59 protein-coding genes (1 of these 59 running past the window's edge) are annotated in these 57671 nt (G+C 32.8%); 26 read left to right on the plus strand and 33 right to left on the minus strand.

The genetic code is table 11. From position 1 onward, the window contains the following. Together RMO53_RS12840 and RMO53_RS14470 are read left to right on the plus strand one after the other, a co-directional pair. A partial coding sequence (locus tag RMO53_RS12840) for a type ISP restriction/modification enzyme (RefSeq protein WP_310381468.1) occupies window positions 1-3292 on the plus strand: 3292 nt, incomplete at its 5' end. Window positions 3293-3450: 158 nt separating this feature from the next. Then, on the plus strand, window positions 3451-3585 hold the full coding sequence (locus tag RMO53_RS14470) for a DUF1016 N-terminal domain-containing protein (protein ID WP_409024834.1): 135 nt from the start codon (window positions 3451-3453) through the stop codon (window positions 3583-3585). A gap of 40 nt (window positions 3586-3625) precedes the next feature. Here the strand turns inward: RMO53_RS14470 and RMO53_RS12845 are convergent, their stop codons facing one another. Further along, complete coding sequence (locus RMO53_RS12845; RefSeq protein ID WP_310381470.1) at window positions 3626-4489, minus strand: DUF3037 domain-containing protein; 864 nt, start codon at window positions 4487-4489, stop codon at window positions 3626-3628. Beyond that, complete coding sequence (locus RMO53_RS12850; protein ID WP_310381472.1) at window positions 4486-5274, minus strand: HipA family kinase; 789 nt, start codon at window positions 5272-5274, stop codon at window positions 4486-4488. The genes RMO53_RS12845 and RMO53_RS12850 overlap by 4 nt, the downstream gene beginning before the upstream one ends. 216 nt (window positions 5275-5490) lie before the next feature. Here RMO53_RS12850 and bshC point away from each other — a divergent pair, with 216 nt between their 5' ends. Further along, a complete protein-coding gene (bshC, locus tag RMO53_RS12855) occupies window positions 5491-7104 on the plus strand; it encodes a bacillithiol biosynthesis cysteine-adding enzyme BshC (RefSeq protein WP_310381474.1) in 1614 nt (537 codons plus the stop codon). A 92-nt stretch (window positions 7105-7196) separates the two neighbouring features. Further along, on the plus strand, window positions 7197-7616 hold the full coding sequence (locus tag RMO53_RS12860; protein ID WP_310381476.1) for a nucleoside-diphosphate kinase: 420 nt from the start codon (window positions 7197-7199) through the stop codon (window positions 7614-7616). A 157-nt stretch (window positions 7617-7773) separates the two neighbouring features. On the opposite strand, the gene RMO53_RS12865 is transcribed toward RMO53_RS12860, so the two are convergent. Then, window positions 7774-8070, minus strand: coding sequence for a DUF721 domain-containing protein (locus tag RMO53_RS12865; RefSeq protein ID WP_310381478.1), 297 nt, complete (start codon window positions 8068-8070; stop codon window positions 7774-7776). After that, complete coding sequence (locus RMO53_RS12870; protein WP_310381480.1) at window positions 8051-8491, minus strand: lipocalin family protein; 441 nt, start codon at window positions 8489-8491, stop codon at window positions 8051-8053. The genes RMO53_RS12865 and RMO53_RS12870 overlap by 20 nt, the downstream gene beginning before the upstream one ends. Before the next feature lie 228 nt (window positions 8492-8719). Here RMO53_RS12870 and RMO53_RS12875 point away from each other — a divergent pair, with 228 nt between their 5' ends. Continuing rightward, window positions 8720-9790, plus strand: coding sequence for a serine hydrolase (locus RMO53_RS12875; protein ID WP_310381482.1), 1071 nt, complete (start codon window positions 8720-8722; stop codon window positions 9788-9790). 188 nt (window positions 9791-9978) lie between these two features. Here the strand turns inward: RMO53_RS12875 and ftsY are convergent, their stop codons facing one another. The 14 genes from ftsY to RMO53_RS12945 all read right to left on the minus strand — a co-directional run bounded on the left by ftsY (window position 9979) and on the right by RMO53_RS12945 (window position 18987). Further along, window positions 9979-10932, minus strand: a complete 954-nt coding sequence (gene ftsY / locus RMO53_RS12880) for a signal recognition particle-docking protein FtsY (RefSeq protein ID WP_310381483.1) — start codon at window positions 10930-10932, stop codon at window positions 9979-9981. Between the two features lie 258 nt (window positions 10933-11190). Next, the gene (locus tag RMO53_RS12885) at window positions 11191-11343 is read right to left on the minus strand and encodes a DUF4295 domain-containing protein (protein WP_073370281.1); all 153 of its coding nucleotides are present in this window, start codon (window positions 11341-11343) and stop codon (window positions 11191-11193) included. A 45-nt stretch (window positions 11344-11388) separates the two neighbouring features. Next, entirely contained in the window at window positions 11389-11571 is a 183-nt protein-coding gene (gene rpmG / locus RMO53_RS12890) for a 50S ribosomal protein L33 (protein WP_007805817.1), read from the minus strand. Between the two features lie 27 nt (window positions 11572-11598). Then, window positions 11599-11835 (minus strand): 50S ribosomal protein L28, encoded by a 237-nt coding sequence (gene rpmB / locus RMO53_RS12895; protein WP_024980263.1) that lies wholly within the window; start codon window positions 11833-11835, stop codon window positions 11599-11601. A 74-nt stretch (window positions 11836-11909) separates the two neighbouring features. Then, entirely contained in the window at window positions 11910-13160 is a 1251-nt protein-coding gene (locus RMO53_RS12900) for a CinA family nicotinamide mononucleotide deamidase-related protein (protein WP_310381485.1), read from the minus strand. 123 nt (window positions 13161-13283) lie between these two features. Continuing rightward, complete coding sequence (locus RMO53_RS12905; RefSeq protein WP_310381487.1) at window positions 13284-13628, minus strand: Hpt domain-containing protein; 345 nt, start codon at window positions 13626-13628, stop codon at window positions 13284-13286. Further along, window positions 13628-14239 carry a fumarylacetoacetate hydrolase family protein gene (locus RMO53_RS12910; RefSeq protein ID WP_310381489.1) on the minus strand — a complete coding sequence of 204 codons (612 nt, stop codon included), beginning with the start codon at window positions 14237-14239 and terminating at the stop codon, window positions 13628-13630. The genes RMO53_RS12905 and RMO53_RS12910 overlap by 1 nt, the downstream gene beginning before the upstream one ends. 79 nt (window positions 14240-14318) lie before the next feature. Continuing rightward, the gene (locus tag RMO53_RS12915) at window positions 14319-15089 is read right to left on the minus strand and encodes a 3'-5' exonuclease (protein WP_310381491.1); all 771 of its coding nucleotides are present in this window, start codon (window positions 15087-15089) and stop codon (window positions 14319-14321) included. A gap of 130 nt (window positions 15090-15219) precedes the next feature. After that, window positions 15220-16560 carry a dihydrolipoamide acetyltransferase family protein gene (locus RMO53_RS12920; RefSeq protein WP_310381494.1) on the minus strand — a complete coding sequence of 447 codons (1341 nt, stop codon included), beginning with the start codon at window positions 16558-16560 and terminating at the stop codon, window positions 15220-15222. Between the two features lie 83 nt (window positions 16561-16643). Continuing rightward, window positions 16644-17810, minus strand: a complete 1167-nt coding sequence (locus RMO53_RS12925; protein ID WP_310381496.1) for a glycosyltransferase family 2 protein — start codon at window positions 17808-17810, stop codon at window positions 16644-16646. Between the two features lie 12 nt (window positions 17811-17822). Further along, complete coding sequence (locus RMO53_RS12930; RefSeq protein ID WP_310381498.1) at window positions 17823-18128, minus strand: hypothetical protein; 306 nt, start codon at window positions 18126-18128, stop codon at window positions 17823-17825. Next, the gene (locus RMO53_RS12935; RefSeq protein ID WP_310381500.1) at window positions 18125-18349 is read right to left on the minus strand and encodes a hypothetical protein; all 225 of its coding nucleotides are present in this window, start codon (window positions 18347-18349) and stop codon (window positions 18125-18127) included. The genes RMO53_RS12930 and RMO53_RS12935 overlap by 4 nt, the downstream gene beginning before the upstream one ends. A 97-nt stretch (window positions 18350-18446) precedes the next feature. Further along, window positions 18447-18746, minus strand: coding sequence for a hypothetical protein (locus tag RMO53_RS12940; RefSeq protein ID WP_310381502.1), 300 nt, complete (start codon window positions 18744-18746; stop codon window positions 18447-18449). After that, a complete protein-coding gene (locus tag RMO53_RS12945) occupies window positions 18736-18987 on the minus strand; it encodes a hypothetical protein (protein ID WP_310381504.1) in 252 nt (83 codons plus the stop codon). Before RMO53_RS12945 ends, RMO53_RS12940 begins: the two co-directional genes overlap by 11 nt. A 107-nt stretch (window positions 18988-19094) precedes the next feature. Here RMO53_RS12945 and RMO53_RS12950 point away from each other — a divergent pair, with 107 nt between their 5' ends. Further along, window positions 19095-20957: an ABC-F family ATP-binding cassette domain-containing protein gene (locus RMO53_RS12950; RefSeq protein ID WP_310381505.1), complete on the plus strand. Its 1863-nt coding sequence runs from the start codon at window positions 19095-19097 to the stop codon at window positions 20955-20957. A 67-nt stretch (window positions 20958-21024) separates the two neighbouring features. After that, on the plus strand, window positions 21025-21804 hold the full coding sequence (locus RMO53_RS12955; RefSeq protein WP_310381507.1) for a class I SAM-dependent methyltransferase: 780 nt from the start codon (window positions 21025-21027) through the stop codon (window positions 21802-21804). Between the two features lie 2 nt (window positions 21805-21806). On the opposite strand, the gene RMO53_RS12960 is transcribed toward RMO53_RS12955, so the two are convergent. Both RMO53_RS12960 and RMO53_RS12965 read right to left on the minus strand, forming a co-directional pair. Beyond that, on the minus strand, window positions 21807-22163 hold the full coding sequence (locus tag RMO53_RS12960) for a HepT-like ribonuclease domain-containing protein (protein WP_310381509.1): 357 nt from the start codon (window positions 22161-22163) through the stop codon (window positions 21807-21809). Further along, window positions 22135-22443, minus strand: coding sequence for a nucleotidyltransferase domain-containing protein (locus RMO53_RS12965; protein WP_310381511.1), 309 nt, complete (start codon window positions 22441-22443; stop codon window positions 22135-22137). Before RMO53_RS12965 ends, RMO53_RS12960 begins: the two co-directional genes overlap by 29 nt. Window positions 22444-22584: 141 nt before the next feature. Between RMO53_RS12965 and RMO53_RS12970 the strand changes: the two genes are divergently transcribed. The 6 genes from RMO53_RS12970 (at window position 22585) to RMO53_RS12995 (ending at window position 28920) form a co-directional block, all read left to right on the plus strand. Next, window positions 22585-23268: an ABC transporter ATP-binding protein gene (locus RMO53_RS12970; protein WP_310381513.1), complete on the plus strand. Its 684-nt coding sequence runs from the start codon at window positions 22585-22587 to the stop codon at window positions 23266-23268. A 10-nt stretch (window positions 23269-23278) separates the two neighbouring features. Next, window positions 23279-23797, plus strand: coding sequence for a hypothetical protein (locus RMO53_RS12975; protein ID WP_310381515.1), 519 nt, complete (start codon window positions 23279-23281; stop codon window positions 23795-23797). Between the two features lie 23 nt (window positions 23798-23820). Further along, window positions 23821-24390, plus strand: a complete 570-nt coding sequence (locus tag RMO53_RS12980; protein ID WP_310381517.1) for a cob(I)yrinic acid a,c-diamide adenosyltransferase — start codon at window positions 23821-23823, stop codon at window positions 24388-24390. Window positions 24391-24582: 192 nt separating this feature from the next. Then, a complete protein-coding gene (locus RMO53_RS12985; protein ID WP_007138072.1) occupies window positions 24583-24804 on the plus strand; it encodes a DUF2795 domain-containing protein in 222 nt (73 codons plus the stop codon). 87 nt (window positions 24805-24891) lie between these two features. Further along, complete coding sequence (gene secA, locus RMO53_RS12990; protein WP_310381518.1) at window positions 24892-28233, plus strand: preprotein translocase subunit SecA; 3342 nt, start codon at window positions 24892-24894, stop codon at window positions 28231-28233. 351 nt (window positions 28234-28584) lie between these two features. After that, entirely contained in the window at window positions 28585-28920 is a 336-nt protein-coding gene (locus RMO53_RS12995) for a DHCW motif cupin fold protein (RefSeq protein ID WP_310381520.1), read from the plus strand. A gap of 276 nt (window positions 28921-29196) precedes the next feature. Here RMO53_RS12995 and RMO53_RS13000 read toward each other — a convergent pair whose 3' ends face one another. The 3 genes from RMO53_RS13000 to RMO53_RS13010 all read right to left on the minus strand — a co-directional run bounded on the left by RMO53_RS13000 (window position 29197) and on the right by RMO53_RS13010 (window position 31172). Beyond that, window positions 29197-30657, minus strand: a complete 1461-nt coding sequence (locus RMO53_RS13000; RefSeq protein ID WP_310381522.1) for an aminoacyl-histidine dipeptidase — start codon at window positions 30655-30657, stop codon at window positions 29197-29199. A gap of 102 nt (window positions 30658-30759) precedes the next feature. After that, complete coding sequence (locus RMO53_RS13005) at window positions 30760-30963, minus strand: hypothetical protein (protein WP_310381524.1); 204 nt, start codon at window positions 30961-30963, stop codon at window positions 30760-30762. Continuing rightward, window positions 30963-31172, minus strand: a complete 210-nt coding sequence (locus RMO53_RS13010; protein ID WP_310381526.1) for a hypothetical protein — start codon at window positions 31170-31172, stop codon at window positions 30963-30965. Before RMO53_RS13010 ends, RMO53_RS13005 begins: the two co-directional genes overlap by 1 nt. 82 nt (window positions 31173-31254) lie before the next feature. Here RMO53_RS13010 and RMO53_RS13015 point away from each other — a divergent pair, with 82 nt between their 5' ends. Then, window positions 31255-32316, plus strand: coding sequence for a DUF3810 domain-containing protein (locus tag RMO53_RS13015; RefSeq protein ID WP_310381528.1), 1062 nt, complete (start codon window positions 31255-31257; stop codon window positions 32314-32316). A 272-nt stretch (window positions 32317-32588) separates the two neighbouring features. On the opposite strand, the gene RMO53_RS13020 is transcribed toward RMO53_RS13015, so the two are convergent. After that, window positions 32589-33893: an NAD(P)/FAD-dependent oxidoreductase gene (locus tag RMO53_RS13020; protein WP_310381529.1), complete on the minus strand. Its 1305-nt coding sequence runs from the start codon at window positions 33891-33893 to the stop codon at window positions 32589-32591. Between the two features lie 356 nt (window positions 33894-34249). Here RMO53_RS13020 and RMO53_RS13025 point away from each other — a divergent pair, with 356 nt between their 5' ends. Together RMO53_RS13025 and RMO53_RS13030 are read left to right on the plus strand one after the other, a co-directional pair. Beyond that, window positions 34250-34744 (plus strand): sigma-70 family RNA polymerase sigma factor, encoded by a 495-nt coding sequence (locus RMO53_RS13025; RefSeq protein ID WP_310381531.1) that lies wholly within the window; start codon window positions 34250-34252, stop codon window positions 34742-34744. Window positions 34745-34749: 5 nt separating this feature from the next. Then, entirely contained in the window at window positions 34750-35364 is a 615-nt protein-coding gene (locus tag RMO53_RS13030) for a hypothetical protein (RefSeq protein ID WP_310381533.1), read from the plus strand. A gap of 14 nt (window positions 35365-35378) precedes the next feature. Here RMO53_RS13030 and RMO53_RS13035 read toward each other — a convergent pair whose 3' ends face one another. Beyond that, window positions 35379-36188 carry a lysophospholipid acyltransferase family protein gene (locus RMO53_RS13035; protein ID WP_310381535.1) on the minus strand — a complete coding sequence of 270 codons (810 nt, stop codon included), beginning with the start codon at window positions 36186-36188 and terminating at the stop codon, window positions 35379-35381. Between the two features lie 51 nt (window positions 36189-36239). Then, the gene (locus tag RMO53_RS13040; protein ID WP_310381537.1) at window positions 36240-36878 is read right to left on the minus strand and encodes a CoA pyrophosphatase; all 639 of its coding nucleotides are present in this window, start codon (window positions 36876-36878) and stop codon (window positions 36240-36242) included. Between the two features lie 343 nt (window positions 36879-37221). Here RMO53_RS13040 and RMO53_RS13045 point away from each other — a divergent pair, with 343 nt between their 5' ends. The 4 genes from RMO53_RS13045 to RMO53_RS13060 all read left to right on the plus strand — a co-directional run bounded on the left by RMO53_RS13045 (window position 37222) and on the right by RMO53_RS13060 (window position 44864). Further along, entirely contained in the window at window positions 37222-37665 is a 444-nt protein-coding gene (locus RMO53_RS13045; protein ID WP_310381539.1) for a DUF4268 domain-containing protein, read from the plus strand. Between the two features lie 65 nt (window positions 37666-37730). After that, window positions 37731-40985 carry a hypothetical protein gene (locus RMO53_RS13050; RefSeq protein WP_310381541.1) on the plus strand — a complete coding sequence of 1085 codons (3255 nt, stop codon included), beginning with the start codon at window positions 37731-37733 and terminating at the stop codon, window positions 40983-40985. Next, window positions 40951-42894, plus strand: a complete 1944-nt coding sequence (locus tag RMO53_RS13055) for a DUF3857 domain-containing protein (protein ID WP_310381543.1) — start codon at window positions 40951-40953, stop codon at window positions 42892-42894. Before RMO53_RS13050 ends, RMO53_RS13055 begins: the two co-directional genes overlap by 35 nt. After that, window positions 42894-44864, plus strand: a complete 1971-nt coding sequence (locus tag RMO53_RS13060) for a DUF3857 domain-containing protein (protein ID WP_310381545.1) — start codon at window positions 42894-42896, stop codon at window positions 44862-44864. The genes RMO53_RS13055 and RMO53_RS13060 overlap by 1 nt, the downstream gene beginning before the upstream one ends. Before the next feature lie 46 nt (window positions 44865-44910). Here the strand turns inward: RMO53_RS13060 and RMO53_RS13065 are convergent, their stop codons facing one another. The 5 genes from RMO53_RS13065 to RMO53_RS13085 all read right to left on the minus strand — a co-directional run bounded on the left by RMO53_RS13065 (window position 44911) and on the right by RMO53_RS13085 (window position 50048). Beyond that, on the minus strand, window positions 44911-45144 hold the full coding sequence (locus tag RMO53_RS13065; protein ID WP_310381547.1) for a DUF3820 family protein: 234 nt from the start codon (window positions 45142-45144) through the stop codon (window positions 44911-44913). A gap of 60 nt (window positions 45145-45204) precedes the next feature. Beyond that, window positions 45205-45606 carry an OsmC family protein gene (locus RMO53_RS13070; protein ID WP_310381550.1) on the minus strand — a complete coding sequence of 134 codons (402 nt, stop codon included), beginning with the start codon at window positions 45604-45606 and terminating at the stop codon, window positions 45205-45207. A 97-nt stretch (window positions 45607-45703) separates the two neighbouring features. Next, on the minus strand, window positions 45704-47623 hold the full coding sequence (locus RMO53_RS13075; RefSeq protein ID WP_310381552.1) for a LysM peptidoglycan-binding domain-containing protein: 1920 nt from the start codon (window positions 47621-47623) through the stop codon (window positions 45704-45706). Window positions 47624-47788: 165 nt separating this feature from the next. Next, window positions 47789-49318 carry a glutamine-hydrolyzing GMP synthase gene (guaA, locus tag RMO53_RS13080; RefSeq protein ID WP_310381554.1) on the minus strand — a complete coding sequence of 510 codons (1530 nt, stop codon included), beginning with the start codon at window positions 49316-49318 and terminating at the stop codon, window positions 47789-47791. A 58-nt stretch (window positions 49319-49376) separates the two neighbouring features. Next, window positions 49377-50048 (minus strand): hypothetical protein, encoded by a 672-nt coding sequence (locus RMO53_RS13085; protein WP_310381556.1) that lies wholly within the window; start codon window positions 50046-50048, stop codon window positions 49377-49379. Between the two features lie 228 nt (window positions 50049-50276). Here RMO53_RS13085 and RMO53_RS13090 point away from each other — a divergent pair, with 228 nt between their 5' ends. The 6 genes from RMO53_RS13090 to RMO53_RS13115 all read left to right on the plus strand — a co-directional run bounded on the left by RMO53_RS13090 (window position 50277) and on the right by RMO53_RS13115 (window position 56306). Then, complete coding sequence (locus RMO53_RS13090) at window positions 50277-50663, plus strand: RidA family protein (protein WP_310381558.1); 387 nt, start codon at window positions 50277-50279, stop codon at window positions 50661-50663. A 207-nt stretch (window positions 50664-50870) separates the two neighbouring features. Beyond that, entirely contained in the window at window positions 50871-52118 is a 1248-nt protein-coding gene (locus RMO53_RS13095) for a voltage-gated chloride channel family protein (RefSeq protein WP_310381560.1), read from the plus strand. Window positions 52119-52283: 165 nt separating this feature from the next. After that, window positions 52284-53288, plus strand: a complete 1005-nt coding sequence (locus tag RMO53_RS13100; protein WP_310381562.1) for a bifunctional oligoribonuclease/PAP phosphatase NrnA — start codon at window positions 52284-52286, stop codon at window positions 53286-53288. 6 nt (window positions 53289-53294) lie between these two features. Then, window positions 53295-53924, plus strand: a complete 630-nt coding sequence (gldI, locus tag RMO53_RS13105) for a gliding motility-associated peptidyl-prolyl isomerase GldI (RefSeq protein WP_310381564.1) — start codon at window positions 53295-53297, stop codon at window positions 53922-53924. A 17-nt stretch (window positions 53925-53941) separates the two neighbouring features. Beyond that, complete coding sequence (locus RMO53_RS13110; RefSeq protein ID WP_310381566.1) at window positions 53942-55027, plus strand: peptidylprolyl isomerase; 1086 nt, start codon at window positions 53942-53944, stop codon at window positions 55025-55027. Between the two features lie 34 nt (window positions 55028-55061). Next, a complete protein-coding gene (locus tag RMO53_RS13115; RefSeq protein WP_310381568.1) occupies window positions 55062-56306 on the plus strand; it encodes a peptidylprolyl isomerase in 1245 nt (414 codons plus the stop codon). Between the two features lie 86 nt (window positions 56307-56392). Here the strand turns inward: RMO53_RS13115 and RMO53_RS13120 are convergent, their stop codons facing one another. After that, on the minus strand, window positions 56393-56833 hold the full coding sequence (locus RMO53_RS13120) for a hypothetical protein (RefSeq protein WP_310381570.1): 441 nt from the start codon (window positions 56831-56833) through the stop codon (window positions 56393-56395). 57 nt (window positions 56834-56890) lie between these two features. Next, window positions 56891-57671: the 3' portion of a zinc-dependent metalloprotease gene (locus RMO53_RS13125; protein ID WP_310381572.1), read on the minus strand. The gene runs 1694 nt beyond the window's last position; 781 of the gene's 2475 nt are visible here — the last part of the coding sequence; its start codon lies beyond the right edge, outside the window — the gene reads right to left on this strand; it ends in the stop codon at window positions 56891-56893.

Genomic DNA, 57671 nt, shown 5'->3' on the forward strand with positions numbered 1-57671 from the left:
GACGATTCAACAGTATCTTTCTAAAATAGATACCTTACACAAAACAGGGAACGCACGAGAACACTCCTATCGTGGCGATTTACAAAATCTGATAATGGCAATTTTGCCCGATGTTTTGGTAACCAATGAACCTGCCAGAGTGGATTGTGGCGCACCCGATTATGTTTTGACACGCAAAGATGTTCCTATTGGCTACATCGAAGCCAAAGATATTGGTGTCGATTTAAAAGATAAAAAACTCAAAGAACAATTTGACCGCTACAAATCTGGATTGTCGAATTTGATTTTTACCGATTATATGGATTTCCATTTTTATAAAGAGGGTGAATTTGTAACTAAAATTGCCATCGCTTCAGTCGAAAACGGATTGATTATTCCGCAACCCGAGAACTTTGAGACGTTTACAAATCTTATAGTAAACTTTGCCCAAACCGTTTCGCAAACCATTAAATCGCCTACAAAACTGGCGCAAATGATGGCAGGAAAAGCAAAATTGATGGCAGATGTTATCGAAAAATCTTTGAATAATGACGACCAAGAAGGCAAACGTTCCCAAATAAAATCGCAAATGCTGTCGTTTCAGCAAATGCTCATTCACGATATAGACAACAAGGCTTTCGCCGATATTTATGCACAAACTATTGCTTACGGAATGTTTGCTGCGCGGTATCACGACCCAACTTTGCCCACATTTTCGCGGGAAGAAGCAGCCACGCTTATCCCAAAAAGCAATCCTTTTTTACGAAAATTGTTTCAAGATATTGCAGGCTATGATTTAGACCATCGTTTGGTTTGGATTGTAGACGAATTGGTTTCTATTTTCTTGGCAAGTGATGTTGCAGTAATTCTAAAAAATTTTGGCAAAAGCACCAAACAAGAAGATCCAGTAGTGCATTTTTACGAAACATTCTTGGGCGAATACAACCCAGCCTTGCGAAAAGCGCGTGGCGTTTGGTACACACCACAACCTGTGGTCAACTTTATAGTTCGTGCGGTAGATGATATCTTGAAAACCGAATTCGATTTGCCACAAGGTTTGGCCGATACCAGTAAAATTAAAATCAAGAAAAAAGCCGTAACCCAAACGGGAACAGGAACCAACTCGAAAATTAAAGAAGTAGAAACCGAAATTGAAGTACACAAAGTACAAATACTCGATCCAGCCACAGGAACAGGAACGTTCTTGGCCGAAGTGGTCAAACACATTCATAAAAAATTTGAAGGACAACAAGGCATTTGGAGCAAATATGTAACCAACGATTTAATTCCAAGATTAAACGGTTTTGAATTATTGATGGCGAGTTATGCCATGGCACATCTCAAAATGGACATGCTACTGACCGAAACTGGCTACAAACCCACAGACGACCAACGCTTTAGAATATTCTTGACCAACTCACTCGAAGAAGCACATCCTGATACACAAACGCTTTTTAGTTCGTGGCTCTCGGACGAAGCAGACCAAGCCAACGCCATCAAGCGCGATGCACCAGTTATGGTCGTAATGGGAAATCCTCCGTATAGTGTTAGCAGTGCCAATAAAAGTAAATGGATAGAAAGTTTGACAGCGGATTATAAAAAAGAATTAAACGAAAGAAATATACAGCCACTTTCTGACGATTACATAAAATTCATTCGTTTTGGACAACATTTTATTGATAAAAATGGCAGCGGAATTCTTGCCTACATTTCTAACAATAGTTTTATTGATGGAATCATTCACCGTCAAATGCGAAAACATTTATTAGAAAGTTTTGATAAGATTTATATTCTTGATTTGCACGGCAACGCCAAGAAAAAAGAAGTTTGTCCTGATGGTTCACCCGACCAAAATGTATTTGATATAATGCAGGGCGTTTCTATAAATATTTTTGTAAAAACTGGAAAAAATAAAAACGAAGATTTAGCCGAAGTATATAATTTTAATTCATTTGGTAAAAGAGATGAAAAATATAATTTTTTAAATGAAAACAATCTAAAAAACATCTTATGGAATAAAATAAATCCAACAAAAAATGAATATCTATTTATTGAACAAAATAATATAGAATCATTAAAATACAAAGAGTCATTATTTGGTGTTCAAGAATTATTTCAATTGGGTAGTAATGGTGTTCAAACAAAAAGAGATAATTTATTTATAGATTTCTATTATGATAATTTGTCAAAAAAAATTAATCATCTTTTATCAAAAAATATTACAAATGAATTTAAAAGTGAATTTAAAATTGAAGATTCCTCCTCATATCCTTTATTGAGAAAAATTGAAAATAGCAAATTTGAAAAAAATTATATTTGCGACCTATTATATCGACCTTTTGATTTTCGCAAGATATATTATGATAAAGATTTACTTGGAAGGCCTTTTTATAAAACACTTAGAAATATTCATCAAAAGACAAACAACCATTGTTTAATTCTCGGAAGACAAGGACAGGCAGTTGGAAGTGAATTATGGAACTTAGTTTCCATTTCAAATCTCATATTAGACACAAATCTCTTTTACAGAGGAGGTAATATGGCTTTCCCTCTTTATCTCTACCCCGAAACCACCGCCCAACAATCCCTGACAGGATTAGAAAACGAAAATCCAATTAGAACGCCCAATCTCAACCTAGAAATTGTCAAACAATTTTCGGAAAAACTAGGAATTCCGTTTGTTTCGGAAAAAACAACCCAGTCAGGGTTTAAAACCCTGACTGGGTTAGATGATACCAACAAAGAAAGCCACAACACCTTTGCTCCAATCGATTTGCTGGATTACATCTACGCGGTGTTGCATTCGCCAAGTTACAGAGAGAAATATAAGGAATTTTTAAAAATAGATTTCCCCAGAGTTCCGTATCCAGGTAGAGACGCGATTCATCGCGTCTGTACAAAAGAAGAAATTAATGAATTTTGGAAATTAGTAGATTTAGGAAGTCAATTGCGCCAAATTCATTTGCTGGAAAGCCCAATTGTAGAAAATTACATTACGCAATATCCCGAAGATGGCGATAATGTGGTGGGCAAAGTCATTGCGAGGAAGAATGACGAAGCAATCGCTACTAATGATGAGATTGCTTCGTGCCTCGCAATGACAGTGTGGATCAACGAAACTCAATATTTTGCGAACGTACCCGAAGTGGCTTGGAACTTTTACATAGGTGGTTATCAACCCGCACAAAAATGGCTCAAAGACCGCAAAGGCAGAGAATTGAGTTATGAAGATATTTTGCACTATCAAAAAATCATCGTCGCTTTGAGCGAAACCAGTAGGATTATGGAGGAGATTGATGGGATTGAGATTTAAGTTTAGTCAATATTTTTATAAAAAAGAAAAACAATGATTGATTTAAGCAAAAAAATAATTGATTTAATTACTAATGCCAGAATTAGAGTTGCTGGTTATGCCAATTTTGCGATGGTTGTTACCTATTTTGAAATTGGAAAAAATAGTGTGTAGAAGAAATTCAGGAAGGTGAAAAACGAGCCAGTTATGGGCAACAAATTTTACAACAAGTTGCTGAAGATTTACATACAAAATTGGGAAAAGGATTTTCTGTACAAAATTTAGAACGTATGCAAAAATTTTATTTAGTATAACCCTTTGGGGGTAAGTTTAGGAGAAACGCAGAAAAACTAGCTATTCTGAAATTGCAGTAATCACTTTTTTAGAATATTCCTTAAGGTCATCTGCATCTATTAATCTTGAATTTTTTATGTTTTGCAAAAGCTTTACGGCATGATCATAATCTTTGAAAAGATTTCGATTAGTAGGCTTTCCTAAAATTAAATCATAACATAAATTATTTTTTTCAGCTTCACTTTGAAGATCATAAAATTGACCAAAATTTTTATGCGCTTTATTTGCAATACCTATTCCTTCTTTTAAATCAAAACCAATAGGTTTAACTAAATTAAGTGTACCATTTTGCCATGCAATATCAAATTTAAACTCATTTCCAGTTTCATTTGTTAAAACATAATCTTCTTGAAATCTACTAGTTTTATGACGAAATTGATTTAGTCCAGAATCTTTTAAAGTAGATAAAAGTTTTGATATAATTTTAGGCTCTTGCTGATGGCTAATTTGTGCCTTTAAATCATCAATAAACACTTTATCCAAAACAATTTTTTCAATAAATTCTTCACTAAAATCTCTTAGAGATTCAGTTTTAAAATGTGAAAATTGTAAAACAGAACTATCATTAGGTAAAATATAACGAGATAAAAATGTTTTTAAATTTAAATCATTTAAAGGAAAAATAGTATCAAACGTGTTTTGATAAATTTTTAAATGTCTATCAATTTGTCTAATATATTCTTTAATTGTTTTTTCAGGCACATTATTATAAATACTTTTTACCCTATTCAAAGTCTTTGAATATTTAAACAAAAATCTTTGAGTGTCATCAAAATAAATAAGCACGCCAATATTTATACTCTCATCTAAATAAGGTGAGTGCTTATACTTTAAAATACAGTATGTATAAAAATTAGTTTTCATCCTATCATTCCTTTTAAATATCGTTCAAAAATAATAACATTATTTTTAGCCCATGCAAAGTAATGCATAAATTTTTGTCTTTCAACATATGGAATATTAAATTTATCCATTTCATCAAAAATAACACTTAAATTATTAATATTCAAATGTTTTAACATTTCTAAAAATCCATCAAAAATTCCTTCTTTGTTTCTTAAAGACCTCAAATGTTTTATCAATATATGTTTTTGAAATTGATAATTTCCTAAAAAAATCTCATAATCAACAATCTGATTTGTTTCGTTTATAAAAGGAAAAGTTAACTCATGGTCAATTAAAATAAGACTCGCATCATTAATTAATAAATTTGGCTTATTATGTTCTCCTCCTCTATCAACATTATAAACAAACAAATCAAAAGCAAAAATATTTGCAGCCTCATAATCTTTTAAAAAAGAATTAGTTACTAATGGATTAAAGATTGCATTTTGTTCAACAAATTTACTACAAAATTTATAACCTTTATCTAAAGTTATATATTTATGCTCATCATATAAATCTATAATTTCTGAATGGTCGAAGTTTATTATACTATAATTTGGACAAATTAAATCAAACTCTCTCGCCAACTCTAAACAAATAATCTCTTTAGCTACCGAAACATTTTGCAATATATTTTTTTCGGTAAAAACCTTCATTATATATTTATTCGGATTACCATTTTCATCTAATGCAATTATATTGACAGGTCTCGTAGTTCCTCCTGTCATTATTCCACCAATGGAAATGAGTTGTAACGGTTGCATAAATATTTTTTATGGACGAAATGTAGTAATTTTATTTTATTACTAAAAAACTATTTGAATTAATCACAAAAAACCAATCATAATATATTAATTTTGATAAGTCGAGACTAAATAAAAAAACTACGCCCAACAGGTTAAGATTTAACTATTATTTAGGAAATTCAAAATGTAAAACACCTTTGAATTTTAAGTATTTTTACAAAAATAAATTTCACTATGCCAACTGACCGTATCACGTATCAAAACTCTGGGTATTTCTCCCCTTTGATGAATGATTATTTAGACCAAAAACCAGAATTAAAATCGTTATACAACCGGTTTCCTACCCTTGAAAATTTTGAAGCGCAAATCATTGAAAAAAAAATTAATTTCAATGGCAATGACAATACAAAAAGAGGCATTTTAGTTTCGGTTTTAGAAAAACAATATACAAAAGTTGCAACTTCGGTTGTAACTTTAAACAACATTCAACTTTTAAACAATTCCAACACTTTTACAATAACCACAGGACATCAGCTCAATTTATTCAGTGGACCATTGTATTTTTTGTATAAAATTATTTCGACCATTAATTTAACCCGAGAGTTAAAAGCGAAATATCCAACTTATAATTTTGTACCCATTTATTGGATGGCTACCGAAGATCATGATTTTGAGGAAATTAATTATTTCAATTTTAAAGGAAAAAAATTCCGCTGGAATATCGAAAGTGCTGGACCAGTTGGGCGATTATCAACAGAAGGATTAGGGGATTTGTTTGAAATTTTCACTCAAGAAATTGGGTCTAGTTCCAATGCAGAGCGTATTAAAAAAATGTTTGAGGAATCGTACCTTAACCACAATAATTTAGCCGATGCCACCCGATATTTAGCCAATGTGCTTTTTGGCGAACAGGGTTTGGTCATTCTTGACGCGGATAATGCAGCCTTAAAACGTAGTTTTATTCCTTATGTAAAAGAAGAATTATTGCACCAAACTTCGTATAAAAACGTACTTGAAACCGCCCAAAAATTAAAAAACTACACCGTTCAAGTTAATCCTCGTGAAATTAATTTGTTCTACATTGAAGCTAATTTGCGCGAACGCATTCTATTTGATCCTGATAACAATAGGGACGGAAAATACAAAATAAATAACACCAAAATAGAATTTCAAGAATCCGAAATTTTAGAAATACTAGAAAATTATCCCGAGAAATTCAGCCCCAATGTGATTCTACGTCCGTTGTATCAAGAAGTTATTTTGCCTAATTTATGCTACATTGGTGGCGGTGGAGAAATTGCGTATTGGCTCGAATTAAAATCATTTTTCGCTTCCGCCAAAGTTACTTTTCCTATACTTTTAGTTCGGAATTCTGTACTTTTAGCAACCCAGAAACAAGTTCACAAAGCAGCAAAACTAGAGTTAAGTTGGGCAGATTTGTTTTCGAAACAATCCAATTTAGTTACCAATAAAACCAAACAATTATCAGAATTTCCCATAGATTTAACCGCTTTAAAAGAGCAATTGCAACTCCAATTCGAACTCCTTTTTGAAACTGCAAATCATACGGACAAATCCTTTGCTGGAGCTGTAAAAGCGCAAAAAATAAAACAAACAAAAGGTTTAGAAAATCTAGAAAAGCGTTTGCTAAAAGCGCAAAAAAAGAAATTTGCTGAAATACTACAACGCACAACTGATCTACAAAACGAATTATTTCCCAATGAAAGTTTGCAGGAACGACAAACTAATTTTTCGGAATTTTATGTAGAATATGGCGAAAATTTTATTCAAAAAACAATAGACCAACTCCAACCATTGAACACCATATTTGAAGTTGTCGTAGTATAAAATCGCCATTATTTTCTGATTTAATTGCATAATTATTAAAATCAATACACAAAAAAGTTTATTTTTGCACAAAATTTAAAAAACACAAAATAATGGCTTCGAATAGAACTTTTACAATGATTAAACCTGATGGTGTCGAAAACGGACACATTGGAAATATTTTAGCAATGATTACAAACGGTGGTTTCAAAATTGTTTCTTTGAAATTAACACAATTAACAGTGGCTGATGCGCAAGCATTTTATGCAGTTCACGCCGCAAGACCTTTCTATGGCGAACTAGTAGAATTCATGACACGTGGTCCTATTGTTGCCGCAATTTTAGAAAAAGAAAATGCAGTTGAAGATTTCAGAACCTTAATTGGTGCTACAAATCCAGCCGAAGCTGCCGAAGGAACTATTCGTAAAGCGTATGCAACTTCTATTGGAGAAAATGCAGTTCACGGTTCTGATAGCAATGAAAATGCAGCAATAGAAGGTGCTTTTCACTTTGCTGGAAGAGAGCAGTTCTAGATTTATGATTGAAGAGTAACGATTTTTGAATTAAGATTTAAAAATTATACAAAATAGAAAATTTCGTTTCATCCCGACACTTCGGGAGAAACGGAATTTTTTTTTTACACTGATAACTGAACACTAATCCCGAAGCTTCGGGACTGAATACTGCAAACTATCTAAGAACAACATCCTTCACAACATCGCGCTGTAATTCTTCGTTAATCATCGTTACGATTTTAGATTTTCCGTGGCTTAATTCCTCCCGCAATACCGCCGAAGAAAGTTCTACATACAAAGTGCTTCCTTTTAAGACCACGTTTTTAGTATAATGATTCACGCCGTTTCCCATCAAATTTTTCCATGCTTCCTTAACATCAATTTGATCCATACCAGGTTGCAATTTGTTGACTTGGATAATTTGCTTCAACACATCGCCAACAGAACTTTGATTATTTAACCTTTTTGCCATCGTCTAGTAAATTTATTGCTGTAGCTTTTTTGTAATGATACTCTGTTTTTTCAGCGTTGATGAGTACTAATTTGTCATCCGAAATCGCCACTAATTCTTCACTCCATTTCATAAAAGGAGTGGCATAATCTAAAAACAGCTGATCCTCTTTTACTCGTATTGAAACATTTTCGTATGCGTTATTTACTACAAAAGTGCCGTCTAATTGTGGCATAACTTTTTTCCGAAACCCTTTATTATTAGCTATTTCAAAATAATCATAACTCTCGTTCATGCCATACTCTTTGTCTTTACCTTTATCAAAAACTACTTTTTCGATTTCCCAATAACCATTTATTTTGGAAATATCCGAAGGTTTTATCTTTTGCTCGCAAGAGATAAAAAAAAATGAAACCAATAAAAACCAAACGATATTCTTCATAAAATTATTTTTTTTAGGAGCTAGTTCCTGCTGTACGCTGTATCTTTTATTTTTTTAAAGAAAAAAAATAAAAGGATGCCGCTACCATCAGGGCTAGAACTTTAGAGATAACAGCTATTTTCTTTCAACAACAAAGTTAACTTTATTAAATTTAAAGAAAAACAAAATAGGGTAACACATTAAACTTTTTTATATAATTTTGGTCCTACCCCAATAAATCAATCTGTTATGTCAAAAATAATTTTTAGTCTGTGTATAGCTTTTTTCTGTATCAGTTGCGGCTCTGAATCGGTAGAGCCAACTCCAATTCCACCAGAAACGACCTATTTTCCACCATTATCAGGAACAACTTGGGAGACAAAAACCATCGCCACTTTGGGATGGAAACAAGCAGCAGTACAACCGCTTTTGGATTATTTAGCACTCAAAAATTCAAAAGGATTTATAATTCTGGTTGACGGTAAGATTGTTTTAGAAAATTATTTTAATGGGCATACAGCAACTACAAACTGGTATTGGGCAAGTGCAGGAAAAACACTAACAGCAACCATGACTGGAATTGCAGCGCAAGAAGGTCTGATTGGCATCAACAACAAAGTATCGGATTATTTAGGAACGGGCTGGACAAATATGCCGTTGGCCAAAGAAAATCTAATCACTAACAAGCATTTACTTTCAATGACTTCTGGAATCGAAGATATTACCAATGGAGATGCCGTTGACCCAGCAAGTTTAACTTACAAAGCCGATGCTGGAACACGATGGGCTTATCACAACGTTTATGTAAAACTGCAAGATGTTATTGCTCAAGCAAGTGGACAAAATTGGAGTGCTTATTTCAACACAAAACTAAAAGATAAAATTGGCATGGATGGCGCTTGGTTTCAGTCTGGAAATAATTCTGTTTATGGCAGTACAACACGAAGCATGGCGCGTTTTGGATTATTACTACTCAACAAAGGAAAATGGGAAACCAATACAATTTTAAATGAAACATTTTTTAATACAGCTACAAATTCCTCACAAAATATTAATCTAGGTTACGGTTATTTGTGGTGGTTGAACGGAAAATCAAGTTATCATTTGCCACAGTCACAATTACAATTTAATGGAAGTTTAATTTCTAATGGACCAAACGATATGTTTATGGCTTTGGGTAAAAATGACCAAAAAATTTATGTTGTTCCAAGCAAAAAATTGGTAGTGATACGAATGGGAGACGCAGCTGATAATGTAAACCTGGCGCTATCCGATTTTGACGAAATACTTTGGACAAAAATTAGTGCTTTGTACCAGTAAAACTATTTATTTTTCATTCGTTTTATAAAACCTAAAACAAAGAACACCAAGCCAATTATTAATAAGAAATAATAGAAACTTATGCTCTTTTCTCTGATAAGATTTGCTACTACAAAGGAAAAAATACTAGCAAAATAAAAATATATTGGATTGCTATTTTTGAAAAAATCAATCATCGTTTATTTTAATTATTTAAAAAAACTATCTACGAATTCGTATTTATTAAAAACCTGTAAATCTTCAATTCCTTCGCCAACGCCAATGTATTTTACAGGAATATTAAATTGATCCGAAATTCCTATTACAACACCACCTTTGGCAGTGCCATCAAGTTTTGTAACCGCTAGTGAGGAAACTTCGGTGGCAGCGGTAAATTGTTTGGCTTGCTCAAAAGCATTTTGGCCTGTTGAACCATCAATAACCAACATGACATCGTGTGGTGCATCCGCAATCACTTTTTGCATTACGCGTTTTACTTTGGTCAATTCGTTCATCAAATTCACTTTATTATGCAAACGACCAGCGGTATCAATAATTACAATATCAGCGTCTTGAGCTACAGCAGATTGCAAAGTATCAAAAGCTACCGATGCAGGATCGCTTCCCATATTTTGTTTTACTAATGGAACACCTACTCGATCAGCCCAAATTTGTAGTTGGTCAATTGCTGCTGCACGAAAAGTATCGGCTGCACCAAGAACGACTTTGTATCCTGCTTTTTTAAATTGGTAAGCGAGTTTGCCAATAGTGGTGGTTTTGCCTACACCGTTTACGCCAACCACCATTAAAACATACGGTTTTACATGTACAGGAATTACAAATTCAGTAGCTTCGCCAGAATCAATCTCAGAGAGCAAACCTGCAATTTCTTCTCTAAGAATTTGGTTGAGTTCATCGGTGCCAAGAAATTTATCTTCGGAGACGCGTTTCTCGATTCGGTTGATGATTTTTAATGTCGTGTTAACTCCAACATCTGATGAAACAAGAATTTCTTCCAGATTATCCAGAACTTCATCATCAACTTTTGATTTTCCAGCAACGGCTTTGGTTAACTTTGAAAAGAAAGAAGTTTTTGATTTTTCGAGACTTTTATCTAAAGACTCTTTTTTTTCGGAAGAAAATATTTTTTTAAAAAAACTCATCGAATTGTTGATTGCAGATTAACGATTTTTTTGATTTCATATCGTTTTGTTACTAAAACCACCTTTGACAAAGTTTTGAACTTAGTCAAAGGTATTAGAATGACAAACAATTAAATTTTATAACACTATTAGCCCTGATGGAATAGCTTCTAAAAATTTAACAAACACCCGAGCGATAACGAACAGGCGAAGCAAATATAGAAAATAAAAAAGCTACTTCCGAGTGAAAGTAGCTTTTCTATATAATATGAAAGTTAATTATTTCTTTTTCAAGAATTCATCAACTGCTTCTGGAGCCATAATAGATTCTACGAATGTATATGCGCCTGTTTTTGGAGATTTCACCATTTTAATGGCTTTTGATAATCTTTTAGAAGAGGTCTGTAACGATGCTACGGTTTTCTTTGCCATGATTCAAATTTGTATATTTAAGATTTTTATTAAAATCTCTAATTATTATTTAATTTCTTTGTGAACGGTTACACGCTTCAAGATTGGATTAAATTTTTTAATCTCTAATCGGTCTGGAGTATTCTTTTTGTTCTTTGTTGTTATGTATCTTGAAGTTCCTGCAACACCTGTTGTTTTGTGTTCAGTACATTCTAAAATTACTTGGATTCTATTCCCTTTCTTTGCCATCTTGCTATTTATTTATTTTAGAAAAGATTATTTAATAAATCCTTCTGACTGTGCTTTTTTCAAAACTGCAGCGATTCCGTTTTTATTAATTGTTTTTATCGTAGATGCAGCTACTCTTAGCGTAATCCATCTATCTTCTTCTGGAAGATAAAAACGCTTTTTTACTAAGTTTACAGAAAATTTTCTCTTAGTTTTATTCATAGCGTGAGAAACGTTATTTCCTACCATCGCTCTTTTACCTGTAAGGTCACAAACTCTTGACATTGTCTTATCTTTTATCGTTATTCAAAATCAGGGTGCAAAGAAAAGAAAAATAAACCTATTAAGCAACAAAAATTTTACACATTTTTTAAAATTTCTTTCTGCAATAATTCCAAGCTTTTAATTACGGTTCTATCTATCACTTTTTCACGGGGTTGACCAAAATCATACTCGGTAACGATAACTTCATTAGGCGTTGCCAATGCTATAAAAACGGTTCCAACTTTGGCATTTCCGTCTTCTTTTGTTGGACCGGCATTTCCTGTAGTTGCTATGGCATAATCTGTTTTCATTAAACTTTTTACGTTTACTGCCATTTGTCTTGCCACGGCTTCACTCACAACACTGTGCTCCATTATGAGTTCTGCAGCAAGTCCAAGAACATTTATTTTCACATCAGTAGTATACGAAACTACGCTTCCTTTAAAATATTTTGAAGCTCCTGAAACAGAGGTTAGCAATTGAGCAATTTTTCCACCTGTACAACTTTCGGCAGTTGATATGGTTTTATTTTGTTGTGATAAAAGTCTCGCTAATACCACTTCTATGGTTTCGCTATCGTCAAAACCAACAATAATATCTCCAATTATTTTGGTTAAGGAAATTACATTTTCGGCAATGGTTTTGACTAATATTTCTTTGTTTATTCCTCGTGCCGAAAGACGTAATCTCACTCTTCCTGGACTTGGCAAATAGGCTAATTTTATAAATTCTGGCAAATTGTTTTCCCAATCTTCAATTCGTTCTGCTATCAAACTTTCTCCTAAACCATAGGTAAGGATTGTTTTGTGAATAATGTAAGGTCGCTTGTATTCCTGAACCACTTTTGGGATAACTTCATTTTCGATAAGGTACTTCATTTCGTAAGGAACACCTGGAAGCGAAATAAATACTGTGTTTTCTTTCTTCATCCACATACCTGGCGCTGTTCCTACTTTATTGTGAAGTATGATGCATTTTGATGGGACAAGTGCTTGGTCTTTATTAATTTGTGTAATGGCACGTTTGTAAAACCCTTCGATAAGCTGGGTTACATGTTCGAGAACTTGATCATCAACAACTAATTCATCGTTAAAATAATCGCAAAATGTCTTCTTGGTGATATCGTCTTTTGTTGGTCCAAGTCCACCCGTTATGATGACTAAATCAACCGTGTTTTGAAGTTTTGAAAAAGTATCAAGAATATGCTGTTTGTTATCCGAAATCGAAATCATTTCGGTGATTTCTACTCCTATTTTATCTAAACTTTTGGCGATATAACCAGAATTAGAATCTACAATTTGACCTATTAAAATTTCGTCACCTATTGTAATTATGGCTGCTTTCATTTTTGATGTTTTGTTATTACTACTTTTTAAATAAAAAAGAGCGACCAACGGAAGCTCCTTTATTATTTACTTTTATATGAAAAATGTTTTCGAAAAAATTTAAACGTGTAGCAGATTAGCTTCTTACAAATTAAAATCTTTTTTTAACTCTTTGACAGCGTCACTTACCTGATTGTTTACACTTTTGAAGATCTCTTCTATTTCTTTCTTTTTTCCTTCGGCTTTTGTCCAAGCTTCTATTTGAAGTATTTCCTGAAATGCTACATCTAATCCCATTAAATCTAGACTTGGCTTAATTTTATGAGCATAAGCATAAGCGTGTTTATGGTCTTTCTTTTTTATTCCTTCTTTAATTTCAAGTAAATCTTCAGGAATTTCCGTAACAAATAATCCAATAATTTGATTTACAAATTCTGGGTCGTTATCTGATAGTGCGTACACTTTTGCAAGGTTGTAATGTATTGCCATTATTTTATATGTATTCTAAATAGTTTGTTTCCTTCTAAAAATCCTTCCAGAACATCGTCTGGTTTTACAGCAGAAACTCCTTCTGGAGTTCCCGTAAAAATAATATCTCCAATTTTTAATGTAAAATACTGAGAAATGTATGAAATGAGTTCATCAATTTTCCACAACATATGACTAGAATCGCTCTTTTGAACTGTTTTATTGTTTATTGTCAACTCAAAAGTAAGGTTTTCTAATGAACTAAATTGGGTTTTTGGTAAAAATTCACCTATTACTGCCGATCCATCAAACGATTTCGCTTTTTCCCAAGGTAATCCTTTGGACTTTAATTGATCCTGCAAATCACGAGCAGTAAAGTCTATTCCCACACTTATTTCATCATAATATTTGTGAGCAAACTTAGTATCAATGTATTTCCCTACTTTGTTTATTCGAACAATTAGTTCAATTTCATGATGAATATCTTGAGAGAATTCTGGAATTACAAAAGGATGTTGCTTCAATAAAACTGCTGAATCTGGTTTCATAAAAATCACTGGTTCTGTAGGTCGCTCATTTTGCAACTCCTCTATATGATTGACGTAATTTCTACCGATGCAGATTATTTTCATGATTTAAGAGTTGGGAGTCGGAAGTTGGAAGATGGGAGTTAGAATCATTTTTTTTAACTTCTATCTTCCAACTTCTAACTTACTTCGTGTTTAATTTTCTTAATTTAATGGCCGTTAAAACTTTTTTGGTATATAACGGAAAATCAGCATTTTGTATCCAACTAAAATAGCCTGGCTCTGTTTCTAAAACTTTATCCACTTTAACTCCTTTGTGTTTTCCGAAGGTAAAAATCTCATCATCATCCTTATCAAACGCTATCATTCCTGCAAAATCAGCAATTTTTTTTCTGGTTGTGTATTCTGATAGTGATTTTATATCGTTTTCTAAATCGGGATATCGATCTAGTTGTGCTTTCATAATTTCGAAAGTTGCCATGGTATCTGCTTCGGCAGAATGGGCATTTTCGATGTTTTTATTACAATAAAATTTTAGGGCTGCACTTAATGTTCGCTCTTCTTTTTTGTGAAAAATGGTTTGTACATCTACCGAAACTCGGTTTTTCATATCAAAATCTACTCCTGAGCGAAGCAATTCTTCAGCAAGTAAGGGAATATCAAAACGATCAGAATTGTATCCTGCTAAATCAGAATCCTTAATCATATTGTAAACCTGAGAAGCTAATTCATTGAATGTTGGCTCGTTAGCCACTTTCTCGTTGCTTATACCGTGAATGGCGGTTGATTGTGGAGGAATTGCAATAGTTGGGTTGACCAACCAAGTTTTGCTTTCTTTATTTCCGTTTGGAAAAACTTTGAAAATTGATATTTCTACAATTCTATCTTTGGCAACATCTATTCCAGTAGTTTCGAGGTCGAAAAAGCAGATTGGTTTGTTGAGTTTGAGCTCCATTTATAAATTTTATTATGGCAAATATATCTTTTTGAAGTTACCGTTCATCGATAATTAAAAAAAAATCAAACTATTTTCATTAAAAAAACCGACAAGTATAAATTTGTCGGTTTTTACATGTAAATTATTTTTAAAAATCTCTGTCCACGTCAAAAGCTTCGAGATAATCAGCAACTCGTTTTACAAAACTTCCGCCCAGTGCGCCATCTACTACACGATGATCGTAGCTGTGCGAAAGAAACATTTTCTGACGAATGCCTATAAAATCACCTTCGGGAGTTTCTATTACTGCTGGCACTTTACGGATGGCACCAAGAGCCAATATTCCCACTTGTGGTTGGTTGATTATTGGAGTTCCAAAAACGCTACCAAAAGTCCCCACATTTGTCACCGTATAAGTTCCGCCTTGTGTATCGTCTGGTTTTAGTTTACCTAATTTCGCTCTATTTCCTAAATCGTTTACTGCTTTTGCCATTCCTACAAGATTCAATTGATCCGCATTTTTGATAACAGGAACAATCAAATTTCCGTTTGGTAAAGCTGCTGCCATTCCGAGATTGATATTTTTCTTTTTGATGATATAATCGCCTTCGACAGAAATGTTCATCATCGGAAAATCTTTCAAAGCTTTGGCAATTGCTTCCATTAATATTGGTGTGTACGTCAATTTCTCGCCTTCACGCTTTTCAAAAGCAATTTTGACTTTGTCTCTCCATTTTACAATATTGGTCACATCAACTTCGATAAACGATTGTACGTGTGCCGATGTTTGTACTGAAGCCACCATATAACCAGAAATGAGCTTGCGCATGCGGTCCATTTCTATGATTTCGTCGCCACCGTTTAAAGATGTAGTTATGGGTTGTGAGTTATGAGTTATGGGTTGTGGTTGAACAGCTGACTTAGGTTGTACAACTGGATTAGTACTTCCTAGTTCCAACTTTGCTTCGCCAGTTCGCTTTGCAAGCTCGTGTCTACTTCCAACAAATTTCAAAATATCTTCTTTCGTTATGCGACCGTCTTTTCCTGAACCCGAAACTTTTTCTAATTCAACAAGAGAAATACCTTCTGCGGTTGCAATATTTTTTACTAAAGGAGAAAAGAATTTATCTGAACCAGAAAAATTTGCTGGTGCTGAAACCGATTCTTTTGATATTTCTATCGCTTTTTGAACTTCAGCAATAACATCTGATGAAACTGTTTCCTTGATTGCAGTAGTTCCATTTTCGCTTTCGGTTTCGATAATTGCAATGGTTTGACCTACTTGAACCAAATCGTCTTTGCCAAACAATTGCTCTACTAGAATTCCCGAAACTTCGCTTGGCACTTCGCTATCTACTTTATCAGTTGCGATTTCAAGAACCGCTTCGTCAACTTCGATTTTGTCGCCAACTTGTTTCAACCAATTCGTAATAGTAGCTTCTGCAACGCTTTCTCCCATTTTTGGAAGTTTTAATTCAAATCTTGCCATAGTATTTACCCAATAGGTGGTATTGATTTTATGACTGCAAAATTAGTAATAATTTTTAGTATAAATCACGAATTTACTTGAATTCAAAATGCCTCAATAGTTACAACCTCACCTCTATCGTTACTGCTGTTGCTACCAATCAGATAATCAGATACTTTAGGTATTATTTTAAAAGTAAAGTTCTTATTTTTATTTGTTTCGAAAGCCTTGATTATAGTCTTAAAATCATGATTATTTTGATCAAAAAGGATTTCTGCTTTAGCATTTTTCGCAAACGATTTCGTAATTAATTGTCGTTTCACTAATTTTTTAAATTGATTTTCTAATTTATCCCTCAAAACCTCTCCCGAAGCGTCGGAATCAGAAACTAGAATAAAATATTCAGGGCTTGACTTTGTCCTGAAGCTTCGGGATGGAGTTCCTTGAAACATTTTGACGGTGGAAAAAAACAGAATTCCAATTTTCATAAAAACCCAGAAAAGAAAATACACTTTGAAATGCTTTTTGTAAAAGAAATTCATGGCTTCCTGAAATCGCTTCATATACGTTCCGTCCTTAATCGTACTTTCGCCTTTATAATGTATGATTGTAGTTTCGTGGAAATAATAGTTTGATTTTCCTTTTTTTAAAACCATATAAGACAAATCAATATCGTCAGAATACATAAAACAATTTTCGTCAAAACCACCAACTTCGTTGTACAAATCCCGTTTCAAGAACATAAAAGCGCCCACAAGAATATCAACTTTGCCCGTTTCATTTTCTGATAAATGTTGCGCATAATATTTTCCAAATGTTTTTGGAAAAAGGGTATACAAACCTGTAATTTTAGTAAATGCTACAAATGGTGTTGGAACGCCACGTTTGCTTTCGGGTAGGAAATTTCCTGTTCCATCTATGAGTTTACAACCTACGATTCCTATGTTTTCTTGCTTTTTGGCGAAAGCCAAAACTTTTATAAAAGTATCTTCAGCGACAACAGTATCAGGGTTTAAGATACAAATATATTCGCCTTTGGCATGAGCAACTCCCATATTATTGCCTTTTGGAAAACCTAAATTAGCTGTATTCTCGATGAGTTTTACATTCGGGAAACGTTGTTTTATCATCGCACAACTGTCGTCAGAAGAATTATTATCAATAACAATAATTTCTCCATCGATGTTTTCAAGTGCTTTTTGGACACTTAAAACACAAAGTTCTAGAAAGTAGCGAACGTTATAATTGAGTATGATTACGGATAGTTGCATTTTTTTCGGAATTTATAGCAACTTGGTTAAGTCGTCAGGATTTTTTTGATTATTCCAAAAGAGATGTAAATCCACATTTTTTGTATCTTGATTGATCGAATAATACAATGTTGTTTGTTTAGAAATTACAAAAAAATAAAGTTTCAAATTAGAATCATATTTTCCAATAAGTGGATTTATGGATATTCTACTTAAGTTTACAATAACTAACTCCTGAAATTTTTCAACCTCTTTATGATTCCATTTTAAATAAATATAATCGATTTCATCGGAATATGTGATTTCAGAATTAAGTTGCCAAAGTATTTTATAACTCATTTTAAAAAAGAGAACTTTTCGCTAACTCTTTTCATCACTTCCTCAGTTGTTGATCCTTTTCCTTCTGAAGCTTCTTTTTTAGACTTTTCAATTACTTTAGCAAATAGCGGATGATCTTCAATATTTGCATACGTTTTCTCTGAATTATAAACAATAGTTGGTTCTTCAACTTTAGAAATAATTGAATCTGTAGTTTTATATTTTTTGTTTGAATTATCCATTGTGTTTAATTTAAACCAAATATACGAATTAATTATTGTTTTGGAAAACTAAACAAATAGCGCACATTATAACTACTGATAGTTGCATAGTCCACTTTTACAGCAACTTGTTTAAGTCGTCAGGTTTTTTTAAGTTATTCCAGAAAATCAATAAGTCGATTCGTTTTTCGTTTTCAACAACTTTATAATATAATGTTGTTTGTTTTGAAATAACTATTCTGAAAATTGTTTTTACAGGAATTCCAATGAAAGGGTTTATTGATAATCTTTTTAAATTTTCATCAACTAATAAAATAAATTTTTCTACCTCTTTATAATTCCATTTTAAATATATAAAATCAATTTCATCTTGATAGGATATTGAAGAATCGATTAGCCATTTTATTTTATATTCCATTAATAAAAGGATATTTTGCTTTGACTTTTTTCATCATTTCTTCATGAGATATCCCCAATCCTTGTTCCGATTCTTTAATTCCTTTTTCCAGAAGTTTTTTCAAAACAACAGGCATTTTATCCCATTCTGCTTCGGAATCAACTTGTGATTGATTTAAAATTTCTCCATGAACTTCGGCTGGTTCTTCAACTTTAGAAATAATTGAATCTGTAGTTTTATATTTTTTGTTTGAATTATCCATTGCATTTTAATTTAAAACCAAATGTACGAAATAATTCGAAAAAGCTAAAAAATTAAAAGGTTGCTTCCTTACACGCAATGACTTACTTTTGCAAAAAAATTACTCTTGTGAATTACTTATCAGTCGAAAATATATCAAAATCTTTTGGAGAGCGAACCCTTTTTAAAGACATTTCTTTTGGAATTAATAAAGATCAAAAAATTGCTTTTATAGCCAAAAACGGTTCTGGAAAAACCACCATAATGAACATCATTAACGGTTTTGACGAACCCGACACAGGTCAAGTTGTGCTTCGAAAAAGCATCAGAATGGCATTTCTGTCCCAAGATAATAAATTACAGGACGAATTAACAATTGAGGAAAGCATTTTCGCCTCAGATAACGAGAGTTTAAAGGTCATTGAAGCCTACGAAAAAGCGTTGGAAAACCCCGAAGATGAAGAAGCCTATCAAAAAGCTTTTGACGGAATGGACCAACATAATGCTTGGGATTTTGAAACGCAATACAAGCAAATATTGTTTAAATTGAAGTTGGAAGATTTTAAATTAAAGGTGAAAAATCTTTCGGGCGGACAGAAAAAACGTTTGTCATTAGCAATTATTTTGATCAATCGTCCTGACTTATTAATTTTGGACGAACCCACGAATCATTTGGATTTAGAAATGATTGAATGGCTGGAAAGTTATTTTGCCAAAGAAAATATTACCTTGTTTATGGTAACACACGACCGTTTCTTTCTAGAGCGGGTTTGTAACGAAATCATCGAATTGGACAACGGAAAAATATACCAATACAAAGGCAATTATTCCTATTATTTAGAGAAAAAAGAAGAGCGCATTGCTTCAGAAAATTCGAGTGTAGACAAAGCCCAAAACCTATTCGTCAAAGAATTGGAATGGATGCGTCGCCAACCAAAAGCGCGAACGTGCAAAAGTAAATCCCGTCAGGATGATTTTTATGTGATTAAAGAAAAAGCACAAAGTCGCCGTCGCGAAAACGTGGTCGAACTCGAAATCAACATGGAACGTATGGGAAGCAAAATTATTGAGCTTCACAAAATTTCAAAAAAGTTTAAAGACCATGTGATTTTGGATAATTTTAGTTTTGATTTTCAACGCGGAGAACGGATTGGAATCATTGGGAAAAACGGTACCGGAAAATCAACTTTCTTGAATTTATTAACAGGAACACTGCCGCTGGATGGTGGGAAAGTGGTTGTGGGAGACACTATAAAAATTGGCTATTACACACAGAGTGGTATTAACCCAAAACCAGGTCAACGTGTAATTGACGTCATCAAAGAATACGGAGAATACATTCCGCTTACGAAAGGTAAAATTATTTCGGCTTCACAATTGCTGGAGCGCTTTCTGTTTGATTCAAAAAAGCAATACGATTATGTCGAAAAATTAAGTGGTGGTGAGTTAAAACGACTGTATTTGTGTACGGTTTTGATTCAAAATCCTAACTTTTTGATTCTCGATGAACCTACAAATGATTTAGATATTGTAACCTTGAATGTATTAGAAAGTTTCTTATTGGATTATCCTGGTTGCTTACTTGTGGTTTCTCATGACCGTTACTTTATGGATAAAATAGTGGACAATTTATTTATATTTAGAGGTCAAGGCGAAATAGAAAATTTCCCAGGTAATTATTCTGATTTTAGAGCTTATGAAGACAGTGCCGATGTAGCTCAAAAAGAAGACAACAAAGCCGAGAAAAAAGATTGGAAACAAAATAATCCTACTGGGAATTTAACGTTCAACGAGCAAAAAGAATACCAGAAAATCGAACGAGAAATCAAGGATTTAGAAATCGAAAAAGCCAAAATCGAACAGCTTTTCACTGACGGAAAAGTAGCCGATGGAGATATTTCTGCTAAAGCAAAAGAACTAGAAAACATCAACAATAAAATTGAAGATCGAGAAGAACGCTGGTTTGAGCTTTCTGCAAAAATTGAAGGATAAAAGATAACCACGAATTTCTTTTTGAAGTTACTTTAATTCGTGTAAATTCGTGTAATTCGTGGTAGAAATGAAGCGTATCATAAAATCTTACTTTAAATTCCTCTGGAACTCCAAAAACGAACACGGAGTTCATTCGCCATTTGTGTATGATTTGGTTACGAAATGTTTTTATGACAAAAAAAATTACCCTGAATATGCAATCCTCAAAGCCTACAGAAATTCACTTTTAGAAAATAAAAACACTATTGAAGTAAGTGATTTTGGTGTTGGTTCACGCGTTTTTAAATCAAATAACAGAGCGATAAATCAAATTGCAAAAACGGCAGGGATTTCCTCAAAACGGGCAAAATTATTATTTAGAATGGTAGCTTATTTTCAGCCTTCAACTATTTTAGAAATTGGAACTTCATTAGGTCTTGCGACTGCAGCAATTTCAATAGGAAATAAAAATGCTTTAGTTACAACATTGGAAGGTTGTCCTAATACAATGGCAATAGCAAAAAAACAATTGCAATTATATAATTTCAATAATGTAGAATGTAATAAAATTAAATTTGAAGACTTTCTCCATAATTATCAATTATCAACTCTCCATTATCAATTGATTTATTTTGACGGAAATCATTCCATGCAATCTACTTTAGAATATTTCGAATTATTGCTTCCTACAATTACTAACGAAACCGTTTGGGTTTTTGATGATATTCATTGGTCTCCAGACATGGAAAATGCTTGGGAAATCATCAAAAACCATCCTAAAGTAACCGTAACCATTGACACCTTTCAATGGGGAATAGTGTTTTTTAGAAAAGAGCAAGAAAAAGAGCATTTCGTGATTCGGGTATGAAATTAAGGGCGCAATAATTTTGAAATTTCATATTCTAAAACCGGCAAATGTTTGATTATAATGTTCCAAATTTGCAAATTTTCAATTTCATCATAACCGTGAGTTAATTTATTTCTAGCATCAACTATTTTTCGTGAATTTGAAATCTCAATATCTGGTGATATTTTCAAAATTAAATTCATTGCTTCACCAATAGTAATTATATTTCTTTCGACGGCATCTTGCACCAGAAAATTAGAATCGTAATCTTCAAAAATCTTTTTTTCTCCTAAATAATTATCTATATTTTCGATACAAATCGAAATGTCTTTCAATAATTTCATCAAACGATTATCCATAAATCGAAAATTTAGTTTCATTTAATTCTTTTATAAAAAAAGGATTTTTTAGAGACCGCTCTGTTAATAAATCTATTTTTCTTTTTAATAAATATTCTAATTCATACCCTAAATCCCATAAATGCTCACCCGCAATTACTGGATCTAAGCCGTCTTGAAGATTTACTAAAAAATCAATATCGCTTTTTTTATTAAACTTTTTGGTTAAAACGGAACCAAAAACAAAGGCACTTTTTATTTTATGCTTTTTAAGCAACAAAATTACTTCGGGAATTTGATTTTGAAATTCTTTGTTTAACATAATTCTATTTTTACTCAAAAGTAATCAAAGTTTTTTGATTTGAAAAATTGTAACAAAAATCATTATTTCTATACTTACAATTATTAAAAAGTCTTTTGTACTTTTAAAATCTGAATTCAAAATTCAAAATTCAAAATCTCAATGAATCCATTAATAAAAATAACAAATATTAAACGAGATTTTGTTCTCGGAAATGAAATCGTGTATGTGCTTAAAGGCATTGATTTAGAAATAAACAAAGGAGAATATGTAGCCTTAATGGGACCAAGTGGTTCTGGAAAATCTACTTTAATGAACCTTTTAGGTTGTTTAGATACGCCAACATCCGGGTCTTATATTCTTAACAATAAAGATGTTAGTAAAATGAAAGACGATGAATTAGCCGAAATCCGTAACAAAGAAATAGGTTTTGTATTCCAGACTTTTAATCTTTTACCAAGAACAACTGCATTAGACAATGTTGCACTACCTATGATTTATGCTGGATTTTCAAAATCCGAAAGAAAAATTCGTGCTACCGAAGTTTTAACTCAAGTGGGATTAAATGATAGGATGGATCACCAACCCAACCAACTTTCGGGAGGTCAACGTCAGCGAGTAGCAATTGCCAGAGCAATGGTCAACAACCCATCGATAATTCTAGCTGATGAACCTACAGGAAACCTCGACAGCAAAACATCGTTAGAAATCATGAAACTTTTTGGCGAAATCCATAAAAACGGAAATACCGTAATTGTTGTAACACACGAAGAAGAAATCGCAGCTTATGCGCATAGAATTATTCGTTTACGCGACGGAATTATCGAAAGTGATACTATTAAATAAAACAATAAACATGAAAAAATCAATTTGTTTACTTACTATTACATTGTGTATTTTTTTTACTAGTTGCCAAGAAAAAAATACGATACCTGAAAATTCTGAATTGATAAAAGTTATCGAAAACGAAACCAAAACTTTTTATGAAAAAGATTTCAAAAAGTGGTCATCCAATTTTGTTAACAACGAAAACGTTTATTGGATTTGTGTTGAACCAGAATTTCTATTAAGAGCAAATGGGTGGAAAGATTTGTCAAAATTTGTTGGTGACTGGATGAAAGAAAATCCAAAACCAATTGATTATAAAAAAGCAAATTTTAAAATTTTAGATTTAAAAATAACTACTAACAATAATATGGCCTATGTATCATTTAAATATTCTAATGAGAACAAAGATGTTGCCGTAAATAAAAGTATCGAAAGCAGGGTTCTTGTGCAAGAAAATCAAAAATGGAAAATAATTTCAATGGTTTCTTATCCGGATGATAATTCGAGAAATAGCACACAAAACATCTATTATTACAATTGTAAGTAAATTAATTTTACAGTATTATAAAAATGAAAGTATACACAAAAACTGGAGACGGCGGAACAACAGCACTTTTTGGGGGAACACGAGTTTCAAAAGACCACATTCGGATAGAAAGTTATGGAACTGTCGATGAACTAAATTCTTACATCGGACTCATTCGGGATCAAGAAATGAATACACACTACAAAGAAATCCTTACAGAAATCCAGGATCGATTGTTTACGGTAGGCGCAATTCTCGCTACACCACCAGAAAAAGAAGTTATGAAAAACGGTGAATTACGACTTCAAAAACTGGGGATTATAGAAAGTGATATCGAACTTTTAGAAAACGAAATCGACACAATGGAAGATTCGTTGCCACAAATGACCCATTTCGTTTTACCCGGCGGACACACAACCGTGTCATATTGTCATATTGCTCGTTGCGTTTGTCGTCGCGCCGAACGTTTAGCAGTGCATTTAAGCCATAACGAACCTGTTGCCGAAATTGCAATCAAGTACCTCAACCGACTTTCTGACTACCTTTTTGTATTGGCACGAAAGTTGTCCTCAGATTTAAACGCTGACGAAGTGAAATGGATACCGAGGAAATAGTGTTCAGTATTCAGCTTTGAAGTGTTCAGTTTTTAGATTTAAACAAAGCTTTTAAAGCCACACAACTGACCACTATTTTACTGACCACTGCCAACTAAATAACACGTTCTTAACTTTAATTAAAAATAAATCGTTTTTTACTTGTCTTTTTCAGTAAAAAAATTATTTTTGCACAAAACTAAATTGACAACTATGTATTGGACATTAGAATTAGCATCCTATTTAAGTGATGCACCGTGGCCTGCTAACAAAGACGAACTTATTGACTACGCTATTAGAGCTGGTGCGCCGCTTGAAGTAGTAGAAAACCTTCAATCTATAGAGGACGAAGGCGAGATATATGAATCAATGGAAGAAATTTGGCCGGATTATCCTACTGACGAAGATTATCTTTGGAATGAGGATGAATATTAAAAATAATATTATCAATTAAAAGTCTCTAAAGAGGCTTTTTTTTTGGTTAAATTTACACACTTTTATAATTAGAAATACACACCAATTATGAGTTTCATAAACAGTATAATCAAAGTCTTTGTTGGGGATAAATCTCAAAAAGACGTCAAAGCTTTACAACCTTATTTAAACAAAATAAAGACTTTTGAAAATAGTTTACAATCTTTATCTAATGATGAATTAAGAGCGCGTACCCTTTTTTTTAAAGAAAAAATAAAACAAGCTCGTGCTGAAAAAGATGCTAAAATTGCTTCACTACAAATAGAAGTAGAAAAAATTGAGGATATTGATAAACGAGAAGACCTCTATTTTGAAATCGATGCATTAGAAAAAGAAACTTATGAAATTTCGGAAAAAACTTTATTAGAAATTCTTCCTGAAGCTTTTGCAGTCGTAAAAGAAACTGCCAGACGTTTTAAAGAGAACACTCTAATTACAGTAACTGCAACACCAAAAGACCGAGAACTTTCGGCTACAAAAAGCTACATCACACTAGATGGCGACAATGCCATTTGGGCAAATTCATGGAATGCGGCAGGAAAAGAAATTACTTGGGACATGATTCATTATGATGTTCAATTAATTGGCGGAATGGTTTTGCACGAAGGAAAAATTGCCGAAATGCAAACGGGTGAAGGGAAAACATTGGTAGCAACTTTACCTTTATATTTAAATGCTTTGACTGGAAACGGTGTGCACCTAGTAACTGTAAATGATTATTTGGCTAAACGAGATAGCACTTGGAAAGCACCATTATTCGAATTTCATGGTTTGAGTGTAGATTGTATAGACAACCACCAACCCAATTCTGAAGGTCGCAAAAAAGCCTATGATTCTGATATTACTTATGGTACAAATAACGAATTTGGTTTTGATTATTTGAGAGATAATATGGCACATTCGCCAAATGATTTGGTACAACGCAAACATAATTATGCAATTGTTGATGAAGTCGACTCGGTTTTGATTGATGATGCGCGTACGCCACTTATTATTTCTGGTCCTGTTCCCGAAGGTGATCGTCATGAGTTTAATGAGTTAAAACCAAAGATTGAAAATTTAGTTAGTCTTCAACGACAATTAGCCAATGGTTTTCTGTCCGAAGCCAAAAAATTAATCAAGGAAGGAAATACAAAAGACGGTGGTTTTTTATTGTTTAGAGCTTATAGAAGTTTACCAAAAAACAAAGCTTTAATTAAATTTTTGAGTGAAGAAGGAATAAAACAATTGCTTCAGAAAACCGAAAATCAATATTTACAAGACAACAAGCGTGAAATGCCAAAAGTGGATGAAGCTTTGTATTTTGTAATTGAAGAAAAAAATAATCAGGTAGAACTAACGGATAACGGAATTAAATTTCTGTCGGGAGATACAAATAGTGATTTTTTCGTTCTTCCAGACATTGGAACCGAAATTGCACTCATAGAAAAGAAAAATTTAGCCAAAGACGCAGAAGCGGAAGAGAAAGAAAGATTGTTTCAAGATTTTGGAATCAAAAGTGAGCGTATTCATACTTTGACACAATTATTGAAAGCGTATACCCTTTTCGAAAAAGATGTCGAATATGTAATCATGGACAACAAGATTATGATTGTCGATGAACAAACCGGTCGTATTATGGACGGTCGCCGTTATTCTGACGGTTTGCACCAAGCAATCGAAGCCAAAGAAAATGTAAAAATCGAAGATGCAACCCAAACATTTGCCACTGTAACGCTTCAAAATTATTTCAGAATGTACAGCAAATTAGGCGGTATGACTGGAACAGCAACTACCGAAGCTGGCGAATTATGGCAAATCTATAAATTAGACGTTGTAGAAATCCCTACAAATAGAGCGATGGTTAGAAAAGATAAAGAAGACTTTATTTATAAAACTACTAGAGAAAAATTTAATGCGGTTATTGAAGACGTAACCGAATTATCCGCAGCAGGAAGACCCGTTTTAATTGGTACAACATCAGTAGAAATTTCGGAATTATTGAGCCGAATGTTAAAAATGCGTGGCGTTGCCCATAACGTATTGAATGCCAAAATGCACAAACAAGAAGCCCAAATTGTGGAAGAAGCAGGAAAACCAGGCGTAGTAACTATCGCAACAAATATGGCAGGTCGTGGAACGGATATTAAACTTTCTGCCGAAGTAAAAGCTGCTGGCGGATTAGCAATTGTAGGAACAGAACGCCATGATTCTCGACGTGTCGACCGTCAGTTGCGTGGTCGTGCTGGTCGTCAAGGTGATCCCGGAAGTTCCCAATTTTATGTTTCACTCGAAGACAATTTGATGCGTTTATTTGGTTCCGAAAGAGTGGCCAAAGTAATGGACCGAATGGGATTGCAAGAAGGCGAAGTGATCCAACATTCGATGATGACTAAATCCATCGAACGTGCACAGAAAAAAGTCGAAGAAAACAATTTTGGTGTTCGTAAACGATTGTTAGAATACGATGATGTCATGAATGCACAACGTGAAGTGGTTTACAAACGTCGTCGTCATGCGTTGCATGGAGAACGTTTGAAACTCGATATTGCAAACATGTTGTACGACACTTGCGAGTTAATTGTAAATGATAATAAAGCGACAAATGATTTCAAAAACTTTGAATTTGAACTAATTCGGTATTTCTCTATTACTTCTCCAATTGCTGAAAGTGATTTCAGTAAATTGTCAGAAATGGAACTAACTGGCAAATTATACAAAGCCGCTTCGGTTTTTTATGCCGAAAAAACAGAACGCAGCGCCAGAGAAGCTTTTCCAATTATTAGTAATGTTTATGAAGATAAAAACAATCAGTTTGAGCGCATCATCGTACCGTTTACTGACGGAATAAAATCATTGAATGTGGTAACTGATTTGAAAAAAGCCTACGAATCAAACGGAAACCAACTTGTTGCAGATTTTGAGAAAAACATCACTCTCGCCATCGTTGATGAAGCATGGAAAAAACATTTACGCAAAATGGACGAGCTAAAACAATCCGTACAATTAGCGGTTCACGAACAAAAAGACCCGTTGCTTATTTACAAATTCGAAGCATTTAATTTGTTTAGTTCGATGCTTAATGGTGTAAACAAGGAAGTGATTTCGTTTTTGTTTAAAGGTGATTTGCCACAACAAACCACTCCTAAAATTCAGGAAGCAAAAGAAGTTAAAGTTAAAGAAAATTACAAAACCAGCAAAGACGAAATCGTTTCTAGCGAAAGTGCGAATCGCGAAGCGGGACAAACACAACAACGTCAGGTTACAGAAACTATAGTTCGCGACCAACCAAAAATTAATCGCAACGATACAGTAACCATACAAAATGTTGCCAACGGACAAACGCAAGAAATAAAGTTCAAGAAAGCCGAAAGTTTAATTGCTAACGGAACTTGGGTTTTAGTTCATTAATTGAAAAAGTTAGAAGTTGGAAGTTAGAATACAGAGTAAATAATTCAATCCTCAATTACAAAAGTAGTTGGGGATTTTTTTTAATTTGAGAAGAATATAACATCAACTATTTGTCATTCTGACGCAGGAAGAATCTCATTTGTTGCTCACGTTATGAGATTCTTCCTGCGTCAGAATGACAAAATTATCAAAATTGTCACTTGATTCCATACTATTAAGCGACACCAAATTACTGAAGTGTTTCAGCTTGCAGATGACATACAGAGAAAATAATTCAATCCTCAATTACGAAAATAGTTGGGGATTTTTTTGAATTATGTACTTTTGTTATGCAAATAAAAAAAATTAACGATGAACATCCCTTTCCAAACCATAAACTGGAGTAACATAGAAAAAACAGAACAGAAAGGCGAAACTGGAATTGCTTATTGGCAAACCATGCAATATGCTGGTCTTCGAGTTCGTAAAGTAGAATATTCCAAAAACTATCTAGCCGATCATTGGTGTCAGAAAGGGCATATTGTACATTGTCTGGAAGGTGAATTTGTTAGCGAACTAAAAAACGGTGAACAATTCAAACTTTCAAAAGGAATGACGTATATTGTTTCAGACGATTTGAGTTCGCATCGGTCTATTGCTGCAAAAGGAGTTGTGTTATTAATAATTGATGGCGATTTTTTGAAATAAAGTAAAAAGCAAAATCCCTATTTGGTATCAAAAATTATTTTTATATTTACTTCAACAAAAAGTAATATCTAATATCTAAAATTCAATATCATGGCAAAAAGTCAAGACGCAAAAAAAACCGTAAAAAAAGAACCTTTGAAAACCGCAAAGGAAAAGAAAGAAGAAAAAAGAGAGAAAAAAAACAGCCCTAAAAGAGACTAGTTTTTAGTGTTCAGTGATCAGATTATAGTGTTCAGTTTCTTACTGAACACTATTTTTTTTACTGAATACTGAACACTACTTAAAAGGGATTTTCTCCAGAATTTCCAACACAAATTTATAGAATTTTTGCGAAGATTTAATCGATGCTCTTTCGTCTGGACTATGCGCTCCGTGAATTGTTGGACCAAAGGAAATCATATCCATATCAGGATAATTTGTACCTAGAATTCCACATTCTAAACCGGCGTGACAGGCGACAACTTTAGCGTTGGAGCCGTTTTGTTTTTCATAAATTGCAGTCAAAACATCCAGAATTTCGGATTTTACATTGGGTGTCCAACCCGGATAATTACCGCCAAAAGTTACTTCGCAACCACACAATTCAAAAGTAGATCGCAAGGCATTTGCCAAGTCGAATTTTGAAGTTTCAACCGAAGATCGCGTCAAACAGCCAACGGATATTTCCCCGTCTTTGATGATTACTCGTGCCACATTATTGGAAGTTTCGACTAAATTTTCCATATCAGCAGACATTCTATAAACTCCGTTGTGCGCGGCATAAATCGAACGAATAATTCCTTCTTGAACACCCAAATCCATTACTTTTGTAGGCAAATCGCATTTCACGATTTCTATAGTTAAGTTGGGCTCGGTTGTTTTATATTCGGTTTTGATGTCGTTGATGATTTCTTGCATATCAAAAATATATGCTTCATCAAACATCGCCGAAATAATCACTTTGGCAACGCTTTCTCTCGGAATGGCATTGCGCAAACTCCCGCCGTTAATCTCGGCAATTTGAAGTCCAAAATTCTCAAATCCGTCAAACAACAAACGGTTCATAATTTTATTGGCATTGCCCAAACCCTTGTGAATATCCATTCCGGAATGTCCGCCATTCAAGCCTTTTACAGTAATAATATGTCCCACAGAACCTTCGGGAGTTTCCTCTTCGTGATAGGTACGAGTTGCTGTTACATCGATTCCGCCAGCGCAACCTATGTCGATTTCGTCGTCTTCTTCGGTGTCCATATTGAGTAAAATATCGCCCCGCAACACGCCACCTTTTAGATTCAAAGCTCCCGTCATTCCGGTTTCTTCGTCAATAGTAAACAAAGCTTCGATTGCTGGATGCTGGATAGTTTTACTTTCTAAAATTGCCATAATCATGGCAACTCCAAGACCATTATCAGCACCTAATGTCGTACCACGAGCACGAACCCAATCGCCATCAACATACATGTCAATTCCTTGTGTGTCAAAATCAAAAACGGTATCACCATTTTTTTGGTGCACCATGTCTAAATGTCCTTGAAGCACTACTGCTTTTCGATTTTCCATTCCAGCAGTTGCAGGTTTCCGAATAATTACATTACGGATTTCGTCTTCAAAGGTTTCTAATCCTAAAGAGTTTCCAAAGTCTTTCATAAATTGAATGACTCTATCTTCTTTTTTGGAAGGTCGTGGAACTGCGTTTAAATCGGCAAATTTATTCCAAAGGTCTTTGGGTTCAAGGTTTCTAATTTCTTGGCTCATTATATGTGATTTGTTATTTTGGATATTTTAAAGGATTCAATGAGGTGTTAAAAACGGATACAATATAAACAGTTTTCGTTTCCTCATCTATAAAATAAAAAATTATAAAAGGAATTTTTTAATTGGAAGACCATGATAGTCTTTATATTTAACTTGAAAAAATGGAGATTTGATTATAACTTCAATATGTTTTTCTAAAGTTTCATAAAAATATTCACCTAATCCTATTTGACGGGAATCATAATAATCAACTGCGTCTTGAATGTCAAAAATTGATCTAGGTTCGAATACAATTTTGAAACTCATTATTTAGATTTAAAACGAATTTGTTTTTTAACTTCTTCCCATGACACATAATCCTCATTGCTTGAAGTAGCTCTTCTTTCATCTAATACATTTTTCATTTCTTGATTAATAGAAAAATCATTAATTAAAGGTTCGTAATTAAATTTTTCTATCAATTTCATAAAGAAACCCAATTCATTATCCGGAATATTCAAAGTGATTTGTGTCATAACTTTTATATTGAGTTACAAATTTACAAAAAAGAATTACGAGTTCTTTAATTATGAGTATTTTTATACCAAAAGAATAACCGTGAAACGCAAATACCTACTCCCATTATTTCTTGTATTCCAAATTATTTTCTTGAAAATAATAGCTTTTTTTCCTGAAGTTGTGGAGCGTTTTTACAGCAACGGTTTGTATGTTTCGATTTCGAAAATTTCACGAACTGCTTTGGGAAAAATTCCATTTTCGGTTGGGGATTTACTCTATGGAATTGTGATTATTTACCCCCTGATTTCTATTTGGAAAACGAGAAAAAATTGGAAAACGAATTGGAAAGATTCGGTTTTAAAAGTTTTAAGTTTTTTGTCAGTTGCCTATTTTTTGCTTCATATTCTTTGGGCATTGAATTATTATCGTGTTCCATTATTTGAAAAAATGAAAATTCAACGGGAATATACGGAGAGTGATTTAGTAGCTTTTACCGAAAAATTGATTGCTAAAACAAACACTGTTCAACTCGAAATCACACAAAACAAAAACCTAAAAGTTATTAGTCCGTATTCACAAGATGCTGTTTTTAGAATGACTCAAAATGGTTATGATAATTTAGCTCAAGAATACCCGTTTTTTAAATACGAAACACCTAGCATCAAGAAATCATTATTCAGCTTACCGTTGACTTATATGGGTTTTGGTGGTTATTTGAATCCGTTTACCAATGAAGCGCAAGTGAATGATAAATTGCCCATGTATGGTTTCCCGAATGTAGTTTGTCACGAAATGGCGCACCAAATGGGTTTTGCTAGCGAAAGCGAATGTAATTTTATTGGTTTTTTGGCCTGTATAAAAAACGAAAATTTGTATTTTCAATACTCGGCTTATGCCAATGCCTTGCGGTATTGCATGGCAAATATTGGAATGAAAGACGAGACGAAATTCAAGATTTTAAAAGCAAAAATTAATCCCGGAATTATAGAAAACTACAAAGAAAGCGAGTTGTTTTGGGAACAATACGATAGCTTTATCGATAAAGGTTTTCATGCTTTTTATGATCAATTCTTAAAAATGAATCAGCAAAATGACGGCATGGAAAGTTATAGCAAGTTTGTGAATTTAATGGTGAATTATTATAAGAGTTATGAGTTATGAGTTATGGGTTATGAGTTTTATACCCAAGGATATCTAAAATTTTACGATTATTATATCTTTTACTTTTGTCCCGAAGTGTCAGGATTACTGGAATAGCTTTATATAATTTTGTCATTCTGACGCAGGAAGAATCTCAACTTGTTGCGCATGTTTGTTGAGATTCTTCCTGCGTCAGAATGACAAATAGCCGTGAATTTGGATGTATATTATTATAAAAAAATAATTAAATAATACCTACAAGGTTTTGGAAACCTTTCAGGATAGATTGATAACTAAACCTCATCACTCGTAAAAGTAACAAAACTTTTCTTTTTATACGGTCGAATAATCAATCGTCCTTCACGGTCAAAACGAACGTAATTGTAGACCCAATTCAGGAAAACAACAGCTCTATTTTTGAAGCCAATTAGTGAAAAAAGATGCACAAACATCCAAACAAACCAAGCAAAAATTCCACTAAAATGATAGTTTGGCAAATCGACCACAGCGAGGTTTCGACCAATGGTTGCCATGGCACCTTTGTCATTATATTCAAACGGTATCATGGGTTTGTTATTCAATAAGCGCACTAGATTTTCGCCCAGCAAATCACCTTGTTGTATCGCAGGTTGCGCCATCATAGGGTGACCTTGCGGATACGTTACGGTTTCCATTGAAGCAATATCGCCAAGAGCAAAAATGTTGTTGTAACCCACAACTTGGTTGCACTCATTAACTCGAATGCGCTCTACTCGTTCGACCAATGATTTTCCGTCTAATCCAGCAATGATTGCACCTTGAACACCTGCAGTCCAAATCACTGTGGCGGTTTCGAAAGTTAAATCAGAATTGGTGGTGATGGTTCTTCCGTCATAATTAGTCACCCGAACGTTTTTCCAAATAGTTACACCTAGATTTTTGAGAAATTTTTCGGCTTCGGCGGAAGATTTCTCGCTCATGGTATTTAGAATTCTATCGCCACTTTGCACGAGATTGATTTCCATTTTATCGATGTCGAGATCGGGATAATCTTTTTGAAGAATTGCCTTTTTCATTTCGGCCAAAGCGCCAGCAAGTTCCACGCCTGTTGGTCCGCCACCAACGAGAACAAAATTGATGAGCGTATTTCTATCGGCAACATCTTTGGTTAGAACCGCTTGCTCAAAATTTTCGAGAATCAAACTCCTGATATTCAAGGATTGCGGAATGGTTTTCATGGACATGGCATTGCGCTCAATTTCTTTATTGCCAAAATAATTGGTTTTAGAACCTGTGGCAATAACGAGATAATCGTAGCTCAAATCCCCAATTTCGGCAATAACTTTTTGGTTCACGGTGTCAATTTCCTTGACAGCTGTTAGCCTAAAATAGAAATCATCGTATTCCTGAATGACTTTTCGAATTGGGTAAGCAATAGAACCAGCTTCTAATCCACCAGTGGCAACTTGGTACAAAAGGGGTTGAAAAGTGTGGTAATTGTGTTTGTCGAGCAATACAACTTGCACGTTTTGGTTGCGTAGTTTTTTGGCTAATGCTATGCCTGCAAAACCACCACCAATGATGACAATTCTGGGATTTTTTGATTGTGGAATGTTCATAGTAAAATGTTGTTTTACAAAAAGACGAAGTTAATTATTTTTGAACCATATAAGGAATTTAAGGAAATATAAGTTTTGGAATTTTTAAAAATCAATACTCTAATTTTTCTAGGAAAGGTTTTTAAAAACTCAAAAAGTCATAAAAATAGCCCCGATTACTTCACTTTGTTTCCACTTCCATAGGAGTTCAGTGAACTTCGTTTGAAGCGGTATACTTTTTTTTAAAGGCTGGAAGCCTTTAAAAAAAGATATAGCGAAAAGCGGGACGACTGTGAATTGAAGTGCAGGATGCTTGTGCTCCTAAATAAAAACACTTAATTTGTAACAAATACGGGACTTATACCACTAACATGAATATGAGCGAAAATCTAGAGCAATCATTTGTACAGCAATTGAGGACGAATCAGAATATAATCCACAAGATTTGTAGGTTGTATACTAATGATGCTGATGCACACAAGGATTTGTTTCAGGAAATTACCATTCAGCTCTGGAAGGCTTTCCCTAAGTTTCGTGGCGATAGCAAATTTTCGACTTGGTCGTATCGTGTGGCATTGAATACGGCGATTACTTTGTATCGAAAAAGTACCCGAACGGTAAAGACTGTGGATTATGAATCGCAGCAGTATTTTATTAGTCAAGACGATTATAATTATGAGGAAGAAGAGCGTTTGAAATTAATGTATCAAGCGGTGCACCAGTTGAATGATATTGAAAAAGCATTGGTTTTTATGTATTTGGAAGATAAGGATTATACCGAAATTGCTGAAACTTTAGGAATAAGCGAGGTGAATGCGAGGGTAAAAATGAATAGAATTAAAGGAAAATTAAGAAAAATATTAAATCCTTAGTGATTATGGAAGAGTTGGATTTATTGAAAAAAGACTGGCAAAAGAATGCTGCTTTTGAACAGGTTACAGAAAAAGAAATTTACAGGATGTTGCATACTAAATCATCTTCGATTGTGAAGTGGATACTGATAGTGAGTATATTGGAATTTGTTATTTTGAACGGAGTTGCATTATTTTTGAATGATAAATCATACGATGATTTTTTGAATTCGCATCCATTTATGAATTTTTTAGAAAAATTTAATTATTTAGTAATAATTATATTTATCTATTTATTCTACAGAAACTATAAAACAATTTCTGTATTAAATTCATCTAAAACACTCATTAAGCATATTTTAAAAACTCGAAAAATTGTTACATTCTATATATATTGGAATATTTTAATAGGAGGTTTGGCAGGTGCAATGAGTGGGATTGAGAGTTTTAATGAAGGATATAATCAAGGCAGTAATCGTACAGAAAACACTAAAGGTATTTTAGAAATAAATTATATTAATATGACTATTATGGCATTATTAATAATGGGATTGGTATGGCTATTTTATAAATTATTATATGGAAGGTTTTTAAGAAAATTAAATGCAAACTATAAGGAATTGAAGAAAATAGATTTATAAATTAAATGTTTTAACTAATACTCCCACTTTCTTAATTTATTAAGCTCTTCTTGCGCTACAATTTCTTCGGCGGGAATTACTTTTAGAAAAGAGCAATGTTGCTCGATGGCGTATTCTACTTTTTCGACTATTTGATCAATCGTATCGTTATCATAATCAATTTCGAGTGGTTCTTTGATGATAAAGGACTGGAGAATTCCTTTCTTTTTTAATCGCAATCCTTTTTTGTCGAATGAGCGACGGAAACCGTCAATAACAATTGGAACTACTATAGGTCGGTGTTGTTTTATAATATGTGCAGTTCCTTTTCGAACGGGTTTAAAGGATTTAGTTGTGCCTTGCGGAAAAGTAATTACCCAACCATCGTTGAGAGCAATTTTTATGTTTTCGGTATCGTTTGGGTTTACTTCTTTTTTTTCGGTTACGTCTTTTCCTCCAGCACGCCAAGTTCTCTCAACTGATATTGCACCAACATAAGCTAAAATTCTGGGAAGCCAACCCGATTTCATGGTTTCGCTCGCGGCAACATAATAGATATTCATTTTGGGTTGCCAAATGTATCCTAAGTTTTTAATAGAATCTTGACGACCACTTAAACTGGCATTAAAAACGTGAAACATAGCCACTACATCGGCAAAATAGGTCTGATGATTGGATATAAAAAGCACGTTTGTATCTGGCAACGAAGTAATAATTTCTGATCCTTCGATGTGTAAATCATTAAAGCCTCGATATCGTTTGTGTGTTAAGCATGCAAAAATCCGAATTAAAAATTTCTTGATAAAAAGGATATGGCCAAATGGATTGCGTTTAAATAATCCCATAAAAAAATTGATTTTTGTGAATTTGGATTACAAACTTACGAAAACTTATCCTTATAGTACTTTTTTCAGTACATCTTTCAACTCGCTCAACATCATAGCCGTTGCGCCCCAAACGATATGATTGTTTATTTTGAATGCTGGAATACTAATGTTATCTGCATAAGAAGTTGATATATTTGTATTTACAATTATTTCATCGCTTAAAAACACCGTTAATGGGAGTTCAATAATTTCGGCAACTTCACTACTGTCTGGAATAAAATCAACTTCGTTTTTGCAAACTCCCATAAAAGGATAGACCATAAAATTACTTGGAGGAATGTATAAATGGGTGAAAGCCCTAATTACCTCAATACTTTGAGGATGAATTCCTATCTCTTCATGGGTTTCACGTAATGCCGTTTTTTCATAATTTTCATCGCTTGTTTCAAATTTACCGCCGGGAAAAGCAATTTGAGCAGAATGAACACCTTTGTATGAATTGCGTACAATAAGTACTAAATGTGTGATACTGTTTTTAGGGTAAAAAAGCATCATAACAGCTGCAATTTTCGGTGTCTTACTTTCTAAAGTTAGATTTTTTAAAAATTCAATTCTTTCAAAAGGAGCCATTTTAAAATGAGCATCACTAGAACCAAGCTCAACTTCTAAAAATCTTGGAACATGTATTAAAAAGTCTTGGAAATTCATAATCAAAGTCTATTTTTGTACATTGAAATGTTCTATAAATATAGTATAAAAATTAACCCATTGGATTTAGTTTAAAGAATTTTTGACACACAGATACATAGAAAGAAGAACGAGATAGACCAATTCATGATTTTTATTCGCCAGTTCGACCTCTGGTCTCGGTCACAAAGCTATGTATTGCTTTAAAAAAGTGAAACGTCTTTAGCTAATAATTAAAACTATGTTCCTGCCTGTCGGCAGACAGGTCTATGTGTTAAAAATTAAACAAATTTAAATTACACTCAACTTTTCGAAAATATACATAGAGTATTTCAATGAAAACGGTAATAAACAACTAACTATAATGTACAGCAAAGTAGAAACGCAGCGATTAAAACAGGAATTCTGGATTGCATTTGCAGAGAAATACCCCAGAAAATGGTTGCTATACGATACAAAAATTAAAGATTTTTCGTTGAAATTTTTTGTAGAAAACACAAAAGCTCAAGTCTATATCGCAATTGAAAATAAAAATGATGCCACGCGTATTGCTTATTTTGAAAAACTAGAATCTCTAAAAGATATTCTAGAGGATGAATTTATAAAAGACTTGATTTTTGAACGAAACTTTACACTCGAAAACGGCAAAATTATAAGTAAGATATGGGTAGAAAAACTAGATGTTAGTGTTAGTAATAGAAAATATTGGGACGAAATATTTATTTTTTTTAATGAAAAAATGAATGATTTAGAACTTTTCTACTTAGAATACGACGATTACATTCGGGATTTAGAAATCAACACTTAAAAATAACTTAAATTCTTACACGTTTCTTTCAAAAAATCTATATTTGAAAAAATTAAATCCCTAATATGAAGAAAATTATTTTTGTGTTTTTTATTGTTTTTAAAACAACAACCTACTCTCAAACTGATTATGCTTTTGTGTACAATAATGATTCTATTATTAAAAAAGGAATTTCATTGTATGAGGAAGAAAAATATACAGCTGCAATTTTGGAATTTGATAAAATAGGTAAAGCAGATCCTAAATTTTTAAACGCACAACACGAAAAAGCACTAGCACTTTCTGCATTGGACAAAAAGAATGATTTAAAATTGTTTTTTGAAGATTTATATTCTAAAAATGCTATGCCAGAATTCCCCTCTTTGTACACACTTTATGGAAGTTTTTTGAGCAACCAAAAAGAGTATGACCAAGCTGAAAAAATATTTAAAGAAGGAGAAAAATACCTTTCAAACTCTTCTAATTTTTTATACAATTTTGCTATTTTATATTATAGAAAAGAAGAATCTCAAAAAAGTGTTGACCTTTTGAAAAGAATAATTACTACTAATCCTAATCATGCATCAGCCCACTATTTGCTTGGAGCATTAGCACTTGACAACGGCAAAATAGTCGAAGGAACATTAGCCTTAATGAGCTATTTAATTATTGCTCCAACAGGTCAATTTGCTGAAAAAGCAATACTGAATTTAAATGCAAAATTTGGACAAAATTATCTTGAAAGCAACAAACTTATTTTCTCAAAATCAGGTGATAATTTTGAAGATATTGAAGTTATATTAAGAAATCAATTGCCTCTAAAACCTGCTTACAAAATAAAATCTGAAATTGACGACGTAATTATTCGTCAAATTCAAGCTGTTGCAGAGTACAGTGTAGCACATAAAATGAGTGATGGTTTTTTTGAAAACACCTATATTCCTTGGATTAAAAACGTTATCGAAAAGAAACAATTTGAGGGCTTTTCGTATTACATTTTATTAGGAATGGAAACTCAACTCGGCAAAAAACTAACTTCACAAAAGAAAAAAATAAATGCATTTTATGAAGAATACTTGCTTAAAGATTTTTGGAAAACTTATGGCAAAAGAACTCTAGATCATTTTGGGGAACAAGAAGAAGTAATCATAACTTTAAAAGATGGAAACCCACATTTTATAAGTCCACAAATTAATGGAAAAATGGATGGAAAAGTTAAATACCTCAACGAGGATGGAAATCTAATAGGGGAATTAAACTTCAAGGACGATGAGTTACATGGTTTTCAAAAATATTTTGACGAAAAAGGAAATCGTACAGAAGAAAAAACATTTGTGAACGGAAAAGTAGATGGTTTACGAACCGATTTTTTGCCCAATGGTTTAATAAGTTTGACCGAAAATTTCAAATTAGATGTTTTAAATGGGCTCAACACATCTTATTACCCAAATGGTGGTAAACAATGTGAAGTCAATTTTGTAAATGGAGAACGTGACGGGAAATTGATTTGTTTGTATATAAATGGCAGTGTGAAAACTGAAACAAATTACAGTTCAGGAAAATTAAATGGTCCTTTGATAAATTATAATGAAGTAGGCGATATTATAGAATCTTGCCAGTATACTAACGATTTGTTAGAAGGCAACTACGCTGAATATTATGATGGAAAACAAATAAAATCCGAGGCCGTTTATAGCAACGGAAAAATTCAAAACAGCTACAAAAAATACTACAGCAATGGAGTTTTAGAAATGAAAAACGATTATGTTGATGGAAAAATAAAAAAATCAATAACCTATTTTGCAAATGGCAAAAAATCAATAGAATCAGCCTATAACGATAAAGAAGAAATAGAAAACTATATTTCGTATGATAGTAATGAAGACAAATATTATGAAGAAAAATACAAATCGGGTGAATTAAAAATTGGATATCAATATACAAGAAACAACCCTAAACCTATTGAAATAAGTATGACAAAAAAACCATTTGTTATGACTGATTTTGACGGAAAATTATTAGCAAAAGGAGATTTAGAAAAAGGACAAAAAATAAATGAATGGAATTATTATTATCCAACAGGTATCCTAAAAATTAAAGAAAATCATATCAAAGGAAAACAAAATGGATTAAATACATCCTATTCAAAAAATGAGTTATTGACCTCAATAATAAATTATACAAACGATACTATTAATGGACTTTATGAAGTGTACCAAAACGGAAGATTATCCAGTCAATATAATTATGTAAACGGAGATCAGAGTGGTCCATATAAAGCATTTTATTCGAATGGAAGTATTTCCAATGAAGGCAATTTTCAAAATGCTTTACTTAATTTTGATACCTTCAGCTATTGGCAAAACGGATTGATTTCAAAAAAAGAATCATATCTAAACGGCATGTTAACAAACTCCATAATTTATAATAATAAAGGCGAGAAAGAAAACACTATTGACTATAAAAATAGAACAGGAAAGTTTACAACAAATTATAATAATGGAACAATTCTTGAAGTTGCAGAAATAACAAACGGCCAATTAAATGGAAAACTCTTGATAAAAGACAAATTTAATACCCTGATTATGGAATCGGAATTTATAAATGGCGTAAAGCATAATTTAGAAAAAATATACAGTCAAAACGGAACCATTCAACTCGAAAATAACTATTATTCAGGAAAATTAAATGGTTCATACAAAGTTTATGATCTAGCGGGTAATTTACGTTTAACCGATGAGATGACTTTTGGCAACGAAAACGGAAAGACAACTCGGTTTTATCACAATAAAATAAAAATGAACGAGTACAATCAATTAAACGGCTTGTTAGAAGGCGAAAGCAATTATTACAATCAAAAAGGAGAACTTCTTTTAGTCATTGGGTATGAAAACAATAGTATTAAATACTACATCAAAAAAAGTAAAATTGGCCAACTCACTGAAAAAATAGTGGTAATCGATGAAACTGCTGCTATTACAAGTGACTATCCAAACGGAAAAACCGCTATTAAAATTAATTTTGAAAAAGGGAATCTAGAAGGAGATTTTGTAGTAAATAATGAATCCGGAAAACCAGAATTTGAAGCGATATATGTCAAAAATTTATTAGAAGGAAAACGAACAGAATATTATGCCAATGGTAACGTTTATAAAAGCGAACAGTTTGTAAAAAACGATTTCGAAGGAATTCAACACTATTTTACCTCAGACGGGAAACCGTTACTTTCGTCTGAATATAAAAATGACGAAATTCATGGCAACACTTTAATTTATAAAGAAGGAAAACTAGTAACAACAAAAAAATATGATTCAGATGTATTGGTTGAAATTATCAAATAAACTAGCATTTTGTATTGCTGTTGGTGGCGTTTTATGCACAAACCTTTATGCACAAAATACCTTTCAAGAGTACAAAAATAAATATCCTGATTATAACGAACTTGTTATAAAGGACATTCAATCGTATGATTTTTCTTTTGAAAATAAAAAACTAAAAATCATTCAGGACAATTATTATGAATCCCTAATTCTATCAGATAACGGAATTCACAACAACAAAGAATCCTTTACCTACTCTGAATTAGTGAAACTAAAAAGTTATGACGCTTATACATTGATTAACGAAAATGGTAAAGAAAAAAAAATAAAAATCACTCAAACAAATGAAGTTCAATCCGATCGAAGTTCCGTGTTTTATGATGATGTGAAACAGCAACAACTCCTATTTCCTAATCTTGAAGCTGGAGCAAAAAAAGTGTACAATTATCAAACAGAGTTCATTGATCCGTTTTTATTGCATAAAACTATTTTTGGTGGTGGTTTACCCATTCAAAACTCCAGTTTAGAAATTAAAACCGACAAAAACATAAACATAGGTTATGAAATATTTAATGACGCCTCAAATTTAATTGAATTTTCAAAAACAGAAAAAAAAGGAAAATGGCTTTATAAATGGACTTTAAAAGATATAAAACCTGTAAAATTAGAAGGAAATTCACCTGGTTTTTTATACATCATTCCACACATCAATGTCTATATAAAAGATTATACAATTGATGATGTAAAAACTGAAGTTTTGGGCGATACCAAAAAATTATATGAGTATTACAAAGGTTTTACAAAAAACTTAAACAAAACTGATGATGCAACCTTGAAAGCAATTTCATTGGAAATAACAGCAAATAAAACCAATGATGAGGATAAAATTAAAAGTATTTTTTATTGGGTAAAAGACAACATCAAATACATTGCTTTCGAAAATGGCTATGAAGGATTTATTCCACGAGAAGCCAGTTTAATTTGCGAGAGAAAATTTGGCGATTGCAAAGATATGGCTAGTATAATTTCAGCTATGGCAAAATATGCCAACGTAAAAGAGGTATCTATTTCGTGGATAGGAACTCGCGAAATTCCTTATTCTTACGCGCAATTACCCACACCAGCAGTTGACAATCACATGATTGCAGTTTACAAAAAAGGGAACGAATACCTCTTTCTTGATGCTACGGATAAAGAAACATTGTACGGAATTCCAACCGCTTTTATACAAGGAAAAGAAGCATTGATACCTGATGGAGATTCCTTTAAAATTATTCCAGTACCAATTGTTGCATCTGAAAAAAATGAAATAAATGAGCGTGTAAAATTGACTCTTGAAAAAGACAAACTCGTAGGTTCAGGAAAAATTCAATTCAACGGTTACAATAGAAGCAACATTCTCTCTCGAATAGGAGATGCAACAAATAAAACAAGATTTGAAATGATAAAAAGCCTTGTTCTTAAAGGTAATAATAAGTTTATTTTAAAAGATTTCACCGAAGAAAACATAAAAGACAGAGACAAACCGTACCTGATTAATTACAATTTTGATTTAAGCAATTACATTATCAAAGCGGATAAAGAAATATACATCAACTTATTTTTAGACAAAATTTATGATAAATTAACCATAGAAAAAGACAGGGTTTCAGATTTTGAATTTAACTTTTTGTCTTCAACTAATAACCAATACGAATTTACAATTCCTCAAAATTGTACCGTAAAATATATACCAAAGAACTTTAATTTAGATAACGATTATGTCAAAGCTGATTTTGTTTATGAAGTCAAAAACAACAAGATAGTATTGAATGTATTAGTAAAAAATAAAAAATTAATGCTAACTAAAACTGATTTTGAACCTTGGAATGAATCCATAAAAAAAATAAAAAATAATTACACAGAAACTATAATTTTATTAGAAAAATAATGAAAAAAAACATCCTAAAAAACTTTTATATAATTGGAGCAATACTTTGCACTTCAATAGCAATTGGGCAAGAATATTCGTTTAAGAACTATGATTGGAACGAGAAAGACACATCCATAGAAATTCCGGAACAATATAAAAATGAAAATGAAGTAATTCTTGACCGAGTTACAAAAATAGAAATTGTAGTTGAAGGGAAAAATGCGGTTCAATATCGATTACTACACGAAAAAATACTCATCAATTCTGATGATGCTATTGAACGAAATAATAAAATATACATTCCATTCAGTCAAAATGAAAATGTATTGATCAACAAAGCTAGAGTTATACTCAAAAATGGCAAAGTAATCACACTTGATAAAAACGATATCAAGGAAGATACCGATCAAGAAAAAGGAATTAAATACAAGTATTTTGCAGTAAATGGTCTTGAAAAAGGAGCAGTAATAGAAAAAATATATGTCATAGAAGAAGAACCTGAATTAGAAGGCAGAACGCTGAAAATGCAGGATGAATATCCCATTGCAAAATTAAATTTAGAATTAATATATCCTAATTTTTTGGTGTTTAAAACAAAATCCTACAATGGATTGAGTGAACCCAAAATAGAAAATGATACCATTAATAAAAAAACATACCTTACTGTTTCCGAAAAAAACACCGTTGCATTGGATAATAACGAACAATATGCAAACTGGGAAGTGCAATTGAAATTGTTTCGTTACAAGCTGGATGGCAATTTAAATAGTGGTGCAAAAAATTTAAATAATTTTAAAGAGTTTGCCACAAATGTTTACGAAAGATTAAACCCTGAATTTGATAAACGCCAACAAAAAGCCCTCGCTGATTATTGTGCGACAATCCCCAAATCTACTGATTTACAAGAGCAAATATGGAACATCGAAAACAAAATCAAAAAATCTATAACATACAATCGCTATACAAAACCTCAGCTGGCAATTTCGGATGTAATAGATTCAAAACAAGCCAATCAATCTGATATTTTAAAAATATATTTGGCAGTTTTTAAAAATTTTAAAATTGAAAACAATGTTGTTTTTACTTCAAACCGTTATAAAGTTCCGTTTGACAAGGATTTTGAGAGTTACGAAAACCTGAGTGAACTTTTATTTTATTTTCCAACACTAAAAAAATATTTAACTCCAACCGAAATTGAATACCGCATTCCACTATTTCCACCAACAATAGCCAATAATAATGGATTGTTCATTAAAGAAAAAATATTTGCTGATGTCGCAATGGGCATTGGTGAAATTAATTTTATAGAAATTCCAGGATCCGAAGTTACGCATGATATCATGGATATTACGGTAGATTTTACAAAGGATATAGAAAATCCATTAGTTACTAGTAATCTCACTTTTGGTGGTTATTCAGGTTTAAATTTTCAACCCATCAAAGATTTTGCATCGGCAGAACAATACAAAACAATTTTAAAAAATGTTGCTGAAAATTATACCGTAGAAACAGAATATAAAACGTTGACCGCCGAAAATGAAGGCACAGCATTTATAGGCAAAAAACCTTTTGTACTCAACTTAACTTATGAAGGTAAGGAACTTACTCAAAAAGCAGGTGAAAATTACTTGTTTTCGATAGGGCAAACCATTGGTAAACAAATGGAATTTTACCAAGAAAATAAACGAATTTTACCTGTAGAAATTGACTATCCTCACTTGTACACACGAAAAATTAAAATTTTATTACCAAAAGGAGCCACTATAAAAAACCTAGAAAAATTTGTAATGGATTATAAAACACAAGTAAATGGTAAAACTATTGCTTCTTTTGTTAGCAAATACACAATAAAAGGAGATGAAATCACCGTTGATAATACCGAGGTTTATCAAGTCATGAATTATCCTTTAAACAAATTTGAGGACTACAAAGCGGTGATTAATGCTGCTGCCGATTTTAATAAAATCGTGATTATTGTAACTAAATAAAATTAACGCTATCAGGGTTTAAAATCCTGATAGGGTTATACAAACATTAACTCGGTTTTGGATATTTTTTCCGAATGTTTCGGATTAAATCTTCGAGTCCGTTGAGTTTTAATTCATAAACCAGTTGCAGTTGTTCCCCCAACTCTCCTTTTGGAAAACCTTTATTGCTGTACCAAACCACATAATATTCAGGTAAATCAATAAGATATTTACCTTCGTATTTGCCAAAAGGCATTTTGGTATGTGCTAATTTAATGAGTTGTTTTTGGTCTGGGTTCAAGGGGAGTTTTATGGATTAATCTTTAAACTTAAATGAGATTGCTTCGTTCCTCGCAATGACTTACAACCAATTAAAACTAATTTCTTTCTCAATATCAGTATTCAAACTCAGGAAAACAGGACAAATCATTGCGGCTCTTTCGAGGATAATTTTATTTTTATCGGTTGTAGCAATAGTCATGTTTAAGACAATAACGATTTTAGCTATTTTTCTAGGTTCGGCTTGCATAACCTTCGTTACTTCAACTGTTGAGCCATTTAAATCCAGATTCAAATCTTTTGATTTTATTGCCATAATTGAGACCATGCAACTGCCCAGTGCATTAGCAACTAAATCCGTTGGAGAAAATGCTTCCCCTTTCCCGTGATTGTCTGTAGGTGCATCAGTAAGAATTTCTGTTCCCGATTGCAAATGGGTTGATGTGGTTCTTAAATCGCCTAGATATGTTATTTTAGAAGTCATAATAGAAGTTTGAAGTTTGAGGTTAGAAGTTATAGGTTATGAGTTATGAGTTATCTGTTTACTTTAATCGAAATTCTTAATACTTGATTCTTAATTCTTAATTCGCTTCTTTTATAGTTAAATCGGCGTCGTAATACAAAATATAAACGCCTTTATTGACATATCCTCCGCCCTCTTTTTTATAAAATTCAAATTTATTATTTACTTGCTCAGTTGCAGTAGCACCAATAGTTTCTTGATATGTACTTCCTTGTGATAATCGCAACATCGTGTCAAAAGTAACATCAAATCCACGAGTAGCGTAAGTACTTGGCAAAATTTTATTTTTCTTTCTGTATTCGTTATCAAAAATTAATGCTCCTGCCGATTCGTTTTCACGAGTCATTGATGGATACATTAATTTTAATTTGGTTAGATTTTCAAAATTTATTTCATCAGTATCTAAAGTTTCATTGGGTTCTAATATTACTAATTGCAACTTGAAACTGCTCATAGCGCTCATCATTGTTGCCATTGTTGATTTTATCATCCAAGTATTTTCGGATATTAAAACCACATAATTGATTTTATCTTTTACAAACAAACTTTTCAGATTTTCTGTAGATAAGCTACCGTTTTCTTGCAGTGAAGCAAATTGAACTCCTTTCTGATTTTCCTGAATATACTGTCTAGCCGATTCTTTTTTGCGGTCAATTACTGCAATTATATTACCTCCTTTTGTTTTCATGTAAGAGAACATTGCATTTTTTAAAGTTTCATTTGTAGGTATCGTTTGAAATAAATTTGGAAAGGAATTACCTATATCTTTTGACAATGGTGAAATCACAGGCACATTATTCTTATTGAGTATTTCGGCTGTTTTCTCTACATTATTTTGGTAAAAAGGACCAATTATAGCATCCACATTTTGCAATTTATTTTCTTGAATAATTGTTGCAACATTCGAAGAATTTTTGGTTTCTTGTGAATCGAATATTTGAATGTCAACATCAAGTCCAATTTGTTTTGCCGAATCAATCGCTACCAAAGCACCTGAATAAAAATCCAAAGTCATGTTCAAAAACTTGTCTTTTTTCAAACGGGCAGTTGTCGAATTGATCGTGTCACTTTCGATTTTAGACAAATTGAAAGGCAATAATAAAACCAACTTTTTTCGCTGATTACTCCCATTTTTATTTGTTAAAGTAGCATATACTTTATTTTTTTCAGTAGGAACAGCAATAATTGAAGGTACTTTTAGAATCATTCCTATCTCAACTCCATTGGTCAAAGTGGGATTCAGTTTTATCAATTCTTCTTGGGTTAATCCCGCCATTTTAGACAAACTGTACAGCGTTTCTTTTGGTTTTACTTCATAATCAATATAATTATTTGCTGGAGTGATTTTTTCAGAAATTGGTTTTACAATTTCACTTTTAGATTCAACTGCTAATGGATTCTTGTCTAATTTTGGAGCAATTCCTTTTATTACTAATTTATATCCAATGGTTAGATTAGGAATAACTTCGGGGTTTTTGCGCTCTAATTCTTCAACTGTAATCCCATATTTTTTGGCAATAGAATACTTCGTTTCTTTAGGAAGCACTTCATGAAATACTACTTTTTCTTGTATTGGTACAACAATTTTAGAACCCGTATTGGAAGGAATTAGTAAAACTTGTCCTATTTGCAATCCCTCTTTTTCAAGAAATGGATTGGCTTTCTTTAAGGCTTCCTCTGAGATGTTGTATTTTTTTTCGATACCAAATAAAGTCTCTTTTGGCTCCACTTTATGCGTTTTTATTTTTGAAACTATTTTGGTATTATCAGTTTTGTTAGGAATTAACAAAACACTATTTGGCTTTAAACCACTTTGAGCATCAGGATTTAATTGATAAATATCAAATGGGGTTACCTTATATAATTGAGCAATTTGGGCAATAGTTTCTCCTTTTTCTACTATATGCTTACCGTATTTTTGTCCAAATACAGAGCAAGAAAATACTACTATAAAAATAAAAACGACTCTATTTATCATAATTCAAATACTTTAAAAATTATTCAATAACAATTTCAATGGCAATAGTAATAAAAATTTTCCTTGTCAATAAAAATAGTGTTTTCAAAATCAATATAAAAACAAAAAATCAATTTCTTTATTGCTATTGAAATTGATTTTTGTAATTGCCATTGAAATTAAGTTTTATTCCCACTCTATAGTTGCTGGTGGTTTTGAGCTAATGTCATACACTACTCTATTGACACCTTTCACTTTATTGATAATATCATTGGACACTTTCATCAAGAATTCATAAGGCAAATGTACCCAATCTGCGGTCATTCCGTCCGTAGATTCAACGGCTCGAAGTGCAACCACTTTTTCATAGGTTCGCTCATCGCCCATTACTCCTACACTATTTACCGGAAGTAAGATTGCTCCAGCTTGCCATACTTTGTCATACAATCCCCAAGATTTTAATCCATCAATAAAAACAGCATCAACATCTTGCAAAATTTGTACTTTTTCTGGTGTAATATCTCCTAAAATTCTAATTGATAATCCTGGTCCAGGGAAAGGATGTCTTCCTAATAACGCAGCATCTATGCCTAATGTTGCACCTACTCGACGAACTTCGTCTTTAAATAACATTCGGAGTGGTTCTACAATTTTCAGTTTCATATAATCAGGCAAACCGCCCACATTATGATGCGATTTTATAGTTGCTGATGGTCCTTTTACCGAAACTGATTCAATAACATCAGGATAAATGGTTCCTTGTGCCAACCATTTTACATCTTCGATACGATGTGATTCGTCATCAAATACTTCGATAAAAACACGACCAATTGTTTTTCGTTTGGTTTCTGGATCACTAATTCCAGCTAATTCGCTTAAAAAACGATCACCAGCATCAACTCCTTTTACGTTCAAACCCATTCCTTTGTATTGGTCTAAAACGCTTTGGTATTCATTTTTGCGAAGTAAACCATTATTTACAAAAATACAATATAAGTTTTTTCCAATAGCTTGATGCAATAAAATTGCGGCTACTGTAGAATCTACACCACCAGAAAGTCCAAGAACTACTTTATCATCTTGAATTTTTTCTTTAAGCTCTGCAACCATTTCTTCAACAAAAGCATTGGGCGTAAAATTTTGAGGAACATGCGCAATTTTAACTAGGAAATTCTCTAGCATTTGTTTTCCATCGGTTGAGTGAAAAACTTCGGGATGATATTGAATTGCATACGTAGTTTCACCTTCGATTTTATAGGCAGCAAATTCTACATCATGAGTGCTAGCAAGTTTCACTCCATTCGTTGGTAATGATTTTATACTATCGCTATGGCTCATCCAAACTTGGCTATTCTCTGAAACACCTTCAAAGAAAGTTTCATTTTGTTTTATAAAAGACAAATTAGCTCTGCCATATTCTCTAGTATTCGAAGCGGCAACTTCGCCACCGCTAAAATGTGCCAAATATTGTGCTCCGTAACAAACGGCAAGCATTGGCAATTTGCCTCTAATTTGTGATAAATCTGGGTGTGGTGCATCTTCTCCTCTTACAGAAAAAGGGCTTCCACCAAGAATTACGGCTTTATAGCTTGATAAATCACTCGGAAAATGATTGTAAGGAAAAATTTCGCAGAATATATTTAATTCGCGAACGCGTCGGGCAATAAGTTGTGTGTATTGTGATCCGAAATCTAAAATAAGTACGTTGTGTTGCATGCGCAAAAATACTTTTTATAATCGGAATTGAAAAATTGAATTTTGGAAAAATTTAATATTATTCTTTAGTTAGAATAATAGTAGCCTTAAAACCAGTAGCAAGATTCCATTGGTTCGCCGAAATAAGAATTCCTTTCTCATCATAAACTTGAAATTCAGCTGTATTAGGTCCAGAACTTCCTTGATTAAGTGCTTTAAAATCTATTTTATTAAAGCCTTTTTCTAAAGTAACTTCGAAGCTTTGAAACTCACTATCCATAATTATTTCGGGTATAATTATACTATCATTTAAGTAAACTTGGATAAAATCGCCATCAACTTCACCAAAATCGCGGTATAAAATTTTTGCAGTAGTAGACTTTGTCTTGAAATTTCCTAAATTTTGATTCTTTCTGTAGACAAAGCCATCTTCACTTTCAGGTTTTTTATTTAATTTTTGAACAATAGCATCTCCTGGATTTATAAATTTATTTTTTGGTGCCAAAGAGAAATCATTTTTAACTCCCATTTGAAAGGAGTTATTGGGCTTTGTTTTTGAATTATCAAACACATTAGGTGTGATAATTTTTGGCAAATCTATACGAGATAGAGAATCTTTTTTAGTTTCTTTTGGGGGATTTACTTTGATATCAATGGGAGGAATAGCTTTGAATTTTTTACTAAACTCATTTTGTCCAAATCCATTGGTAGCAACACTAAGTATAAAAATTAAAAACAAAATGGGTTTCATAAGCGTCGAATACTGAAAAAACAAAATTAAAAATAAAAATAATAGAAAATTTTGATTAAAAATCACAAAAATAGCATAAAAAAAAGTTGCATACTGCTTTTCGATTTACAAATCATTTGGTGGCAAACAATCAAAATTGATGCCATAAAAATTAAATACTTTCCCTGTAAAATTTTGTTTTTACTTGGCGTTTTTTTATAAATTGCAACTTCAATTAAATTCATTAAAATGAAAAGAGAAAACATCTTGACGGGTTCACCTTGGGAAGACAAAATGGGATACTGTCGTGCGGTTCGCATTGGTAATATTATCGAAGTGTCAGGAACAGTAGCTATTGTTGACGGAGAAAAAGTTAAAGCTAACGATGCCTTTGCACAAACTCAAAACATTCTAGAAAGAGTCGAAAAAGTTTTGGAAGACTTGAACGTAGGAATGAAAGATGTAATTCGGACACGCATTTTCACAACTGACATAACCACTTTTGAAGCTGTTGCAAAAGCACATTCATCTTACTTTAAAGACGTAAAACCTACAACCGGTTTTTATGAAATCAGCAAACTTGTAGCTCCAGAATATCTAGTAGAAATAGAATTTACAGCTATCGCTGAGGAATAATATTAAAAAAAACAAACCAAACTATTTGTCATTGCGAGGCACGAAGCAATCTCATTTGTTGCTCTCTCTGGTTGAGATTCTTCCTGCGTCAGACCCGAGAGCAAAGCTCGAACTGGCGAAGCAATGACAAAATAATGTAAAGCTATTCTAATAAAATATAAAAAAAATTGGATTGATTCATTCCTCGCACTGGCAAAAATTTACCCAATGAACTTAAAAAAAATCACCATTATTACTTTCAAATGGATTTTCATTTGTGTTTTGATAGGTGTTTTATCTGGTTCAGCATCAGCGTTATTTTTGGTGACTTTAGAATGGGTAACACAATTTAGAGAAAAAAGCACTTGGATAATATGGCTCTTGCCAATTGGTGGTTTACTAATAGGTTTATCTTATCATTATTACGGAAATAATGTTGTAAAAGGCACTAATTTATTGCTGGAAGAATACGAAAACCCTCAAAAAACCATTCCGCTAAAAATGGCACCGATGGTTTTAATTGGAACCTTAATTACCCATCTTTTTGGAGGTTCCGCAGGTCGTGAAGGCACAGCTGTTCAGATGAGTGGCGCAATTGCTGATCAATTCACAAGATTATTTAAACTCAATAACTCCGATAGAAAAACGCTTATCATTCTAGGAATTAGCGCAGGATTTGCTTCTATATTTGGAACACCATTGGCTGGTGCATTGTTTGCTTTAGAGGTTTTATATTTTAGCAAAATCAGTTTTAAAAGTGTGATTTTATCTTTTTTTGTAGCCTATATAGCTTATTTCGCCGTTGAATTTTGGCACATAAAACATACACTTTATAACATTCCTGTTGTTCCAGAGATAACTATACTGAATTTTGGTTGGATTGTTTTGGTTGGAATTTTATTTGGATTGACAGCAATGTTATTTTCTAAAACCACTCATTTTTGGAGCTACCTATTTTCGAAATTCATACCATTTCCTCCACTTCGCCCGTTTGTTGGAGGAATTATTTTGGCTGCAGCTATTTATTTTATTGGAACTACAAAATACATTGGTTTGGGAATCCCAACAATTGTCGATTCATTTTCAACTCCAAACGAGTCCTATGATTTTCTGCTCAAAATAATTTTTACAGGATTTACTCTTGGCGCAGGATTCAAAGGAGGTGAAGTAACACCGCTATTCTTCATTGGAGCAACATTAGGTAGTGTTTTATCGCTTGTAGTTCCTTTGCCAATTGCACTTTTAGCAGGAATGGGATTTGTGGCGGTTTTCTCTGGTGCAACTCACACACCTATAACTTGTACGGTACTGGGAATGGAACTTTTTGGGCTAGAAAGCGGAATTTATATTGGCATAGCTTGCGGTATTGCTTACTTTTGTTCTGGAATTGTAGGTGTTTACAAATCTCAAATTGTAAAAGGAGCAAAATACCATTTGTACCAACGGATTAAAAGGCAAAATGTCCAAGATTTTTAGTTTGGTAAAAGTTTGTTAAATCTTGAAATGATATCAACATTACATTAAAAAAATGTAAATTCGCAAACTATGAAATCGCCACGAACCAGAAGTTTGCCTAAGCAAACACCAATTAAGAAAAAAAGCGATACCATATGTGACCGCTAAAAAATATAATTTACACATATGAAAGCACAAGATATTCAAGCGATACAGTTACTATTAGCAACTCCAAAAAAAATTGCCATAATTCCGCATCGCAATCCTGATGGTGATGCTATGGGATCAACACTTGCATTGTATCATTTTTTGATAAAAAATAAACATCTCCCAGTTGTTGTTTCTCCAAATGAATTTCCTGATTTTCTAGCTTGGTTACCAGGTTCAGAAACGGTTAAAATATTCGAAAAAGACAAAGCAAATTGCACCAAAATACTCGAAGAAGCAGAGCTTATTTTTACATTAGATTTTAATGCATTGCATCGTGTAGGCGAAATGGAGCATGTTCTTGCTCAACTCACATCGCCTTTTATAATGATTGATCATCACGAAAAACCGGATGATTATGCTGCTTACACGTATTCGGATATTGGGTTTGGTTCAACCTGTGAAATGGTACATAATTTTATCTCATTTCTTGGAAAAAAATTCGAAATAGACAAGACCATTGGTACTTGCATTTATACTGGAATTCTCACTGATTCAGGTTCGTTTCGGTTTCCAAAAACAACTGGGACAACCCATAGAATCATCGCTGATTTGATAGATTTAGGTGTCGAAAATACTCAAATTCCAACACTTCTTTTTGATAATAGTTCTTATAGTAGTTTGCAATTGCTAGGAAGAGCGCTTCAAAATATGAAAATTTTAGAAGCTCAAAAAACAGCCTACATTACACTCACACAAGCAGAGTTAGACACTTTTAATTTTAAAAAAGGAGATACCGAAGGCATTGTAAATTATGGATTGAGCATAAAAGGAATTGTTTTTGCAGCTATTTTTATAGAAAACGCTGCCGAAAAAATCATCAAGATTTCGTTTCGTTCACAAGGTAATTTTGATGTAAATCAATTTGCGAGAGACCATTTTAATGGTGGTGGACATCGCAATGCTGCAGGTGGAAAATCCGAAGTTTCAATGAAAGAAACCTTAATAAAGTTTGAAGAATTGGTTTTAGAACTAAAAATATAAAGTATTATGAAAAATTTTAAAATACTATTTATTGCATTCCTTGTTGCAACAATTGTTAGCAGTTGCAAACAGCAACAAGATGCCAGAAGGCCAATTTCTCAAGCTTCGGGAAGTTTTATGAAAAAATCAGCAGAACGCAATAAAAAACTTATTGCTGGCGAAGAAGGTCAAATTGATGCTTTAATAAAAAGTAATCCAAAAGTAAAATACCTAGCTTCGACAAAAGGATATTGGTATACATATCTAACAGTAAATACAGTAGATACTTTAACCCCCAAAAAGGGTGACGTGGCTTTTTTTGATTATGAAATTAGAGATTTAAAAGGTAGTATTATCTACTCGCAACTCGAGTTAAAGCCTCAAACCTATCTTGTTGATAAACAAAATATAATGACCGGATTGAGAGAAGGCATTAAATTAATGCATAAAAAGGAAAAAGTTAGTTTTTTATTTCCTTCCCATATTGCTTTTGGATATCATGGGGATGATAAAAAAATAGGGACAAATCAACCGTTACTTTGTACCGTTACTTTAAATAATTTCATATCCGAAGTGGCATTTAAAAAAGAAATTCAACTAAAAAAAGATACTTTAACTCTAGACCAAAATAACATCAAAGACACAGTAACAAATTAAAATTAAATCAATCCCTAATGAAAAAAAGCATTCTATTTTTATTCCTTACAATTTCAACATTTTATTCTTGTAAAAACGAAAAAAACATTCTTCCTGATGGTTTATATGCACAAATTGAAACCAGTAAAGGCGTTATAACCGTTCAATTAAATTATGAAAAAGCGCCTATCACTGTAGCTAATTTTGTTACTTTAGTCGAAGGCAAAAATGAATTTATCACTTTAGAAAATTTAAAAAACAAACCTTTTTATGATGGTTTAAAATTTCATAGAGTCATAAAACAATTTATGATTCAAGGTGGCGATCCACTAGGAACAGGTTCTGGCGATACCGGTTATAAATTTAAAGATGAAATTTCTGATTTGAGATTTGATAAAGGTGGCGTTCTAGCAATGGCAAATAATGGTCCTGCAACTAATAGCAGTCAGTTTTTTATTACTCACGTTGAAACGCCTTGGCTCGACGGAAAACATACTATTTTTGGACATGTTGTCGAAAAAGGAATGGAAGTTGTCAACTTGATTGAGCAAAATGATTTCATCAAAAAAATTACAATTATACGAAATGGCGATGCTGCAAAAAAGTTTGATGCTGTTAAAACATTTTCGAATTATTTTTCAGTAGAATCTGAAAATCAAAAAAAATATAAAGCTAAATATAAAGTGGTTCAAGACCAGAAAGTTTTTTATTACAAAGCTTTATTTGCAAAAGCGACTAAAACTTCAACTGGTTTACACTATGTAATTACAGAGAAAAAAGGTGGTAAAAAACCCGCAGCTGGCACAAATATTTTCATTCACTATGCTGGTTTTTTAGAAAACGGAACATTATTTGATACCAGCATTGAAACCGTTGCAAAAACATTTGGAAAATTTGATCAAAGCAGAGCAGCACAACAAGGCTATCAGCCAATACCGTTTCAAGCTGGAGCAAAAACAGGTATGATTCCTGGTTTTATCGAAGGAATAGAGCAATTATCTTTTGGTGACAAAGCAATCCTTTTTATTCCATCGAACCTAGCCTATGGTGAAGCTGGAGCTGGAAATGTGATTCCGCCAAACTCTAATATCATTTTTGAAATTGAATTATTAGAAAAAAAATAACCATAAAATCAAGTCAGACTTTAATTTAAACAAAATGAAATCAAAAATTCTATTATTACTATTTTTAGGAATATTCAGCGTACAAGCACAAGTTAAAAAAAAGCAAGTTGTTCCCGTTAAAAAACCATTGACAACCGTTAAAGCTCCTGTAAAAACAGCAGTTAAAGTAACTCCAAAAGCTCCTGTAGCAATTGAAGGAATTTTTGCAACATTCAACACCAATAAAGGGATTATTGAAGTACAATTAGAATACCAAAAAACACCAGTAACTGTTGCAAACTTTGTATCGCTAGTAGAAGGAACGAACACCTTTGTTACGGTTGAAAAGCTAAAAGGAAAACCTTTTTATGATGGAATGAAATTTCACAGAGTAATTAAGGATTTCATGATTCAAGGTGGTGATCCAAACGGAAATGGTTCTGGTGGTTGTGGTTACTCTTTTAAAGATGAATTTACTGATTTAAAACACAATAAAGGCGGAATACTCTCCATGGCAAATTCTGGTCCAGGCACAAATAGCAGCCAGTTTTTTATCACACACAAGGAAACATCTTGGCTTGATGGTAAGCATACTGTTTTTGGTCGTGTTACAAAAGGGATGGAAGTGGTGAACTTAATTGCACAAGATGACCTAATTCTGAAAGTGACTATTACCAGAAAAGGAACATTGGCAAAACAATTTGATGCTCCAAAAGTGTTTTCAGATTACTATGCTAATAAAGCCGAAGACGCAAAAAAACAAGCTGTTATTGATGCAGAAAACCAACAAAAACAAGCTGCAATTGCAGCCGAAGCTAAAAAAGTATATTTTGAAACATACGGAAGTGTCATTTCTGCAAAAGCTTTGGCCTTAGCACAACTCAAAACTACTGCCACAAAAAGTGATTCTGGTTTAGCATATAGTATTACAAAAGGTACAGGAACAAAACCAGTTGATGGTACAATTATAAAGGTTCATTATGCAGGTTATCTTGAAGACGGAAGCTTATTTGACAGTAGCTATGAAGAAATTTGCAAAGCTTATGGGAAATTTGATCCAAATAGAGCCGCACAAAACGGATACCAACCCTTTCCATTCGAAGTGGGTAAAAAGGTGGGTTTAATTCCTGGTTTTCTAGAAGGTTTAAATTTATTGTCCTTTGGTGATAAAGCAACTTTATATATTCCTTCAAATTTAGGATACGGTGCAAGTGGAGCTGGAAATGTAATTTTGCCCAACGCAACTATTATTTTTGAATTAGAAATATTTGAATCGGCGCCAACTGCTGTAAAGCAATAAAAAAAAGAGTTATAAATAAAAAGGGATTGTCTAGGCTAGACAATCCCTTTTTATTTTATTCTCAACTTCAAAAATAGTAGTGTTTTTTATTTCTTTCCAAATTTCCAATCAAACTCATCCTTTTCGTTTATAATTGCGCCAATTTCGAATTTTACTACCTCATCAAACTCCGTTTGCAAGATTATCCAATTATCCTCATTAAAGTAGTTTTCATAAGTATCAAAGGCTTCTTGAGTGAACTTAGAAATACCTTTTAGTGACAATTCTTTTATTAGGTCTTTGATGTTTTTTCCAATAATTGTATTTTGAAATAATTCTAAATCAGGGCTTGAAGCTACAATATAACCCAACCTGAATGCTTCATCGTTATAGAAAGTCAAACGCATTTTTAAGGTGTTATAAACAAGAATTAAGTTATTGTCTTCATCCTTGTATTCCTTATTTGGTTTACCATAAATAACAATTACATCGGTTTGTTTCATCCCAAAAAGGAGTTTATCGATGCCAGATTTTGGATATATTTTCATTTTTTTTGATTAATTAAAAAAGTAGCATTAAATTATTTTTCAAACTATAAAAAACTATTATTTAGGATTCAAAATCAAATCGATTCGTTTAATCGAATCTTCGTAATGGTACTTTGTCTCTGTATTAATCCCGGTGTTTTTAGCTAGGGTTAACTGGTTTTTTAGCACATTTAATTCTCCACGAACTAAGGCACGAATATCAGATTGTGGCACATTAAAATAAACAACACCTGGTGCTGGTTTCAATTCTTCGGTCATTAAATATCCCATTCTTTCAATAAATGTTCGTTGTAAATTTCTACGATAAATTGTTACATTTAACAATGTTGTAGTTTCTTTCCAAATTCCTTTTCGCATATCGCTTATTAAATCTAATGCTTTATAATTCGTAGTCCCTGAAATTTCAGCATCTAATACTCTTCCTATTCGTTCTAAACTCAAAACATTATTTAAATGTCTTGCTTGTAAACTTCTAAATCGCTCGGTATAACCTGTAAAATCAATACTTTTCAATGTTGATAGATTAACTAACCACGTGGGAGAATTAAAAGCATTATTTTGCAACCACTGCATGGCTTCTTGTTGTTTTGCTTTTGGAACAATTTCATATATAGATCCTTTTTGGTTTGGTTTTTTGGTGTTTTCATAAATACCTCCCACATTGGTTACAACATGACCCACATACCTACTCCAAGTTCCTAAAAATTCACCATAAAGTTCGTTCAAATCCTCATAATTATTGGTTGCATCGCTAGTCCATTGGGCTAAATTTTGACCCACATATTTCAAATTTTTCATTCCATAATCGCTGGCTTTTATTGCATCACTACCAATATCT

It is taken from the genome of Flavobacterium sp., from assembly GCF_031409475.1.
In the GTDB taxonomy this organism is placed as follows: Bacteria; Bacteroidota; Bacteroidia; order Flavobacteriales; family Flavobacteriaceae; genus Flavobacterium.

Coding starts and splice junctions, on each gene's coding strand:
- RMO53_RS12860 (WP_310381476.1), top strand. CDS start 7,197: ATGGCTTCGAATAGAACTTTTACAATGATTAAACCTGATGGTGTCGAA.
- ftsY (WP_310381483.1), bottom strand. CDS start 10,932: ATGAGTTTTTTTAAAAAAATATTTTCTTCCGAAAAAAAAGAGTCTTTA.
- RMO53_RS12850 (WP_310381472.1), bottom strand. CDS start 5,274: ATGCAACCGTTACAACTCATTTCCATTGGTGGAATAATGACAGGAGGA.
- RMO53_RS12875 (WP_310381482.1), top strand. CDS start 8,720: ATGTCAAAAATAATTTTTAGTCTGTGTATAGCTTTTTTCTGTATCAGT.
- RMO53_RS13095 (WP_310381560.1), top strand. CDS start 50,871: ATGAACTTAAAAAAAATCACCATTATTACTTTCAAATGGATTTTCATT.
- RMO53_RS13055 (WP_310381543.1), top strand. CDS start 40,951: ATGATTCAGATGTATTGGTTGAAATTATCAAATAAACTAGCATTTTGT.
- RMO53_RS13085 (WP_310381556.1), bottom strand. CDS start 50,048: ATGAAACCCATTTTGTTTTTAATTTTTATACTTAGTGTTGCTACCAAT.
- RMO53_RS13050 (WP_310381541.1), top strand. CDS start 37,731: ATGAAGAAAATTATTTTTGTGTTTTTTATTGTTTTTAAAACAACAACC.
- RMO53_RS13020 (WP_310381529.1), bottom strand. CDS start 33,893: ATGAACATTCCACAATCAAAAAATCCCAGAATTGTCATCATTGGTGGT.
- RMO53_RS12955 (WP_310381507.1), top strand. CDS start 21,025: ATGAAGCGTATCATAAAATCTTACTTTAAATTCCTCTGGAACTCCAAA.
- RMO53_RS12975 (WP_310381515.1), top strand. CDS start 23,279: ATGAAAAAATCAATTTGTTTACTTACTATTACATTGTGTATTTTTTTT.
- RMO53_RS12945 (WP_310381504.1), bottom strand. CDS start 18,987: ATGGATAATTCAAACAAAAAATATAAAACTACAGATTCAATTATTTCT.
- RMO53_RS12870 (WP_310381480.1), bottom strand. CDS start 8,491: ATGAAGAATATCGTTTGGTTTTTATTGGTTTCATTTTTTTTTATCTCT.
- RMO53_RS13090 (WP_310381558.1), top strand. CDS start 50,277: ATGAAAAGAGAAAACATCTTGACGGGTTCACCTTGGGAAGACAAAATG.
- RMO53_RS12965 (WP_310381511.1), bottom strand. CDS start 22,443: ATGTTAAACAAAGAATTTCAAAATCAAATTCCCGAAGTAATTTTGTTG.
- RMO53_RS12940 (WP_310381502.1), bottom strand. CDS start 18,746: ATGGAATATAAAATAAAATGGCTAATCGATTCTTCAATATCCTATCAA.
- RMO53_RS12845 (WP_310381470.1), bottom strand. CDS start 4,489: ATGAAAACTAATTTTTATACATACTGTATTTTAAAGTATAAGCACTCA.
- RMO53_RS12925 (WP_310381496.1), bottom strand. CDS start 17,810: ATGCAACTATCCGTAATCATACTCAATTATAACGTTCGCTACTTTCTA.
- RMO53_RS12920 (WP_310381494.1), bottom strand. CDS start 16,560: ATGGCAAGATTTGAATTAAAACTTCCAAAAATGGGAGAAAGCGTTGCA.
- gldI (WP_310381564.1), top strand. CDS start 53,295: ATGAAAAATTTTAAAATACTATTTATTGCATTCCTTGTTGCAACAATT.
- RMO53_RS13005 (WP_310381524.1), bottom strand. CDS start 30,963: ATGAGTTTCAAAATTGTATTCGAACCTAGATCAATTTTTGACATTCAA.
- RMO53_RS13000 (WP_310381522.1), bottom strand. CDS start 30,657: ATGAGCCAAGAAATTAGAAACCTTGAACCCAAAGACCTTTGGAATAAA.
- rpmB (WP_024980263.1), bottom strand. CDS start 11,835: ATGTCAAGAGTTTGTGACCTTACAGGTAAAAGAGCGATGGTAGGAAAT.
- RMO53_RS13045 (WP_310381539.1), top strand. CDS start 37,222: ATGTACAGCAAAGTAGAAACGCAGCGATTAAAACAGGAATTCTGGATT.
- RMO53_RS12995 (WP_310381520.1), top strand. CDS start 28,585: ATGAACATCCCTTTCCAAACCATAAACTGGAGTAACATAGAAAAAACA.
- RMO53_RS12865 (WP_310381478.1), bottom strand. CDS start 8,070: ATGGCAAAAAGGTTAAATAATCAAAGTTCTGTTGGCGATGTGTTGAAG.
- secA (WP_310381518.1), top strand. CDS start 24,892: ATGAGTTTCATAAACAGTATAATCAAAGTCTTTGTTGGGGATAAATCT.
- RMO53_RS13100 (WP_310381562.1), top strand. CDS start 52,284: ATGAAAGCACAAGATATTCAAGCGATACAGTTACTATTAGCAACTCCA.
- RMO53_RS12910 (WP_310381489.1), bottom strand. CDS start 14,239: ATGAAAATAATCTGCATCGGTAGAAATTACGTCAATCATATAGAGGAG.
- RMO53_RS12930 (WP_310381498.1), bottom strand. CDS start 18,128: ATGAGTTATAAAATACTTTGGCAACTTAATTCTGAAATCACATATTCC.
- RMO53_RS13035 (WP_310381535.1), bottom strand. CDS start 36,188: ATGGGATTATTTAAACGCAATCCATTTGGCCATATCCTTTTTATCAAG.
- RMO53_RS13070 (WP_310381550.1), bottom strand. CDS start 45,606: ATGACTTCTAAAATAACATATCTAGGCGATTTAAGAACCACATCAACC.
- RMO53_RS12980 (WP_310381517.1), top strand. CDS start 23,821: ATGAAAGTATACACAAAAACTGGAGACGGCGGAACAACAGCACTTTTT.
- RMO53_RS13120 (WP_310381570.1), bottom strand. CDS start 56,833: ATGAAAATATATCCAAAATCTGGCATCGATAAACTCCTTTTTGGGATG.
- RMO53_RS12970 (WP_310381513.1), top strand. CDS start 22,585: ATGAATCCATTAATAAAAATAACAAATATTAAACGAGATTTTGTTCTC.
- RMO53_RS13030 (WP_310381533.1), top strand. CDS start 34,750: ATGGAAGAGTTGGATTTATTGAAAAAAGACTGGCAAAAGAATGCTGCT.
- rpmG (WP_007805817.1), bottom strand. CDS start 11,571: ATGGCAAAGAAAGGGAATAGAATCCAAGTAATTTTAGAATGTACTGAA.
- RMO53_RS13075 (WP_310381552.1), bottom strand. CDS start 47,623: ATGATAAATAGAGTCGTTTTTATTTTTATAGTAGTATTTTCTTGCTCT.
- RMO53_RS13060 (WP_310381545.1), top strand. CDS start 42,894: ATGAAAAAAAACATCCTAAAAAACTTTTATATAATTGGAGCAATACTT.
- RMO53_RS12960 (WP_310381509.1), bottom strand. CDS start 22,163: ATGAAACTAAATTTTCGATTTATGGATAATCGTTTGATGAAATTATTG.
- RMO53_RS12915 (WP_310381491.1), bottom strand. CDS start 15,089: ATGGAGCTCAAACTCAACAAACCAATCTGCTTTTTCGACCTCGAAACT.
- RMO53_RS12935 (WP_310381500.1), bottom strand. CDS start 18,349: ATGGATAATTCAAACAAAAAATATAAAACTACAGATTCAATTATTTCT.
- RMO53_RS13040 (WP_310381537.1), bottom strand. CDS start 36,878: ATGAATTTCCAAGACTTTTTAATACATGTTCCAAGATTTTTAGAAGTT.
- RMO53_RS13010 (WP_310381526.1), bottom strand. CDS start 31,172: ATGACACAAATCACTTTGAATATTCCGGATAATGAATTGGGTTTCTTT.
- bshC (WP_310381474.1), top strand. CDS start 5,491: ATGCCAACTGACCGTATCACGTATCAAAACTCTGGGTATTTCTCCCCT.
- RMO53_RS12985 (WP_007138072.1), top strand. CDS start 24,583: ATGTATTGGACATTAGAATTAGCATCCTATTTAAGTGATGCACCGTGG.
- RMO53_RS13110 (WP_310381566.1), top strand. CDS start 53,942: ATGAAAAAAAGCATTCTATTTTTATTCCTTACAATTTCAACATTTTAT.
- RMO53_RS13115 (WP_310381568.1), top strand. CDS start 55,062: ATGAAATCAAAAATTCTATTATTACTATTTTTAGGAATATTCAGCGTA.
- RMO53_RS12905 (WP_310381487.1), bottom strand. CDS start 13,628: ATGGCAATACATTACAACCTTGCAAAAGTGTACGCACTATCAGATAAC.
- guaA (WP_310381554.1), bottom strand. CDS start 49,318: ATGCAACACAACGTACTTATTTTAGATTTCGGATCACAATACACACAA.
- RMO53_RS12885 (WP_073370281.1), bottom strand. CDS start 11,343: ATGGCAAAGAAAACCGTAGCATCGTTACAGACCTCTTCTAAAAGATTA.
- RMO53_RS13025 (WP_310381531.1), top strand. CDS start 34,250: ATGAGCGAAAATCTAGAGCAATCATTTGTACAGCAATTGAGGACGAAT.
- RMO53_RS12900 (WP_310381485.1), bottom strand. CDS start 13,160: ATGAAAGCAGCCATAATTACAATAGGTGACGAAATTTTAATAGGTCAA.